Genomic DNA, 55432 nt, shown 5'->3' with positions numbered 1-55432 from the left:
TGACCTTCGAAGAAGACGCGGGCGCCTATGACCAGCAAGACGCCAAGGGCTTCATCCAGCTGAATGCGCTGCGGCTGAAACTGCTTGCGACCCGCAACCGTCGCGTTGCTGGCAAGTGAGCGGCGAAGACGATTTTGACGATGATGACGAACTGGACATGTTCGTCGAGGCGCAGGACACCGTCTGGCCCGATGTCCTGCGCGAACTGACCCAAGGACAGAAGACGAGCCACTGGATGTGGTTCGTCTTTCCGCAACTGGCCGAACTGGGCCAGTCGCATATGGCGCAGCTTTACGGGATCGGGGATCTGGACGAGGCGACCGCCTATCTGGCCCATCCCGCATTGCGCGCCCGCCTGATCGAGGTCAGCCGCCTGATGCTGACCCATGCCGGTAAACGGCCCGAAGATGTCCTGGGCAGCATCGACGCCAAGAAGCTGCGTTCTTCCATGACGCTGTTCGCCGCGGTGCCGGACGCGCCGGGCGAGTTTCGCGCGGTTCTGGAGGCGTTCTATGACGGATCGCCCTGCCCCCTGACCCTGCGCGCGCTGGGTGCCTGACCCTGCCGCTTGGTCAGGCTTGCCAAGCGCGGGCCGGTTTCTTACCGCTTTTCCCAGCAACATGAGGGGCGCAACATGCTTCAGGATATCGCCGACAAGATGCAAACCGAACTGGCGGGAAAAAGCTTTGACGGATCGCTGAAATTCGATTGCGGCGACGATGGTGTGATCGTTCTGGCTGACAACACCGCCAGCACCCAGGACCGCGACACCGACTGCACCATCCGCCTGAGCCAGGACAACCTGATCAAACTGCTGACCGGCAAGCTCAACCCGATGACCGGCGTGATGATGGGCAAGCTCAAGATCAGCGGCAACATGTCCGTGGCGATGAAACTGGGACAATTGCTGGGCTGATCGCGCCTCAGATCTTCTTCGCCCGCATACGTTCATAAAACGGCATCGCGACCTGCAAGACCGGCTGCAACACCTCTGGAACCTCGGGAAGTTCGCCCTCGGGTCCGGCAAAGCCGGTCGAGTTCCAGACCGCCCCGTACCAATGCCGTGCCCAGACGCCATCATCCTTGTGACCACCCCTGGGCCAGCTCAGCATATGCGGCGACCACGGGACGCCAATCCGGTCGCAGAGCCGTTCCAGCATTCGCGCCGGATCTTCGCGGATATCGTGACTGTCTATGACCACCGGGTCGCCTCCCCAGCCAGACACCTCGTCAAACAGTTCTGCCTGCTGACGAAAGCCGATATCCTCCAGCGTCGGGTTCTCGCGCTTTTCGGCATAGCTGGCGATCACCCGTGCCGGATGGCGGATCAGGAACACGTTTCGCACCGCCCGCATCCAGTCACGCGGGATGCCGGGGATCATGTGCTGGGTCATGTGTTTCTGGTACCAGAACGGCCGCGCACCGGGATTGGACCCACTCAGCGTCGCCGCCACTACCTCTGGGTCCTGTGGCTGTGCGGCCAGCACCTCTTCGCGCATCGGGTGGTTCAGCCCCGTCATCGCCAGATAGGCGGCATAGAAGGGCTCGTCGATCACCGCGCAATCGGTCCGGGCGCCAAAGGCGTACATCATCGCCGTCGACAGGTTGCGCGGCCCCGACCACATGGCGATTTTCATCTACTGCCCTCCGTTTACGGGTATTCGCCGCACGCTATCGCCCCGTTCGCCGCGTTCCAAGGGGTAAACACCGCATCAACAGCGCGTGACATTCGATGACGGAACCTTGCCGCAAATCCGGTTGCGGGGCAGCCTGATCAGGACCGGAAATGGAGGATCATCATGTTCCCTATCCAGACGCTCAAACCCGTCGCATTGGTGGTTGCCATGGTGCTGGCAACGATCCTGCAAGGGGGCAAGGCCGAGGCCGCAGAGACCGAAACCCTGACCGTTGCAGGCGGTTGTTTCTGGTGCGTCGAGGCCGATTTCGAGAAAGTACCCGGCGTGCTGGGTGCGGTGTCCGGTTATACAGGCGGAACGCTCGACAATCCAACCTACAAGCAGGTCTCGCGCGGCGGCACCGGGCATTATGAGGCTGTGCAGATTCTGTTTGACCCCGACAAGGTTTCGCGCGAACGCCTGCTGCATCTCTTTTTCCGCTCGGTCGACCCAACCGATGCAGGCGGCCAGTTCTGTGATCGCGGTGACAGCTATCGCACCGCGATATTTGTCTCTAACAAGGCAGAAAATGCGCTTGCAACTCAGGCCAAAGTCACCGCAGAAGCGGAATTGGGGCAAGCAGTCGTGACTCCGATCCTGGAAGAAACCCGTTTCTACCCGGCCGAGGCCTATCATCAGGACTATGCCAAGGGCGAAAAGCTGGTACTGACCCGGTTCGGCCCGAAACGACAGAACGAGGCCTATAAACTCTATCGCAAATCCTGTGGTCGGGATGCGCGGGTGAAACAGCTATGGGGTGATGCGGCGCCCTTTGCGGGCAGTTAGAACCGCGCCTCCAATACCTCTTTCAGATCGGGGATCACATCGGCCGTGCCGTGACGCATCACCATCAGCGCAGCGGCGCGCATCGCCTGAGCAATCGCCTGCGGCATCGGCAGGCCGCGATCCATCCCCGACAGAACATAACCGGTAAAGGTATCACCTGCCCCGGTTGTATCGACCGCCTTGACCTTGTGGGCGGAATATTCCGCCGTTTTCCCCTGATTAGTGTCGAAATAGCGCGCGCCTTTCGATCCCAGGGTCACGATGACATGCTGCACCGGCAATTGATCCGGCGACAGGCCGGTCGCCTGTTGCAGCTGCTCGGCCTCAACCGCGTTCAGGATCAGGAAATCGAGCCACGGCAGGACATCCCGCACCGCCTGAGCATCAAAGGGGGCTGCGGCATAGCACACTGTCAGACCGCGCTCCTTGCCCAGCCGCGCCGCTTCGACCTGGGCGCTGGTTTCGTTCTGCATCACCAACAGGTCGCCCGGCGCGGCATCGGCCAGCACGCTGGCGACCCGCTCGGGCGATATGGCCCGGTTGGCACCGGGCAACAGGACGATCAGGTTCTCGCCCCCCGGCTCCACCGCGATGATGGCATGGCCGGTGGGCGCCTCCAGCGTCGCGATATGGCGGGTATCGACGCCATATTCGGTCAGCCGGTCGATGGCCCAGCGCCCATCCGGCCCCACCGCGCCGATATGGTGCACCTGCGATCCGGCGCGGGCAGCGGCCACCGACATATTGGCGCCCTTGCCGCCCAAAAACCGCTCCATCCCCGAAGCGGCCAGCGTCTCGCCCGGCCCCGGCAGATGCGGCACGGCATAGACCATGTCCGCATTGATCGAACCAAGGTTCCAGATCGCCATGGCCTAACCGATCTCGGCCGAGGCCAGCACCGCCATGTTCAGGATGTCATTGGCGGTGGAGACGGTCGAACAGATCTGGATCGGCTTGTCGACACCGGTCAGGATCGGGCCGATCACCGTGGCGCCCGCCATCTCCTGCATCAGCTTGGTCGAGATCGAGGCCGAGTGCCGCGCAGGCACGATCAAGATGTTCGCGGGGCCGGTCAGACGCGAGAAGGGGTAGGCCTCTTTCGAGCGCGGGTTCAGCGCCACATCGACGGTCATCTCGCCTTCGAACTCGAAATTCACCCCGCGCTCTTCCAACACCTTGGGCGCCTTCGTCAGCTTCTCGGTCCGCTCCGAGATCGGATAGCCGAAGGTCGAGAAACTGACAAAGGCCACGCGCGGCTCCAGCCCCATATGACGCGCCACGTCTGCGGCGCGTTCGGCGATGGTGGCCAGATCGTGCTCGTCGGGCCACTCGTGCACCAGCGTGTCGCCGATCAGCACGATCTTGCCCTTGTGCAGCAGCGCGGTGATCCCTGCCGCCCCATGTGCGGCATCGGCGTCGAACACATGGCTGATCTGGTGCAGCACATGCGCAGATTTCCGGGTCGCGCCGGTCACCAGCCCGTCGCCATGGCCATGCGCCAGCATCAGCGCCGAAAACACGTGCCGGTCGCGCGCGGCCAGTCGGTGTACATCCTTGTGATCAAAGCCCTTGCGTTGCAGGCGCGAGTACAGGAACTCCTTATAGGTCTCCAGATGCGTGGTGTTGGCGGCGTTCACCACCTCAAGCTCACGCACCGCATCGCCCAGGCCTGCGGCTTCAAGCTTGGCCTTCACGTCGTCATGACGGCCCACCACCAGCGCCTTGCCATAGCCCGAGCGCTGATAGGTGACCGCTGCGCGCAGCACGCGGGGATCATCGCCCTCGGCAAAGATCATCCGGCTTTGCGCCTTGCGGGCGCGGGCGTTGATGCCGCGCAGGATGCTGGCGGTCGGGTCCATCCGCGATTTCAGACCCAGCTCATAGGCATCCATGTCGATGATCGGCCGCCGCGCCGCGCCGGTATCCATGCCAGCCCGCGCCACGGCGGGCGGAATGCGGTGGATCAGACGCGGGTCGAACGGGGTCGGGATGATGTAATCGCGGCCAAAGGTCAGGCTTTTGCCATAGGCCATCGCGACCTCATCCGGCACATCCTCGCGCGCCAGCCCCGCCAGCGCATGGGCACAGGCGATCTTCATCTCGTCATTGATGGCGCGGGCATGAATGTCGAGCGCACCGCGGAACAGATAGGGAAAGCCCAACACGTTGTTGACCTGGTTGGGATAGTCGCTGCGCCCGGTGGCAACGATGGCGTCGGGCCGAACCTCGTGCGCCTCTTCCGGCGTGATTTCCGGGTCGGGGTTCGCCATGGCAAAGATGACCGGGTTATCGGCCATGCTCTGCACCATTTCCTGCGTCACCGCGCCCTTGACGCTGACGCCCAGGAACACGTCGGCCCCCTTCATCGCCTCTTCGAGGCTGCGCAACTCGGTCTTGATGGCATGGGCCGATTTCCACTGGTTCATGCCTTCGGTACGACCCTGATAGATCACCCCTTTGGTGTCGCAGACGATGCAGTTTTCATGCCGCGCGCCCATGGTTTTCAGCAGTTCGATACATGCGATGCCTGCCGCCCCTGCCCCGTTCAGCACGATCTTCACATCTTCGATCTTCTTGCCCGAGATATGCAGCGCGTTGATCAAGCCCGCCGCGCAGATCACCGCCGTTCCGTGCTGATCGTCGTGAAAGACGGGGATGTCCATCTCTTCTTTCAGGCGCTGCTCGATGATGAAACACTCGGGCGCCTTGATGTCTTCGAGGTTGATGCCGCCGAATGTCGGCCCCATCAGCTTGACCGCTCGACAGAACTCGTCCGGGTCCTCGGTGTCCAGCTCGATGTCGATCGAGTTCACGTCGGCAAAGCGCTTGAACAGCACCGCCTTGCCCTCCATCACCGGCTTGCCGCCCAGCGCGCCCAGATTGCCCAGGCCCAGAACCGCCGTCCCGTTCGAGATCACCGCAACCAGGTTCCCTTTGTTGGTATAGTCATAGGCCAGCCCTGGATCGGCCGCGATCGCCTCGCACGGAACGGCAACACCCGGGGAATAGGCCAGCGACAGATCGCGCTGCGTGGTCATGGGAACGGTCGCCTGCACCTCCCACTTGCCGGGGGTCGGTTCCAGGTGAAAGGCCAGCGCCTCTTCGTTCGTTATCTTCGCTTTGGGCATGGAATGGGTCGTTTCTCTGCTATCCGGGCTTTCAGCCTCATAGCCCTGAATGCAGCGCATCTCAACCGTCGAGACTGTGTGCTCGGAATCGAAAAATATGGTAACGTGCCAACAGTGCGGCACCCGAACATCCCTACGCCAAATTTATCTCTAGGCAATCCCACATTCGATAGGTCCGCGCCTGAGAGCCGGACGCTACAAGTACTCCAAGCAAGGATATTCAATATCAAACCACAAGGAGAACCAAGATGACCCCAGATGTGTTCATTTTTCACGACAACGACTCTTCGGATGGTGAGAGAGTGCGCGGCATCACAATCTCAACGGCACATGTCGAATATGCACATGCAGCAAATATCGAGATCTCATCTGGTGGAACTTTGTACTACGACAACTCGGGTCAACATGCGCCTAGTTTCGGCGAATTTTATGTCTTGATTGAAATTGAACAAGACAACGCACCGGTGCCGCCCGAAGATTTGATATGGACCATAGATATGCTTCCGGGCTTCTCGAGCCCACCGACGGATACAACACCGACATTTTTGGATTTTCTTTTCTGAAGGATTGTAGTCTTTCGCGTTCTGTCTCGGAACAGTAAGTTCCCCCCAATTTAGTATTGGGGGAAATATGAACGCAATCACGCCCATGATGGCCCAATACCTCGAAATCAAAGAGGGCCATGCCGACGCCCTGCTGTTCTACCGGATGGGCGATTTCTACGAGATGTTCTTTGACGACGCGGTGGCCGCGGCCGAGGCGCTGGATATCGCGCTGACCAAGCGCGGCAAGCACGAGGGCGAGGATATCCCGATGTGCGGCGTCCCGGTCCACGCCGCCGAGGGCTATCTGCTGACCCTGATCCGCAAGGGATTCCGCGTCGCTGTCTGCGAACAGATGGAGAGCCCCGCTGAGGCGAAGAAGCGCGGCTCGAAATCCGTGGTGCGGCGCGATGTAGTGCGACTGGTTACTCCTGGCACCCTGACCGAGGACGCATTGCTGGAGGCGCGCCGCCACAATTTCCTGGTCGCCTATGCCGAGTTACGCAGTGGCGCGGCGCTGGCCTGGGCTGATATCTCGACCGGCGATCTCCACGTGATGCCGATAATCCGCGCCCGACTCGGCCCGGAGCTTGCGCGGCTGGCCCCCTCTGAGCTGCTGGTTGTCGATGAACCGATATTCCAGCAATTGCGCTCACTGGCAGACGATCACCGCATTCCGTTGACCCCGCTGGGCAAGGCCAGTTTCGACAGCATGGCCGCCGAAAAGCGCCTGTGCGAGCTCTACAAGGTCGGCTCACTCGACGGGTTCGGTACATTTGGGCGCGCCGAACTCTCGGCCATGGGTGCGCTGATCGACTATCTGGAGATCACCCAGAAAGGCAAACTGCCACTGCTGCAACCTCCGGTGCAAGAGGCCGAGGACCGGGTGATGCAGATCGACGCCGCCACACGTCGCAATCTCGAACTGACCCGTTCCCTGTCCGGCGAACGCGGCGGATCGCTCTTGTCGGTGATCGACCGCACCGTCACTCCGGGTGGCGCCCGCCTGCTGGAACAGCGCATCGCCAGCCCGTCGCGCAACCTCGATGTGATCCACGCCCGGCTTTCGGCGCTGGACTTCTGCATCGACCAATCAACCCTGGCCGCAGAACTGCGCGCGGCCCTGCGCAAGACGCCTGATCTGGACCGCGCCCTGTCGCGGCTGGCGCTGGACCGGGGCGGGCCGCGCGACCTTGCCGCGATCCGCAACGGGCTGGGCCAGGCCGAGGCGATTGCCGCCCTCTGCGACGGGCTCGATCTGCCAGAACTCATTGCCAATGCCCGCACCGATCTGAACGGGTTCGACGACCTGCTTGGCCTGCTCGACACTGCATTGGTGGCCGAGCCGCCGTTGCTGGCCCGCGATGGCGGCTTCATCGCGCCGGGCTATGACAGCGAATTGGACGACGCGCGCGAGTTGCGTGACAAGGGCCGTGGCGTCATCGCCGGGATGCAGCAGAAATATGCCGAACATACCGGTATCGCCGCGCTGAAGATCAAGCATAACAACGTGCTGGGTTATTTCATCGAAACCACCGCCACCCACGCGGCCAAGATGCTGAACCCACCCCTGAGCGAGACCTATATCCATCGACAGACCACTGCCAACCAGGTGCGCTTCACAACGGTCGAGCTGAGTGAACTGGAAACCCGCATCCTGAACGCGGGGAACCACGCGCTCGAGATCGAAAAGCGGCTCTATTCCAGTCTTTCTGGCGCGATTTTGGATCAGGCGGCCCGCCTCAATGTCGCCGCACGCGGCCTGGCCGAGCTTGATCTGGCCACCGCGTTGGCCGATCTGGCGCGCGCCGAGAACTGGTGCAGACCCAGCGTCGACACCTCACGCGCCTTCGCCATCGAGGGCGGACGGCACACGGTGGTGGAACACGCCTTGCGCCGACAGGGCGGCGAGCCGTTCGTGGCCAACGACTGCGACCTCACCGCCGACAAGGGCGCCGCGATCCGCCTGCTGACCGGCCCCAACATGGCCGGTAAATCGACCTATCTGCGGCAGAATGCGCTGATTGCTCTGCTGGCACAGATGGGCAGCTATGTACCCGCTGACAGAGCCCATATCGGGGTGGTCAGCCAGCTCTTCAGCCGCGTCGGCGCCTCGGACGATCTGGCGCGGGGTCGCTCGACCTTCATGGTCGAGATGGTGGAAACCGCCGCCATCCTGAACCAGGCGGACGACCGAGCGCTGGTGATCCTCGACGAGATCGGCCGTGGCACCGCCACCTATGACGGTCTTTCCATCGCTTGGGCCACGCTGGAACACCTGCATGCGGCCAATCGCTGCCGCGCTCTGTTCGCCACCCATTACCACGAACTCACCGCGCTGGCCGGTACGCTGGATGGTGTCGAGAACCTGACCGTCGCGGTCAAGGAGTGGGAGGGCGAGGTGATTTTCCTGCACGAGGTGCGCAAGGGCGCCGCCGACCGCTCTTATGGTGTGCAAGTTGCCCAGCTGGCGGGCCTGCCGCCGTCGGTGGTCGCGCGCGCGCGCGTGGTTCTTGACCAGTTGGAGAAATCCGAACGCGAAGGCGGCAAGCAAAAGGCGCTGATCGACGATCTACCGTTGTTCTCGGCCGCGCGGCCACCCCCGCCGCCCGCGCCGAAAACCTCGCCCGCCGACGCGATGCTCAAGGACATTCACCCCGACGAGTTGACTCCTCGCCAGGCGTTGGACGTGCTCTACAAACTGAAAGAGGCGGCCCGATCCTGACCGCCCCTTTATTCCGCTGAAAGTACTCCCGCCGGAGGCTTGGCTTCGCCCGGCGAAGCCAAATCAGCTTGCGGGCATCGACGACACACCGACCTGCGCCGGACGCAGCAGACGGTCGTGCAGCATGAAGCCCTCGGCGGAAACCTGAATGATATCACCCGCCTTGGTTCCCGGCACCGGTGCCTCGAACATTGCTTCGTGCATCTGCGGGTCAAACTTGTCGCCCACCTGCGGCGACAGCACCTGAATGCCATGCTTGCCGAACACATCCAGCAGCGCCCGCATCGTCAGTTCGATTCCCTCGATCAGTGCACCCGACACCTGGCGCTGTTCGTCGGTCATGGAGTCCAGCGCGCGCTTCATGTTGTCATAGACCGGCAACATGTCGCGGGCCAGTTTCGACCCGCCATATTGCTCGGCCTCGCGCCGGGCCCGCTCGCCCCGCTTGCGTACGTTCTCGGCGTCTGCCAATGCGCGCATGAACTTGTCCTTGAACGCGTCCCGCTCGGCCCGCAGCGTATCCAGCTCTGCCGCCTCTTCGCTGATCTCGGCCATTTCCTCGGCCAGTTCTTCGGCCTCGGCGGTTGCGATATCGTCCAGAAACTCTTCGTTGTTCGGCTTTGCCATCTTTCTACCTCTAACTCCGATCGGAAATCAGACGTCCGACCAGCTGTGCCGTGTAATCCACGATCGGAACGATGCGACCATAGTTCAGGCGCGTCGGGCCGATCACCCCCACCGCTCCGATTATCTTTCGATCCGCGTTCATATAAGGAGACACCACCAAAGAGGAACCCGAAAGTGAGAAAAGTTTGTTCTCCGAACCAATAAAAATGCGCACACCTTCGCCGTCCTCAGTCAGTTGCAGGAACTCGGCGATATCGCGCTTGCGCTCCAGATCGTCGAACAGCACCCGAATACGCTCCAGCTCCTGTTCCTGGCCAGTACCCTCTAACAGATTCGCGCGCCCGCGCACGATCAGCCGGGCAGCATCCTCGCCCTCGCGGTCCCAAACCGCCAAGCCACTTTCGACCATCTGACGCGCCAGCTGGTCGATTTCCTGCTGGCGAACGCCGATCTCGGTCTGCATCAGGCGGCGCACTTCGCTCAGGGTCTTGCCCTCGATCAACGCGTTCAGGAAATTGGCCGCCTCGCGCATTGAACTGGGGGTCTGCCCCGGCGGCGGTGCAAACAGGCGGTTTTCCACATGGCCATCCGAAAACACCAACACCACCAACGCCCGGTCCTGCGCCAGCGAGACAAACTCGATATGACGGATCTCGGCCTCGTGCTTGGGCGTCAGAACCAGCGAGGCGCCTTGAGTAACCCGGCTGAGCGTGGCGCTGATCCGGTCCAGTGTTCCGCCCACATCGCCCGCATTTGTGCCCAACGTCGCGTCCAGCTTGGCGCGATCATCCAGGCTCAGATCCGCGACCTCGAGCAACCCGTCGACAAACATTCTCAGCCCCATCTGGGTCGGGACCCGCCCCGCACTCACATGGGGACTGTCGAGCAGGCCCAGGTATTCGAGATCCTGCATCACGTTGCGAACGGTTGCGGCGCTGACTTTTTCACTCAGGGTGCGGGTCAGGGTGCGGCTGCCGACCGGCTCGCCACTGTCCAGATAGGACTCGACGATCAGGCGAAACACCTCGCGCGAGCGGTCGTTCAGATCGTCCAGTATTTTGCGCGCATCGCTCATGGCATCTCAAGCCGTGGTTCTGGGGGGAGTACTGATCTTTATCTGGACCCGACCTAGCGGCTGAGCTTGGCGCAAAGATCGTCCAACTGATCCAGATTCTCATAGGTCAGGACCACTTGACCGGTTTCGGTTCCCGCCTTGTGGTTGATCGTCACCTTCATCGCCAGGATCGCCGACAGATCCTTTTCCAGCGCGCGGGTATCGGCGTCCTTGTCGCTTCCGGCCGATTTCGGGCGCGCCGTCGCTGTGGGCTTCTCGCCTTCCGACTGCTTCTTGACCAAGGCTTCGGTCGCGCGCACCGACAGCCCGTCACGCACCACGATCTTGGCCAGTTCCGACGGATTATCGCTGGTAATCAGGGCTCGGGCATGTCCGGCTGACAGCTTTCCTTCGACCACCATCTGCTGAACGTCATCCGGCAAGGACAGCAGGCGTAGAAGGTTCGCGATATGACTGCGGCTTTTGCCCAGGGCTTCGGCCAGCTTTTCCTGCGTATGGCCAAACTTTTCCATCAACTGCCGATAGCCCGCGGCCTCTTCTACCGAGTTCAGGTCGGCGCGCTGGATATTCTCGATGATCGCGATTTCCAGAACTTCGGTATCGTCCAGATCGCGCACCAGCACCGGAACTTGATGCAGTTGCGCCAGTTGCGCGGCCCGCCAGCGCCGTTCGCCCGCAACAATCTCGTACATATCTCCGTCTACCGGCCGCACGATCAGCGGCTGCAAAATACCCTTTTCTTTGACCGAGGCTGCAAGCTCTTGCAGCGCCTCTTCGGCAAAGGTGCGGCGCGGCTGGTTAGGGTTTGCGCGCAACTTTTCGATAGGCACGGTACGATCAGGGCGACGCGCGGACTCACCACTGGTCGCTTCTGGCGCCTGCGTCACATCGGCCATCAAAGCGGACAGTCCGCGTCCCAGTCCCCGAGGCTTGTTCGAAACCATGTGTCGCTCCTCTCTACCGCGTTCAGGCGGCGATCTTTTTATGTTTCTTCATCAATTCGGCAGCCAGGTCACGATAAGCCAACGCGCCCAGAGAGTTCGGATCATAGCTAAGCACGGGCATTGCAAAAGATGGCGCCTCGCTGACTCGCACATTGCGCGGTATCTTGGTCTCGAACACCAGATCACCCAGATTGTCGCGCGCATCCTTTTCGACCTGCTGCGACAGGTTGTTGCGGCGGTCGTACATGGTCAGCACGATACCCTCGATCCGCAGATTGGGGTTCGCCGCCTGACGCACCTCGCGGATGGTCAGCATCAGTTGCGACAACCCCTCCAGCGCAAAGAATTCACTCTGCAACGGTACCAATACGGAATGCGCGGCGACCATTGCATTGACCGTCAACAGGTTCAGCGACGGCGGGCAATCGATCAGGATATAGTCCCACAAGTAGGCATCCATTGCTGTCTGACGCAGTGCATCATGAAGCAGGAAGCTTCGTTTCTCGTTCGAGATCAATTCAATATCCGCCGAGCTGAGATCGACTGTCGCCGGAACGATCGCAAGTCCTTCGATGTTGGTTTCTTGGATAACGGAATTCAGTGGCGCATCATCCACCAGCAACTCATAGGTCGTCAGGTCACGTTCATCCACGCCCAACCCGGTCGATGCATTCCCTTGTGGATCGAGGTCGACCACAAGAACGCGCTGGCCCGCTTCGACCAGCGCTGCAGCAAGGTTGATGGCTGTTGTCGTCTTTCCCACACCGCCTTTCTGGTTGGCGACCGCTATGATCCGGGGTCCGACTGGACGGGAAAGATCAGACACGCGTGACTCCTGTTATCTTCAAAAGAACGGCCTGGGGCTCGGTTAAACTAGTAACCGCGTCATAGGAGAAATTCCATTGCTTCGCGGCCTCTTGCATCTCTTTTTTCCAGTTGGCGCCCTTGGGGAACAGCGCAGTTCCGCCGGATTTCAGGTGCCTCTCGGCAAAACCCAGCAACCCTGTCAGATCGGTCAGAGCACGGGCAGAAAGGATATCTGCGTTAAGGGGATCCAATACTTCGATACGCTGTGAGATTACTTGGCAGTTCACACCGCACTCTCTGGCAGCACTGCGAAGAAACGCGGACTTTCTCTGGTCGCTTTCTACGCAGATAAATCGTGTATCCGGCATCTCCTCGGCCCCGAGAATTGCGCAGATCATGCCGGGAAATCCCCCACCGCTTCCCAGATCAACCCAAAGCCCACCAACTGGTGCATTGCGAAACACCTGGATTGAATCGATGATATGGCGCGTCCAGAGGTCATCCAGGCTGCGTTTGGAAACCAGATTGATGCGCGGATTCCACTTTTTCACCAGCTCGGCAAAGATCGACAGCCGGTCGAATGTTTCACGTGAAACATTCAAGCTTTCCGCGTTGTGGGTTGTCATGCGGTGCGTACCTTGTCGATCTTTCGCAGATGGGCCAGGATCAAAGCAAGCGCCGCTGGCGTCATCCCCTCAACCCGCCCCGCCTGAGCGATATTCTCAGGACGTGCCGAAGTTAGTTTTTGCTTTAACTCATTCGACAGCCCATCAAGTACCAGAAAGTCGAAATCTGCGGGAATCACGAGCGCCTCGTCTCGCTTCATTGCTTGGACATCGCGCTCTTGCCGGGCGATATAGTTCGCGTAGAGCGCGTCGCGCTCAACCTGAGACCGTGTCTCTTCATCAATATCAGCAAGTTCGGGTATCAAAGATGTAAGCTCCGCGAAACCGACATCAGGAAAAGCAAGCACCGCAAGGCCGTTTCGCCGATTCCCATCCTGGCTGATAGTGATGCCAGCCTCAGCGATTTCCTTGGGGGTAAAGCTACTCTCCTGGAGAATTGCAGTGACCTTGGCGAGCTTCTCGGACTTCAGTGCAAAAGCCTTGCGCCGAAGCTCTCCGACACAACCAACGTCAATTCCTATTGGGGTCAGCCGTTGATCGGCGTTATCCGCCCGCAATGACAACCGAAATTCGGCCCGAGAAGTGAACATGCGGTAAGGTTCAGCCACACCGCGAGTTGTAAGGTCGTCAATCATCACGCCGATATAGCTATTCGCTCGGCTGAAAGGGACTGGATCACGGCCGAGAATCATCGTTGCCGCATTCAACCCGGCCACCAAACCCTGAGCGGCAGCCTCTTCGTAACCGGTTGTCCCATTTATTTGACCAGCCAGATACAGGCCAGGCACATCAGGTAGCGAAAGCTGAGAAGTCAAAGCACGAGGATCAACATAGTCGTATTCGATCGCATAGCCTGGTTGAAGAATTTCGACATTCTCCAGACCGCGAATTGAGCGGACGTAACTCTCTTGAACATCCTCCGGCAGAGATGTCGAGATACCGTTCGGATAGACCGTGTGATCCTCCAACCCTTCGGGTTCCAAGAATATCTGATGCGATTCCTTCTCGGAGAAGCGTACAATTTTGTCCTCGATCGATGGGCAGTACCTGGGACCGACCCCCTCAATATGACCCCCGTACATCGCGGAACGGTTCAAGTTATCGCGGATGATGTCGTGGGTTCGGGAATTGGTATGCGTAATTCCGCAAGCGATCTGGCGGGCGAAAACACCTTTGGAGAGAAAGGAGAACAACACAGGCTCCTCGTCTCCATCCTGTCTTTCCAATATCGACCAGTCGATCGAACGACCATCAAGGCGTGGCGGTGTCCCTGTCTTGAGTCGCCCCATTCGCAGATCAAAACCAGCGAGGCGCTCGGCCAAGGGCACCGAAGGTCGATCTCCCATTCGCCCACCGGGTCGTGAGACATCCCCGATGTGAATGATCCCTCGCAAGAATGTTCCCGAGGTCAGAATCACAGCTTTTGACGAAATCTCTGATCCATCTGCCAGGACAACACCAGCGACGCGATTTCCCAGCATCCGAAAGTCGGTTACCTCACCCTCAATAAGGGTCAAACAGGAACGATTGCGTGTCTCCTCTTGCATCGCGAGGCGATAAAGCTTGCGGTCAGCTTGCGCCCGTGGCCCTTGAACTGCGGGTCCCTTGCGACGGTTCAACAGTCGAAACTGGATCCCCGCCTTGTCCGCCACGCGCCCCATAACGCCATCCAACGCATCGATCTCGCGCACGAGATGACCCTTGCCTAGTCCACCAATGGCGGGATTACAGGACATCACGCCGATATCACGTTCGGACAAGGAAACCAGTGCCGTCCGCATTCCCATGCGCGCGGCGGCATGCGCTGCTTCGGCACCGGCATGCCCGGCTCCGATTACCAAGACATCAAAATCCGAATGTTTCACGTGAAACACTCCTTATTTACCAAGGCAGAAGGACGCAAAGATTTCGTCCAACAAGGTTTCCACACCTATGCGTCCGACCAACGACTCCAACGCACGAATAGCTGTTCGCAGCTCTTCTGCGGCAATATCATACAGGTCCGGACCTGATTCCAGAACAGCACCAGTGCGCTCCAAAGCATCCAATGCCGATTTCATCGCAACGCGGTGACGTTCACGGGTGGCTATCCCAGCACTCGCAGAGCGGGTCTTGAGTACTGTCGATATTTGTTGGACCAGTTGATCCACCCCCTGCCCCGTAACACCCGACACCGCGTTTTCCGCGGTCGGCCTCTGATCGGCTTTCGGCAAGACGTGCAAATCGCCGGGCCGCCGCGTCACGCCCATAGCGGCGATATCCTCGGTCAAGAATACGCGCAGGTCGGCCCGATCTGCACGACGGCGAGCCAAGGCGATGCCCATCCCTTCGACCAGATCGCCGGTTTCGCGCAGACCCGCTGTATCGAGCAGAGTGACCGGCAAACCACTCAAGTCCATCCGAACCTCGATCACGTCGCGGGTGGTGCCCGCCACTTCTGACGTGAGCGCCGCCTCTCGACCCGCCAACATGTTCAACAAGGTAGACTTTCCAGCATTCGGCGGACCGATGATCGCAACTTCGAAACCCGTACGAATACGCTCGGCTATGCGAACCCCGGCAATCTCTCGTTCGAGATCCGAACGCACCTTTGTCAACAGTTCCCGCACCTCGGGGCTGACGTCTGTTGGTACCTCTTCATCGGCAAAGTCAATCACCGCTTCCAACAGGGCTGCGGCGCGAATCAGCTTTGCGCGCCAACTCTCTGCCAGCTGACCCAAGGCTCCTGACAAGATCGCCTGTGCCTGTTTGCGCTGCGCCTCGGTTTCAGCATCAATAAGATCGGCAAGCCCTTCGACCTGCGGCAAGGTCATCTTGCCGTTTTCCAGTGCACGCCGGGTGAATTCTCCAGGCTCAGCCAAGCGCAAACCGTCCAGGTCACCAAGGCATCGCAAGACAGCTTCCGTTGTTGCAAGGCTACCGTGGATTTGGAATTCGACAACATCCTCGCCAGTGAAACTGGCAGGCGCCGCAAAGGTCAACACAACACCAGCATCCAAAGGCACGCCACGGGTGTCCCTCAACTGTCGCACAGACAAACCGCGCGCCGGCAGATCAGATCCTGCAAGAAGGTTGGCCGCTTGAAAGGCACGCGGACCGGACAGGCGGATGACTGCAACACCCGCCTTGCCCTGCGCCGTGGCCAAGGCAAAAATCGTGTCCATATCCTTGCCCTCGCGCTGCTGGGATACCGGATCAGGTATTCATCGAATCGAAGAATTCGCCGTTTGTCTTGGTCTGTTTCAGCTTAGACAGCAGGAACTCGATCGCATCGGTTGTGCCCATAGGATTGAGGATCCGTCGCAGGACAAAAGTCTTTTGCAGATCACTCTTGTCAACCAACAGATCCTCTTTCCGGGTGCCGGATTTCAGGATGTCGATAGCCGGGAATACCCGCTTGTCGGCGATTTTCCGATCCAGCACGAGTTCGGAGTTACCGGTACCCTTGAACTCTTCAAAGATTACTTCGTCCATCCGGCTGCCGGTATCGATCAGCGCGGTGGCGATGATGGTCAACGATCCACCCTCTTCGATATTCCTGGCCGCACCAAAGAACCGCTTGGGCCGCTGCAACGCATTAGCATCCACACCACCGGTCAAGACCTTCCCCGAGGACGGCACCACAGTATTGAAGGCCCTACCAAGTCTTGTTATAGAGTCAAGAAGGATAACAACATCTCGTTTATGTTCGACCAGACGCTTGGCCTTTTCGATCACCATTTCCGACACCGCCACGTGACGCGCGGCCGGTTCGTCAAAGGTCGAAGACACCACCTCCCCCTTGACCGAACGCTGCATGTCGGTGACTTCTTCGGGGCGTTCGTCGATCAGCAGAACGATCAGATAGCACTCCGGATGGTTCTTCTCGATCGAGTGGGCGATGTTTTGCAGGATCACGGTCTTACCTGTCCGCGGCGGCGCCACGATCAGCGAACGCTGCCCCTTGCCGATCGGCGCGACCAGGTCGATCACCCGGGCCGAGCGGTCCTTGATGGTCGGATCCTCAATCTCCATCTTCAGCCGCTCATCCGGGTAAAGCGGCGTCAGGTTGTCGAACGCGATCTTGTGCCGCGCCTTTTCGGGATCTTCGAAATTGATCTTGGTGACATTGGTCAGTGCAAAATAGCGCTCGTTGTCGTCAGGCGCCTTGATCTCACCCTCGACCGTGTCACCGGTACGCAAGGAATACTGGCGGATCATGTCGGGCGAGACATAGATGTCATCGGGACCCGGCAGATAGTTCGCCTCGGGAGAGCGCAGGAACCCAAAGCCGTCCTGTAGCACCTCAAGCACGCCATCGCCGCCGATGGTCCATCCCTCATCCGCGCGCTCGCGCAGAATCTGGAACATCATCTCGCCCTTGCGCATGGTCGAGGCGTTTTCGATCTCCAGTTCCTCGGCCATGGACAGCAGGTCCTTGGGGCTCTTTGCCTTGAGATCGGCAAGATTCAGGGATTCGATCGTCATCGTATACGGACCCTCTGCCGCCCTGTGGCGGCGCTAGAACGGAATATGTGAACAGGAGACACGGATGCCCGGACGGGCGCGTTGACCCCTAGATAAGCGCGCTGGCAGGCAGAGTCAAAGGGGGATCAGAATTTCACGATCACCGACAGCACGATCACCACCATCAGCAGTGTCGGCACCTCGTTCATCATCCGGTACTGGCGCCCGGTCAATCGGTTTTGCCCTGACAGGAACGCGCGACGGCGCGCGTTGAGCCATCCGTGGAACCAGGTCATCGCAATGACGGACGCACCCTTGGTCCAGGGCCAGACCTCGCCCCAGTCGACGATTCCGGGCGTCAGAACCATGATCAGACCACAGACCCAGGACACGATCATCGCCGGGCGCATGATCACGCGGATCAGCTTCTCTTCCATCTCGTGGAAGATCGCCGGTGCCTCCTGCACCTTCTCAGCCTTTTCGACGTGATAGACAAAGAGCCGGGGCAGATAGAACAGACCGGCCATCCAGCTGATCACGGCCATGATGTGTAGGGATTTGACCCATGGGTACAAGGTGAACAGCAGGTCGGTCATCATGTCTCTCTTCGGGGTCTTGGCCTCGTATCTAATAATAAAAAAGAAAAGAAGAAAGATTGATGGTTTTGTAGGCTGGCCTGTTTTCGTGGATAAATGTTCTCTCCTAGTGGTTTTCCCCAATGTGAGGAAGTTTTTACCTTGTTCCGCGATCCTGTGGAAAATTTTGCCTATATCCTTTAAAAACAGATACTTAAGAAACTTCTCATAGAGGAACAAATTCGGGTAGATACTGGGGAGCTGCGCGTATAGCCAAGGTTATCCCGCAAGCCAGGGTTATCCTTGTCCATACTGGATGGAGCCCGGGCGACTCGGGTGAGATTTCTGCATTTTCCCCGGGCTTGCACGTCAAGCCGAAAAGCATGAAAAACCGTACCAGAGCGATCACCAGATTTCCCACGGGGTTTTCCACATGACTGTCCCCCTCATCCTGGCATCCGGTTCGACCATCCGGGCCCAGTTGCTGGAAAACGCGGCCGTCCCCTTTACCAAGGATGTACCGCGCGTCGATGAAGAATCGGTAAAGGCAGCCCTGCTGGCCGAGGGTGCACCGCCGCGCGATATCGCCGACGCCCTGGCCGAGATGAAGGCGCGCAAGATCAGCGACAAGCATCCCGGCGCCATGGTGTTGGGATGTGATCAGGTGCTCGATTTCCAGGGCAGGCTGTTGTCGAAACCCGACAGCCCCGAGACCGCTCTGGCCGAGTTGCAACAGATGAGCGGTCAGCGGCACATGCTGCTGTCAGCGGCGGTGATCTACGAAAACGGGCAACCCGTCTGGCGCCATGTGGGGCAGGTCCGGCTGAGGATGCGGGTCCTGTCCGACAACTATCTGACCGGCTATGTGACGCGCAACTGGGACAGCATCCGCCACGCCGTCGGCGGCTACAAGCTTGAGGAAGAGGGCGTACGCCTGTTCTCAGCCATTGACGGGGACCACTTTAACGTTTTGGGTATGCCCCTGTTGGAACTGCTCAATTTTCTGGCGTTGCGCGGAGTGATTGACACATGACCGAGAACCGGATTCCGCTGGCTGGCGTGATCGGCCACCCGATTTCGCATTCGAAATCTCCCCGGTTGCATGGCCACTGGCTCAAGACCTATGGCATCAACGGCCATTACATCCCGATGGATGTAGCGCCGTCGGATCTGGCGCAGGTGCTGCGTACCCTGCCCAAGGCCGGGTTCGTGGGTGTCAACATCACCATTCCGCATAAGGAGGCGGTGATGGCGGTTGCCGATCAGATCACCGACCGCGCCACGCTGATCGGCGCGGTCAATACGCTGATCTTTCGCGAAGACGGGCGGATCCTTGCCGACAACACCGATGGCTATGGGTTTATGGAGAACCTGCGTGCCGGGGCCCCCGACTGGGACCCGAAATCAGGGCCCGCGGTGGTGTTCGGCGCGGGCGGTGCCGCACGGGCCGTGATCTCGGCCCTGGCCGAGGCCGGCGTGCCCGAGGTGATCGTCACCAACCGGACCCGCGTGCGCGCCGACAAGCTCAAGGATGATTTCGGCCAGCGGGTCACAGTGGCGGACTGGGTTCAGGCCGGCAACGTGGTCGAGGACGCACGCCTGGTGGTGAACACAACGTCTCTAGGGATGATCGGAAAGCCTGAGCTGCGGGTGCCACTGGACGGGTTGCGCGCGGATGCTGTGGTGACCGATCTGGTCTATGCGCCGCTCAAGACACGTCTTCTGGCCGAGGCCGAAGAGATGGGATGCACCACGGTCGACGGGTTGGGCATGCTGTTGCATCAGGCGGTGCCGGGATTCGAGCGCTGGTTCGGCGAACGACCGGTTGTCGATGCGGCCACACGGGCGGCCGCGCTCAGATGACATTTCGACTTGGCCTTACCGGCTCCATCGGCATGGGCAAATCCACCACGGCGCAGATGTTCGTGGACGAAGGCTGCGCGCTGTGGGATGCGGATGCGGCGGTGCACAGGCTCTATTCCAGCGGCGGCGCGGCCGTTGCGCCGATGCGCGCGGCCTTTCCCGAGGCGGTGATTGACGATGCGATCTCCCGCTCGGCGCTGAAACAGATCATCGCCCAGGATTCGCGGGCGTTGAAAAGGATTGAGGCCATCGTGCATCCGCTGGTGGCCGAGGATCGCGCCCGGTTTCGTGATAGCACAACGGCGGATATCCTTGTTTTTGACATTCCGCTTCTGTTCGAAACCGGGGGTGAGGCTGCGATGGACGCGGTCGCCTGTGTCTCGATCCCGCCCGAGGAGCAAAAGGCGCGTGTGATGGCGCGCGGCACCATGACCGAGGCGCAGTTCGAACAGATACGGGCAAAACAGATGCCGAACGAAGAAAAATGTGCGCGGTCCGATTTTGTGATCGTGACCGACACGCTGGACCATGCCCGCGCGCAGGTGCAAGATATCGTCAGGCAGATACGGGCGGGGAACAGCCATGCGTGAGATCGTACTCGACACCGAAACCACCGGCTTTGACCCTGAAACCGGCGATCGTATTGTCGAGATTGGCGCGGTCGAACTGTGGAACCACATCGCCACTGGCAACACTTATCACCAGTATATCAATCCCGAACGGATGATGCCCGCCGAGGCATTTGGCGTGCACGGGATCGGACCCGACATCCTGGAGCCGCCGCAACAGCCCGAACCGGGCCAGGTGACCCTGCGGGACAAGCCGGTCTTTGCCAAGGTTGGTCAGGCGTTTCGCGATTTCGTGGCGGATTCCCATTTGGTCATCCACAACGCGTCCTTCGACATGAAGTTCCTGAATGCCGAACTGCGCTGGATGGGCCTGCCCGAGATTCCGTTCGATCGGGCCATCGACACGCTGGGCATGGCGCGGCGCAAATTTCCGGGTTCGCCCGCCACGCTGGACGCTCTGTGCCGCCGGTTCGGTATCGACAACTCGAACCGTGTGTTGCACGGCGCACTGCTGGATGCCGAGATATTGGCCGAGGTCTATCTGGAGCTGATTGGCGGCAAGCAGCCCGATTTCGGACTGTCGACTGTGGCAAGCAGCGGTGGCACCGGTGCAGAGACCGCCTGGCGCCCCTCGCCAAGGCCAACCCCCCTGCCCGCCCGCATCACCGAGGCAGAGCGCGCGGCGCATGCCGAGTTTGTCGAGAAACTGGGGGAAAATGCGGTGTGGAAACGCGCCTGACCCAAGTCAGGCGCGCGTTCCGGATCAGGCGTCGGCCTTTTGTTCGGCCTGCGCGGCTGCTTGCTGGCGGGCCAGCTCCGAGCGGTACAGCGCCATGAAGTCGATATTGTCGAGGTTCAGCGGCGGATAGCCACCGTCGCGAGTGATATCGCTGACGATGCGGCGCAGGAACGGGAACAGCATCCGCGGGCATTCGATCAGCAGGAACGGATGCAGCTGCTCGTTCGCCACGCCCTCGACATGGAAGATACCGCAATAGTCGATCTCGAACACGAACAGGACATCGTCCATGCCTTTGGCCTTGGACGTGATGTTCAGCTTGATCGCAACCTCGTACTGATTGTCGGTGCTGCGCTTCTTGGCATCCAGATTGACCTGGACATTGACGTCGGGTTGCACGTCGCCCGAGGCGCCGCGCTGTGCCATGACGTTTTCAAACGACATGTCACGAATGAACTGACCCAATACACGCATCTGGATCTGGGGCGGCTGCTGGGCAGCGGCGGCGTCGGTCTCGGCCATGAAATCCTCCGGCTTTACAAATTCGCCACTGCTTAACAGCTTGGCGCGACCGGCTCAATGCCGGTCCGGTCCCTCGACCCAGCCGGACGGGCCAGCTCCTTGTTCACGGTGAGGACGCACCTCTTCCCATTCGCCGTCGATCACGTCGCCGGTGTCATGATGTGACTGGCTCATTCCCGGTCCCGGCCCCATCTGAAAGCTGGCGACCTGAACGCGCGCGCGCAGATAGCGATAGACCGCGACCCGCACCGCCGGAACCAGCAGCGCAAATCCCAACGCATCGGTGAAAAACCCCGGCGTCAACAGTAATGCACCGGAAAACAGAATCATCGCCCCATGTGCCAGCGGCTCTGTCGGGTCGTCCAACTGGTTGAAAGCACGGTTCAATTGGCCCAGCGCCATGCGACCCTGGGTCCGGACCAGCCATGTTCCCAGCACCGCAGTCAACACCACGATGGCAAGGGTCGGCAACAGCCCGATCGACCCGCCAACTTGTATGAACAGGGCGATCTCGATGATCGGAACCAGCAGGAAGGCCAGAAACAGATACATGCAGCGCGTCCTTTCGCCTATGGTCAATGGTGGACTTGCCCCCAACCGTTGCCTACATAGTGGTTCTAAGCCCAGGTTACAAAGTTTCTGGCCCGAGACCGAGGACATAATGAACTCTCCCCTGATCCAGCTTCTTGTGCTGGCCGGCATTGCCATTTTCCTGATTCTGCGCCTGAAAAGCGTGCTTGGAACCCGTGAAGGGTTCGAAAAACCGCCGGTGCCGAAGCAACCGGAAAACCGCGCGCGGCGCGATTTTGAGGTGATCGAAGGCGGCCCCGACCGTGACATCACCGACCATGTTCCCGAGGAAAGCCCGCAAGCCCAGGCGTTGGCGGCGATGAAACGGATTGAACCGGCTTTTTCGGTCAGTGAATTCGTGCAGGGTGCGCGCGGCGCCTACGAGATGATCGTAATGGGGTTCGAGCGTGGCAACCTGGATGAGATCGAGCCGTTTCTGGCCGAAGACGTCTTTGAAACCTTTGTCGGCGTCGTTGCAGCGCGCGAGGATCAGGGTCTTACGATCGAGGCGGAATTCGTCGGTGTGCGGGAAACCGCAATTCAGGACGTGCATTTCGATAAGGACGGCAACCGGGCCGAAATCACCATGCGTTTCGTGGGCGAACTGACCTCGGTTGTCCGTGATCGCGGCGGCGATGTGGTCGAAGGTAGCCCCACGACGGTTAAACGGCAAAAGGACGTCTGGACCTTTGCCCGCGTCATGGGCACCGATGATCCGAACTGGCTGCTTGTCGCTACGGACGCATGATTGGCGCGCTCCGGTCGGCTGTTCTGGCAGGTGCCATTATGACCGCCTCGGCCGGAGCGGCAGAGATTACGCATACCGTTCTCTCCTTTGACCAGCTGGACGGCTGGGCAGAAGACGATCACGCTGCCGCGCTCACCACCTTTCTGAACACCTGCGACCAGTTCAATGACCCCGATTGGCGCAGCCTGTGCGCCATGGCGCGCGAGGCAACGCACGAGACCGCGCGTGGTTTTTTTGAACTGCTGTTTCGTCCCGTTCTTATCGAGGATGGCCAGGATGCGTTGTTCACCGGGTATTTCGAACCTGAACTTGAGGGCGCCCGGTTCCCTTCGTCCCGCTATCGGTATCCGGTTTACAAGATGCCGCCCGAGGCGCGCGCCAGCAATCCATGGCTGGATCGGCGCCAGATACTGACCAGCGGAGTAATGGACAATCGCGGACTCGAGATTGCCTGGGTCGATGACCCGGTCGAGCTGTTCTTTCTGCAAATTCAGGGGTCAGGCCGCATTCGCCTGCCGGATGGGCAAACCGTGCGGCTGGGATATGGCGGCGCGAACGGGCATCCCTATCGGTCGATCGGGGTCGAACTGGTACGGCGCGGCATCTATTCCGCCCATCAGGTGAGCGCCCAGGTGATCAAGAACTGGGTCCGGCGAAACCCCGACGCCGGGACCGAGCTGCTCTATCACAACCCGTCTTATGTTTTCTTTCGCGAGTTGAAGCACCTGCCTTCGGATCTGGGGCCAGTGGGGGCGATGAACCGGTCGGTGACGCCGCTGCGCTCGATCGCGGTCGATCCCGCCTATACGCCGCTAGGTGCGCCGGTCTGGGTCGAAAAGAACGGCGCCGGGCTGATGCGGCGACTGATGATCGCGCAGGATACCGGGTCGGCCATCAAGGGGGCGCAGCGGGCCGATATCTTCTTTGGCACTGGCGATGCGGCAGGACAGGCGGCGGGTACGCTGCGCGATCCGGGTCGCATGGTGGTTCTGTTGCCGATACAGCGCGCCTATGCCCTGTTGCCGGATGGGTACTGATGACCCGGAGAAAGCTGACACGGGATGAAATCGACCTTTGGCGCAAGGTCGTCCGGCAGGCCGACCGGCTGCACCCGGAACGTGTCGACGGGGTGCACCCGCAGACGCTGCCCAAACCGAAACCGACCAAACCGCTGCCGATGTCGCTGGAACCTTTCGAGCTAGGTCAAGCGGCGCGCGTCAAATCCGCACGCCATGTGCTGACACCCTCGGTCACAGACCGGTTGTCGCGGACGCCGGTGCAGATGGATCCCAAGGCTTATACCCGGATGCGCCGGGGCAAGCTGAAACCCGAGGGAAAACTCGACCTGCACGGTATGCGCGTCGATACCGCCCACCCTGCCCTGACCCGCTTTATCCTGAGCGCCCAGGCCCAGGGCAAACGGCTGGTACTGGTGGTGACCGGCAAGGGCAAGTTTCGCGACGAGCCGGGACCCATCCCCACCCCGCGTGGGGTGCTGCGCCATCAGGTGCCGCAATGGCTGTCGCTACCTCCATTGGCGCAGGCGGTGCTCCAGGTGACACCCGCCCATATCAGCCACGGCGGCGAAGGTGCCTATTACGTCTATCTCCGGCGCAGCCGAAGTTAGCGGTCGTTGTTTTCCATCACCACGTCAAGGTTGTCACGCGCATAGGTGATGATGCCGGGAAAAGCGCGCTCCAGCGGCACATTTCCTGCCTCGAACAGTTCCGTCATGTTGCGTGCTTCGGCGATCATTGCCAGCAGCGTGGGCGAGGTGGCGGCGACGAAATGGCCCGATTCAGCCTCGTCCGAGAACTGGCTAGTATCGATTACCGCGACCGGCAGATCGGTGATCAGCGCCGCCGAGCCGATCTGACCCAGCCGTTCGCTGCTTTGCTTGCCGCGCAGTTGTCGCGACAAATTCAGCACATTGTCCTTTTCCGAAGCCATCACAACAAAGGGCTGTGGCACGGTTTTGATCCTGCGCATCTGGCTGCGGAACACGTCGAGATCCAAGTCGGGCGAGATCAGTATGACCCCGTCCAGATGACGCGCGGACCAGCCCGGAGTGGCGATCTCGATCTGGCGCAACGCCTCCATCAATAGGAAAGAGCCCATCGAATGGGCGACAACCGAGATCCGGTCTATCCGCTGTTCGCCCAGCTGGCGCAGCACGGTCTCCAGCCCGTCGCGGGCAAACACCGTGCTGTCCGCGTCATAGGCGTAGCCCAGTGCATGCCCCTTGCTGGGCCAGGAATAGACCATCAGTGACCCGGACATGTCGATGTCATGGGCCAGCTGGGCCGCCCGATAAGCGGTTTCGGTCTGGGTCGAGTTGAAACCGTGCACGAACAGCGTCAGCTCGCGCTCTCCTGCCGGTTGCCGCGCAAGTTCTTGCTTTAAGCGGGTGCGAAACACCTCGGGGCCGTCGAACACCGTCTGGCCCGCCAGGATGAACTGTTTTTCCGGGTTGGCCCGGCCATAGCCGAAATCGAGCCGCCCGGGTCGGCGGTCGGGCGGGATCGAGACGGTCAGTTCCAGCAGGCTCAGGTTTTCGGCGCGGTCCGGACCAAAGGAGCCGTCGCCCTTTTGCACCCGGGTGGTCGCGGCAAAGATGGTGGCGGGGCTGCCCACCGCCAGCGCCTCGGGCGTGATCGGCGTATAGCTGCGGTCGGTACAGCCCGACAACAGCGCCACACCCAGAATGATTGCAACCCGAAACCGCATCTCAGATCCTCGTTCCGGCGAAGACCTGTCCGCTACAGAACGTACCGGCTCAGGTCGGTCGAACGTGTCAGCTCTCCAAGATTCGTATCGACAAACCCTGCGTCCACCGTCACCGCCTCGCCCGAACGGTCGGGCGCGGTAAAGGAGAGTTCCTCGAATACGCGTTCCATCACCGTATAAAGGCGCCGCGCGCCAATATTCTCGACGCTCTGGTTCACCTCGGCGGCGATGCGGGCCAGCGCCGCGATACCGTCGGGGGTAAAGGCGACGGTCACCTTTTCGGTACCCATCAGCGCGGTATATTGCCGGGTCAGCGCATTGTCGGTCTCGGTCAGGATGCGTACGAAATCCTCTTCGGTCAGCGCGCGCAGCTCCACCCGGATTGGCAGCCGCCCCTGCAATTCGGGCAGCAGGTCGCTGGGTTTGGCAATGTGAAAGGCGCCGCTGGCGATGAACAGGATATGGTCGGTCTTGATCGGCCCGTATTTGGTGCTGACAGTTGTGCCCTCGATCAGCGGCAGCAGGTCACGCTGCACCCCCTCGCGGCTGACATCCGCGCCGCGCGCGTCCGAGCGGGCGCAGACCTTGTCGATTTCGTCCAGGAACACGATGCCGCTCTGCTCGACCGCTTCCAGCGCGGTCTTGTTGACCAACTCGTCATCCAGTAGCTTGTCGGCCTCTTCCCCGATCAGAATTTCATAGCTGTCGGCGACGCGCAGTTTCTTGCGAGTGGTGCGTCCGGCAAAGGCCTTGCCGAACAGGTCGCCCAGATTCATCATCCCCATATTGCCGCCGGGCTGGCCCGGGATTTCGAACATCGACATCGGGTTCGAACCGTCGGCGACCTCAAGCTCGATCACGGTGTCGTCCAGCTCGCCTGACTTTAGCTTCTTGCGGAACATCTCGCGCGTACCCTCGCGGGCGTCCTCACCGGCGATGGCGGTGATCACCCGATCCTCGGCCGCCTTGTGAGCGCGGGCGCGCACCTCGTCCCGCATATATTCGCGGGTTTGCACGATGGCCGCATCGGCCAGGTCACGGATGATCTGTTCCACATCGCGCCCGACATAGCCGACCTCGGTGAACTTGGTTGCCTCGACCTTGATGAAAGGTGCGCGCGCGAGTTTCGCCAGGCGGCGGCTGATCTCGGTCTTGCCCACGCCAGTGGGGCCGATCATCAGGATGTTCTTCGGGTACACCTCGTCGCGCAGGTCGTCAGCCAGCTGCTTGCGCCGCCAGCGGTTGCGCAGCGCCACGGCAACAGCGCGCTTGGCGTCCTTCTGTCCGATGATGAAACGGTCAAGCTCCGAGACGATCTCGCGCGGGGTCAGGTCGGTCATGTGCTCTCAATCTCGTTGTGTCGCCTCGGAACCTAAGCATGGGGGCCGAAAACACAAGCCGGTCACGCGACGTTCACCGCAGGACACGTGCTTTCAGCTATGCGTGAGGGTACCTTTCCGCCTACCGGGCGCCGGTTTATTTCTCGTCTTGCGCATCAGACGCTAAGTCCAATCAAGGGAATTCACCACTCATGATCACCCGTCGTTCTTTGTTTCTCACCGCCGCGGGAACTGCCGTAGCGCTCGCATCCGGCGCCGCCGCCTTTGCGGGCGGGGCCAAGGGTCAGTTCGAAGGCCGTTCCAACCATGTCACCTCCGGCTCGGTGAAGCTGGTGAAAGACGGCGAACGCTATGTGGTCGAACTGGGTGACGATTTCTCTCTCGATGGCGGACCGGATCCGCGCGTCGCATTTGGCAAGGACGGCCACTACGATCCGGACACCAAGCTGGGTGCGCTGCTGTCGCTGACCGGAAAGCAGCGTTATGCGGTGCCGCCGACTTGGGATGTTTCCGCCTATAACGAGGTCTACATCTGGTGCGACGTCGCCGGTGTGCCGCTGGGCGTTGCCAAGATTCACTAACGGGCGCCACCACTCACTCTCTCCGCCCGCGAGGCCGCGTCTTTGACGCGGCCTCACTTATTTAGAGATTGTCTCAACCGTCAGGTTGCCATTGGTATAAACGCAGATATCAGCGGCAATCGCCATGGCGGCGCGGGCCACCTGTTCGGCGTTCTTGTCGCTGTCCATCATCGCCCGCGCGGCGGCCAGCGCGAAATTCCCGCCCGACCCGATGGCGGCCACGTCATGCTCAGGCTCCAGCACGTCACCTGCGCCGGTGATCACGAACATGTCCTGCCCGTCGCTGACGATCAGCATCGCCTCGAGCTTTTGCAGGTACTTGTCGGTGCGCCAATCCTTGGCCAGCTCGACCGAGGCACGGGCCAGTTGCCCGGGGGTCGCCTCCAGCTTGGCCTCTAGCCGTTCGAGCAGGGTAAAGGCATCCGCCGTCGATCCGGCAAACCCCGCGACCACGTGATAGCCACCCGGCGACAGGCGCCGCACCTTGCGAGCGGTACCCTTGATCACGGTCTGGCCCAGACTGACCTGACCATCGCCCGCGATCACCACTTCGCCGCCTTTCTTGACGCCGATGATCGTGGTGCCGTGCCAGCCCGGGAATTGATCGTCTGCCATGATTGCCTCCATCCTGTGTTGAGCCCGTATATGGGCCGTGGCGGGCGCAAGGGCAAGCTATGCATACTGCCTAGAAGTTATGCACGGATTGCATTTCGGGGCTGTCGAGCGGGCATTTGTAAGACTCGGACCCATCCCCTAGATGAGCCTCACAACCGACGCAGGGTCGGCTGTTTCATTCAAAGGAACGCGCAAATGGCATATACCACCAGCACCACAGCGCCGCTCGGAGCAGTCACCGTTCTCCGCGTGGTGGATTTCTTCTACTCGGCGAAAGAGGCCGTGGCATCCTGGAACGACTCGCGCCGCACCCGCAAGGCGCTGTCGGTTCTGACCGACGCCCAGCTGGACGATATCGGCCTGACCCGTGCCGACATCGCCAAGATCTGATCCAATCCCCACGGATCGACGTTAGAATGGCCGCTCGTGTTTCGGGCGGCTTTTTCTATTCCGGGCTATCGTTCATGTACTGCTATGGGCCGGTGCAGTGTGCAACCGGCCGGCGGCCAGCGCGCTGAGCGCCACCATCACCGCTGCGGTTCCCAGACAGGCGGGTACCCCGCCCAGCTGATAGGTCAGCCCGGACAGCAGTGTACCCAACAGCCGCCCCGCCGCATTTGCCATGTAGTAGAATCCCACATCCATGGTGACCCGCTCGTCCTTGGAAAAGGCGAGGATCAGGTAGGAATGCAGCGAGGAATTGACGGCGAAAAGCGCACCAAACACCAGCAGGCCCGATACCAGAACCACCGTCAGCCAGGGCTGTGGCCCGCCGGCCATCAAGGTCGCGCCCGTCAGAAGTGCCGGAACGAGGGCCAGCCACGCGGCCCAGTTGCGGGCTGCAGCGATCAGATCACCCTCGCCCCGCGATGCGGCGCGCAGCAGGCGCGGGGCCGAGGCCTGAATCGCGCCGTAGAACACGATCCATCCTGCCATGAACCCGCCGATGATGAAAAACGCGGCGCGGTTGCCCGCCTCGCTGCCATCGGACAGGACGGCATAGAAATAGACCGGGATGCCGACCACGAACCACACGTCGCGGGCGCCGAACAGAAACACCCGCGCCGCCGAGAGCCAGTTGATATTGGCGGATTTGGAGAAGACCTCGGAAAACTTGGCGCCCTTGCGGCCCTTGGGCAGGCCGGGGGGCATAGCGATCAGCACCGCCAGCAGGATCACCGCCAGAATGGCCGCCATGCCCAGTGTTGCAGCAGTGAATCCGGCGAACCCAAGCAGCACGGCGCCCAGAAGGAACCCCACTCCTTTGACCGCGTTCTTTGAGCCTGTCAGCACTGCGACCCAGCGAAACAGCCCGTCACCCTCTTTCGGGGCCAGCAGCTTGACCGCCGATTTCGAGGACATCTTGGCCAGGTCCTTTGCCACGCCTGACAGGCCCTGCACGACCATGACAAAGGCAACCGAGGTGGTGATCTGCCAGCCCGGATCCAGTTGCGACAAGGCCACCAGCGCGCCCACCTGAAGCGCCAGCCCGGCATAGAGCGTGGCCGCCAGTCCGAACCGCGCCGCGATCCAGCCCGCCGACAGGTTGGTGACCATGCCCGCGACCTCGTAGAGCACAAATAGATAGGCCAGTTGCACCGGGCTGAAGCCCATCATGTGGAAATGCAGCAGCACCAGCATGCGCAGGGCGCCATCGGTCAGCATAAAGGTCCAATAGGCGGCGGTGACAGCGACATAGGCCGACAACCCGCCGCGCTCGGACGGGGCCCGGGTCACAGGCTGTCACCCACCATGATGGCCACATCCACCAGCCGGTGAGCATAGCCCATCTCATTGTCATACCAGGCATAGATTTTGACCTGGGTGCCATTGATCACCATGGTCGAAGGCGCATCCACGATCGAGGATCGCGGATCATTGGTATAATCGGCCGAGACTAGCGGCCGCTCTTCATATCCCAGGATGCCGTTCAGCGGCCCTTCGGCGGCGACCTTGAACAGCGCGTTGACCTCTTCGGCGCTGGTGTCGCGGGCGACTTCGAACACGCAATCGGTGATCGAGGCATTCAGCAACGGCACGCGCACCGCATGGCCGTTCAGCTTGCCCTTGAGTTCGGGATAGATCAGCGTGATCGCGGTGGCGCTGCCGGTGGTGGTGGGGATCAGCGAATTCAGTGCCGAGCGTGCCCGGCGCAGGTCCTTGGCGGGGCGGTCGACGATGGTCTGGGTATTGGTGACATCATGGATCGTGGTGATCGAGCCATGCCTGATCCCGATCCCCTCGTGCAGGACCTTGACCACCGGCGCCAGGCAATTGGTGGTACAGCTGGCGGCGGTGACGATCCGGTGGCGCGCGGGCTCATAGATATCGTGGTTCACGCCATAGACGATGTTTGCCGCATCGCCGTCCTTGACCGGGGCCGAGACCACCGCCTTTTTGACGCCCGCATCGAAATAGGGGGCCAGTTTCGCTTCGGTCTTGAAGACGCCCGTACAGTCGATCACCACATCCACCCCATTCAGCGGCAGGTCCTCGATCCGGCGGCTGGTGTGGACCGGAATGCGGGTGCCGTCGATGGTGATCGACTGGTCATCCCAGCCGAATTCGGCCTGCCAGCGCCCATGTACCGTGTCGAATTCCAGCAGATGCGCGAACATTTCGGGGCTGCCCACCGCATCGTTGATCCAGGCGATTTCTGCGCCGCGCTCCAGCAGCGGTTTCAGGGCCAGCTTGCCCATACGGCCAAGTCCATTCAGTGCGTAAACGGTCATGATAATTCCTTTGTGAAAACAGGTCGGATCGGGTCAGGCCTCTCGGCCCAGATCATCGACAGCGCGTTGCAGGGAAATCCGGTCAAGCTGCTCGAAAGGCAGGTTGGCAAAGGCCTGAATGCGGTTCTTCAGCGTGCCATAGACCTGCTGAAAGGCGAGGCTTTTCTGCGCGTCATTACCCTCGGCCTTGACCGGGTCAGGCATGCCCCAATGGGCCGAGATCGGTTGTCCCTGCCAGGCCGGGCATTCCTCGTTTGCGGCGCGGTCGCAGACGGTAAAGACGAAATCGAACTTTGGCGCCTCGGGGGTGGTGAACTCGGCAATGTTCTTGGCGCGCAATCCGGTCACGTCATGACCCTTGGCGCGCAGCACCTCGACCGCGTGAGGGTTCAGCTCGGAATAGGGCCTGGTCCCGGCGGAAAAGACGTTGAACCGGTCACCGCCTTCGTCCCGCAGCAGGGTCTCGGCAAAGATCGAGCGGGCGGAGTTGCCGGTGCAGATGAACAGGACATTGTATGTCGGGTGGGTCATGAGTGGGCTCGTCGCAAGAGGAGAGAGATCGGTTGGCGTGCACAATTCAGGGCGACCCCGGCAGCAATCCAGGAACAGCGCGTTCATCGTCTCACGCATCCCGTCCATATCCACCTGGTAAAGCAGCGAAGTGCCCTCGCGGGTCTGGGTCACCAGCCCCACCTGCACCAAAGCAGAAAGATATGACGATAATGTGCTGGGCTTCACATCCAGTGCGGCGCCGATTTCACCAGCGGCGACGCGTCCCGGATAGCGGCGCATCAGCAGGCGGAATACGGCCAGCCGTTGCGGATGCCCAAGGGTGGACAGGCGGAGGGGAATCGTTATTTCCATATTTCGCGTTTTATCGAAATAAAGGATTCGCGCAAGCCCCTTTGCGCTGTCCCTCCTGTTCACGCCCGGTTGAGGGTCGCTCAGGCCGGATCGTGCCGCATCAGCTGATATTTGCCCGCAAGGGAGGGCAGGAACGCCTCGATCGCGGCAGTTGCCACGACATGGTGGGTTCCGGTATCCGGGTCCGCCACGTCCAGCCCGCCCAGCACCGCGCGCACAGTGGCAGCTCCGCGCGGCAGTTCGGCGGCGACGGCCTCGCAATCGACCTGATCAGGTCTCTGCACACCGATGGTCACCTGCACCCGCATCTGTCCGTGATCGATCCCCAGTTTCGAAATCAGCGTGATCGAGGAATGGTGCAGAGCGTCCTGAACCGCCCGCCGCGCCGCCTTGGTATAGTCCTGGCCATAGAGATCATTGCCGGTGCCCATCTCAAGGATCATCCGATGATCGCTCATCCCGCCGCCTCCATGTCAAAGGAAACGACCACCGCCGCATTGGCGATGACCGTGCGTCCGCCGCCCTGCGGCTTGTCGATGTCCAGCCCGCCTTGCCGGACCGTGATATTGGGCTGGCCATAGGGAAAGATGGCGGCAAGCGCGGCCGTATCCACGGCCTCAGGTCGCTGTACGCCGATTTCTGCATCGACGATCATCGCCTCTTTCGGAAAGCCGAACAACTCGGCCATGTTGACCGAGTTGTGCCACAGCGCGTCCTTGAGAGCGCGCAGCGCCGCCTCCGTATAATCCTCGCGCCTGAGCGACGTGCCCATGCCGAATTCCACCAATACGCGCGTCTTAGCCATTCTGCCTCTCCTGCCATCGCCCGGAATTGGAACGAAAAAGAGGCGCCCGATACGGGGCGCCTCTTGGTTCATACCGTGAAACCGGCCTCAGATCGAGCTGTCGATCCAGTTCTGCAGTGCCGCCTTGGGCGCCGCACCAGCGCGGTTCGACACAACCTGACCGTCCTTGAAGATGAACAGGGCCGGAATACCCCGAACGCCCATCGCGGCGGCGGCATTGGGATTGCTGTCCACATCGACTTTGGCGATCTTCACCTTGCCGGCATATTCGGTTGCCAACTCTTCCAGGGCGGGGCCGATCTGTTTGCAGGGGCCGCACCATTCGGCCCAGAAATCCACCACTACGGGGATGTCCGAATTCTTGACTTCGGCGTCGAAGGTTGCGTCGGTGACGGCTACGGTGGACATGGTCTGTCTCCAAAAAGGGATGCGCTTGGGCCGGAAAGGTAGGTTCCCGATGGGGGGAGGTCAAGATATCTGGATGCGACCCAGGGCAGCGGCCACAAGATCGTGAGGCAGCCACATGATCTGTGCGGTGCGAGTCCAAAGGATGCCGGTGCGGATGGTGCGGCCGGGATAGACCTGTTCCAGCGCATGCGCATAGGCGCCCATCTGCCGCAACAGCCCTTCGGGGCAGGCTTCGGGCCCGTCTGGCACCACCGCGTTGCTTTTGAAGTCGACGACGCCGATTTCACTATCACCGATCAGCAACCGGTCGATCACTCCGTGCAAGCGCCTTGCCCCCAGCGGCGCCGTAATCGGCACCTCGGCCAGGGTACCGGGGGCAAAGATCTCGGCCAGCGCCGGGGCGCTGAGAACGCCGCGTGCCTCGTTCAGCAAATCTTCGCGCAAGGGGGCATCAAGGCCTGGCAACAGGCGCAAGGCGTGATCGGTCCAAGTCGCCGGTTCGGTTCCGGGCAGATGTTCCAGCAACAGGTGCAGCCCGCTGCCGCGCGCTTTGGCGGCTTCTTCGTCCAGACCGGCTTCTCCCGGCAGGGCCTTGGCGCCGCCCAGTTCCGAGGGCGCAATGGTTTTGGATGCGGATACGGGATCGGGCGCAGGGCGGGCCACCCAATCGGGCACTGTGACCGTCATGTCGGGCGCAGAGCTCTCCTCGACCAATGGTGGCCCGGTCCAGTCGCCATGCTCCAGCCTCAGGATATCGCCCGCGACCCCGGTCGCCCCGGCCTCGACCATAGCGTCCGAAACCGCCTGGTACCAGCTGTTGCCATCGCTGCCCAGATCACCCGCCGCCGCCACGATCAACCACTTTTCCGCCCGAGTCAGGGCCACATACAACAGCCGCAACCGCTCGTTCATCTCGCGCGTCTGCGCCGCCTCCCGCGCGGTCGAGAGCAGCGCCGGAGAGCTGTCGCGCGAGACCCGCCACAGTGGTGTACCCTCGGCCAACATGATCTCGGCATCGCGTGGCGCGCGGCGCTGGGCAGTGTCGGGCAGGATCACGATGGGCGCCTCCAGCCCCTTGGAGCCATGTACCGTCATCACCCGGATCATGTCGCCCACCCCGGTCATCTGGCGCTTGATCTCCAGATCGTCAGTCTGCATCCAGACCAGGAACCCGGTCAGGCTGGGAATGTCCGAGCGTTCATAGGCCAGCGCCTGGCTGAGCAGGGCGTTGATCCCGTCCTCGGCCTCGGCGCCCAATCGGCCCAGCAGCTTGCGGCGCCCGTCATGCCGGGTCAGGATCCGCTCGATCAGGTCATAGGGGCGCAGAAAGTCGGTCTGCCCGCGCAGGTCGTCGAGCATCTCGAGCGTCTCGGGAAACTCGGCCCGGCGCGCCCTGAGCGCCGCCCACAGGTAGCGGTCCGTCCGGCGATGTGCCAGATCGAAGAGTTGCTGTTCGCTCCACCCGAACAGCGGCGATTTCAGCACCGTGGCCAGCGACAGATCATCCTCGGGCGTGGCCAGAAAGTTGAGCAGGGCGGCAAGATCCTTGACCGCCAGTTCGGCCCCGACCTTGAGCCGGTCGGCCCCCGCGATGGGAAGGCCCGCCGCCTTGCAGGCGCGGATCATCTCGGCAAACAGATCGGATCGGCGCTGAACCAGGATCAGGAAATCCCCGGGCCGCACCCGTCGCCGCGCGAACATACCGGGTGTTGCGCCATCAATCGGGATGGTTTCGCCCCGGTCGATCATCTCGCGGATCTGCCCGGCGACCCGTTCGGCCAGGATCACTGTGTGATGGCGCGCGCCGGGCCGGTCCACCGGGTCGGTCCAGTCGCCGTCTTCCTCTTCCTCGACCTTGTCGATCAGCGGCCAAAGATCGACCCGCCCGGGCAGGTCGGACTTGAAGGCGCGGTGCAATGCCTCTTTGCGGAACCCGGCCTGTGCCCGGTCCCGGAACACCAGATCGACCAGTCCAAGGATCGCGCTGGACGAGCGGAACGAGAATTCAAGCGTCAAATCTTCCAGGTTAGAGCCTGAATCGCGCAGCTTACGCCCGAATTCGGCCTGCATGCGGTCAAACGCGTCCGGGTCGGCGCCCTGGAAGGAATAGATCGACTGTTTCTTGTCACCGACAACAAAAATGGTGCGCTCGACACCCGAGCGCGCGCCTTCGCCGCTGGTGAATTCCTGCGCCAGCTTTTCGATCACGTCCCATTGTTCGGGGCTGGTATCCTGCGCCTCGTCCACCAGGATATGATCGATGCCGCCGTCGAGCCGGTAAAGCACCCAGGCCGCGACGCTCAGATCGGTCAGCAATTGCCGCGCCTTCAGGATCAGGTCGTCAAAGTCGAGCCAGCCGCGCAGCTGCTTGCGCCGGGCATATTCCGGCAGGAACACGGCTGCGAACCGGTGCAACGCCAGCGATTTCTCAGCGGCAGCCAGCGCAAGGCGCTGGTCGCGCGCTGCCTCGACCCGCAACATCAGTGCTTCGAGTTGCGGCATCTGTCCGGCCAGCGCGCCTTGGCGCAGACCCTTGGTGGGAAAGCCGTCGATCTTGGCCGAGAACGGCGATTTCGCGCTGGCACCGGTCAGCAGCACCTGTTCCAACACGATCAGACCGTCAAGTGTCGGCCGGGTAAAGGCAGCAAGCCGCGCGGCGGCCTTTTGGTCATTGGAACCGCTTCCCATCAGTGTGGGCAGGAGGGAGCGGATCAGCTCGACCTCGCCCCCCAGAAAAACCGAGGCCAGCAGCCCTTGGGTATCGAACCCCTCGGGCAGATCGAACAGGGTCAGCAGCCCGGCCCAGTCCAGCGGGTGGGCAAAGGCCGCGCGTTGCTGGCAGATGGCGGCGGTCAGGCTGGCGAAATCGGTATCGGTGATATGGCGGGCCAGATCCGAAATCAGCGCAGCCTGCGGACCGGCGGCCAGATCCTCGACGATCTCTTCGCGCAGCAGGGCGGCGGCGCGGTCCTCCATTTCCGAGAATTGCGGGCTGACCCCCGCTTCAAGCGGGAACCGGCGCAAGAGCGTGGCACAGAACGAGTGGATGGTCTGGATCTTGAGCCCACCAGGCGTTTCGATGGCGCGGGCGAACAGGGTGCGGGCATGGGCCAGTCGCGCATTGTCGATCGCCCCCGGCACCCCAAGATCGGACAGTTGCGCCCTGAGCGGCGCATCCGCCAGCATCGCCCATTCGCCCAAACGTTTGAACAGGCGGTTCTGCATCTCGCTGGCCGCTGCCTTGGTATAGGTCAGGCACAGTATGTGCTGAGGCTGCACATCGCTGAGCAACAGCCGCGCCACCCGGTCGGTCAGCACCTTGGTCTTGCCCGACCCGGCATTTGCCGCCAGCCAGGTCGAGGCGTCGGGCCGCGCGGCCTGTACCTGTCGTTCTGTTGCTGCGTTGCGGGCGCTCATGTCAGATCCTCGGCTTCGGGTGTGGCGCTGCGGTCCCATTCGCCGAACCGGGCCAGATGATCGTAATCGCCTGCATCGCTGTCCTTGTGCAGCATCCGGCGCGCGGTAAAACCTTGATCTGGCTCGAAATAGGCGCCAATCAGCTGGTGCAGCTCAGCCCAAACCTTGGCCGGGGGCTCGGCGTCGAGCGGGGCTGGCACCTCTTTGTAACTGCCGCCCATGCCGATAAAGACCGCGCGCGCCACCGGGGCCGGGTCGATCCCTTCGAACCCGCCCTCTTCGGCCAGTGCGGCCTCGATCAACAGCTGCCGGTCGAATTTCGCCTGCTGCTTTTCGCTGGGTGGTGCTCCTGTCTTGTAGTCGTAAAGGCACAGAGAGCCGCGTTCGGTGCGGTCGATCCGGTCGGCCCGCCCGGTCAGGGTGAAATCCAGCCCGTCGAGCTGTTTGCGCATCCGCGCCTCGAAGGCGATCGGGCCTGCATCGGTGCGTCGGGCCTCTTCGGACAACAGGAAGGCATCGGCCACCCGGTCGAGCCGCGCCAACCACAGCGCCCGCGCCGTGGGCCAGGCAACCAGCTCCTCCAGCATCGTGGCCGCGCGTTTCAGGAAGGTGTCGCGGTTGAGCAGTGCCATGTCCAGCACGCTGTCGCGCACGAAACTCTCCAGGATCTCGTGGATCACGATCCCCCTCAACAGCGCGTCGGGCGCCTGCACCAGCGGGTCCAGCGGTTTCAGCCGCAGCACATGCCGGGCATAGATCGCGTAAGGATCGCGGATCAGTTTCTTGATCTCGGTCACCGACAATTGCCGGGGCCGCGCGGCCAACGGGGGCCGGGGCGAAGGGCGCGGGGCCGGGGCGCTGCGCGGGGCCTCCTCCAGCGCCTCGGCCATGGATAGCCAGCGGCGGCCACGCGCCCGCATCTCGGACAGCGCCGCGGCGCCGCCCTGATCGGGCAGGCCCTGCAACAGGTTGGTCAGCCGGTTCAGCCAGCGCGAGGGTACGGTTTCGGCATCATCCGAGCGTTTGGCGCGAGTCAGCCAGACCTCGGGCGCGCCGATGGCCTGCTGGAAATCATGCGCCGACAGTCCGATGCGACGTTCCGGCGGCAACAGGCCCGCATCGTGGCGCATGCGACGGTTCAGCCAGGGGTCGGGGGCAGGGGACTCGGGCCAGCTGCCTTCGTTCAGCCCGCCCAGGATCAGCAGCTCGGCCCCCATCACCCGCGCCTCGAGCGTGCCCCAGATCATGATGCCGGGATAGGGCGCATCGCGGTCGCGCACCTCGCCCGTGGACAACAGCCCCCCCAGCAGATCGGCGAAATCGCGGGCATCCAACTCGCCGCCATGCGGGGCCTCGTCGGCCAGAGCGGTGACGATGGCCAGCGCCTCTTGCCCGGCCTTCTGTTCCCAGAGGCTGCCGGTGCCGCCCTCGGCGCCTGCCGACAGCGCCTCGGCCAGTTGGCGCAGGCGGTCGACCCATTCGGACAGCGGCAGGGCGCGGGTGACATGCTGGTCGCAGAAACAGCGGGCGACCCAGTGGGTCCAGCCTTCGGGCACCTCGCGGCGCGTGGTGAAAGCGGCGAGGTCTTCGGCACCGGGAAAGGGCGGTCCGTTGCGGCGCAGATCCAGCTCCAGATCGCGGGTGTGGAGCAGGTGTTCGTTGCGGCCCCCTCCGGTATGACACAGCGGGTGTTTCAGCAGGGTCAGCAGTGCCTCGCCATCCAGCCGGGATGAGAACAGCGCCGCCACATGACGCAGGAACCGGCCCGGAGGTGACAGGTGCAGCGGCAGGCCGGCGCTGTCATCGGGCAGGATGTTCCAGCGGTCAAGCGCGGCGCTGACCTGCCGCGTCAGCATCCGGTCAGGGGTGATCAGCGCCGCGCTTTGCCCATCCTCGGCCGCTTGGCGCAGGCGTAGGGCGATGGCCTGCGCCTCGTCCCGCGGGCTCGCCGCCTCGATCAGGGTGATCTCGCGGGTGGCGGTGTCGATGCCCTCCAGCTGCGGCCCCTCGCTCATCCAGGCGTCGGTCACCGGTGCGGGGCGAAGCGCCAGCGAGATCAGCCTGTTGCGGGCGGGGCAGGGGGCGATGTCATCCGACCAGGGTGCGATCTGATCCGGCGTCAGGTTCAGCCGCGCCATCAGCCGGGCAAAGCGAAACTGGGGATGATCCTCGGTGGTCAGCGCGTCCTCGAGCCCGTCCCAGACCCGCTCCGGCTGATCAAAGTCATAACCCGGCAGCACCACGGCGCCCTGCGGCAGGCGGGCCACCGCCTCCATCAGCAGCATGGTTGTGCCGCGCGATCCGGTCGAGCCCGCCAGGATCACCGGATGCGCGGGTGGGCGCTGCGCCCATTCAGAGACCAACGCCTCGACCACGCGCCTTTGCCGGGCCTGCACATCCAGTTCGTCGTCACCGCTGCGCAAATAGCGCTCGGCTATGGCGATGAATTGCTGCGCGCGTGCCCAGTGGCCAGACTGGTCGCTGACATCCAGCGCCCGAATGGCAGCGGGTGTGACGTCTTCGCCCTGCATCTCGTCGATCAGAGAGGCCAGGCTGTCGGAAAGGTCGAAAATCGAGGCCCGCGCTGCCAGATCGGGCTGCTGGTCCAAAAGGCGCGTGATCAGCTGCACCAGTTCCAGCCGCCGCCGAAGCGGCGGTATGGCGGGCGGCAGATGGGTGACCGCGCCCAGCGCCGTCAGCTCGGTGACCAGCGACACCCCGGGCAACAGCGCCGCCGGCCCGGCATCGAACAGCGCACGGATGCGCCGCTCCATCCGGTGGGTGTTGACCACCACCTGCGCCCGCGCCAGAACATGCGGCGCCTGCCCGGCAGCGCGCTGGCGCAGCCCCTGCACCAGCGCCCGCGGGAAATCGACGCCGGGTGGCAGGGCAAAGACACGGGGGTGCGGGCTGGGGTCAAACATCGCGCAGCATCTCCTCGGCCAGGGTGATCCCGCCGGGATGGCCCACATCGCACCAGCGCCCTGGGTATTCCAGCGCAAAGAGCCGCTCCGACGCCCCGATCCTGTTCCACAGAAGGTTCAGCGAAAAGGCAGGCAAGTCAAAGCTGTCCAACCCGCCGGTCTTGACGATCTGCACCCCGCCATAGACCAGCCCCGGCCCGCGTTCGATCCGTCCCTGTGCGTCACGGCTGAAATCGCCAGTCCCGGAATGACCGATGGCCTTGTCAACCGCTACGCACATCAACAGCGCGTCCATACGCGCTGGATCCCATGCTTCGGCCAGCAGGGCAAACGGATTCGGCCCCGACCAAATCGCATCGGTATTGCTTGTAAACACCGTTTCGGCCCCAAGCATCGGCAAGGCTTGCCGCAACCCGCCGCCGGTATCGAGGATATCGGGCTGCTCCTCGGACATCAGCACACCCAGTGGGGCCAGGTGCGCCGCCAGCATCGGGGCCAGGTAGTGCAGGTTCGCCACGATCCGGGGCGGGGAAACTGCGCGGGCCAGATCCAGTGTGTGATCTATCAGAGGGCGACCCGCCACCTCGATCAGGGGTTTCGGGCGGGCACGGGTCAGGTCGCCCATACGGGTGCCGAACCCGGCGGCAAACAGCATTACGGGCAGGTCGGATGGTGTCATCTCGGGTGCAGTCGGGCCAGATTTTCAGGAGAGGGTGGTGGTAGCGTTTGGCGCAGCATGTCCGCGATACCCGCCATGGCCGGATGCTCCAGATCGCGCATCACGTGACGCCAGACTGCCGCCATCAGCGCCAGGTACCGGGTCTTGCCCATCTCGCGCGACAGCCGGGCAAAGACGCCCAGAATGCGCAGGTTCCGCTGCACGCCCAGCACCGCATAGGCAGTGCGGAATTCGTGGTCGTCCGCACCGGTCTCGGCTATGAACCGGTCGATCATGCGCATTTCGATCCGGGCCGGCACATCTCGGCGGATGTCCTGCAAGAGGCTGACCAGATCATAGGCCGGGTGGCCCACGACCGCGTCTTGGAAATCGAGCAGCCCGACCCGGGCCATCCCGGCGCGATCCGGCAGCCAGAGCAGATTCTCGGCGTGATAGTCCCGCAGGATCAGCACTTTGGGTCCCTGGATCGTCCGGTGCAGGACGCCACCGAACCGGTCGATGAACCGATCCCGCATCTCGGTGGTGTCAGTGCCTGTGATCCCGCTCACATAGTGATCAAATGCGATATCGGTCTTTTCGGCCAGCGGTGCCGGGCCATAGCTGTCCAGTCCGGCCATGAGCGGCATGTCACGCAGCGCCACCAGCAGATCGGTCGCTGCCTCGTAAAGCGGCACTTCTTGCGACGGGTCGCGGGCGATGACACGGGTAAAGAGGTCGTCGCCCAGATCCTCGATCAGTAAAAACCCCTGCGCTGGATCCTCAGCCAGGATCTCCGGCGCGCTGAGGCCCTGGGCGCGCAGGTGCCGCGCCACCTCCACAAAGCGATGCACCGTTTCGCCCTGCGCGGGCGGTGCATCCATCAGAACGGCGGTCTGGCCGGTTTCCGGGTTGGTCAACCGCTCATAGCTGCGAGCCGAGGCATCGCCGGCCAGAGGTGCGCGCGAGGCGCCGGCCCAGTCGGTTTCGGCCAGGAAAGCGGTGGCAAGCGCGCTTCGGTCACTCATTTCAACGCCTCGATGCGCGTGGTCCATTTTGGATCGGTCCAAGACAGGGTCAGGCGGCGTTTCAACTCGACCTGAGGGTCGGTTTCGAAATGCAGATGCAGGGCATGATCCGGTGTCAGAGGGCCCAGCCGGTCTGGCCATTCAACCAGCGTGATCGCTTCCGAGAAGGCCTCTGACAGGCCCAGTTCCTCGATCTCTTCCAGTCCGGTCAGGCGGTAGAGATCGCTGTGCCAGATCTCGCCCCGGGTGCTGTCATAGACCTGTACCAACGTGAAGGTGGGCGAGGGGATATCTTCGGCAAAAGGCAGCAGGGACTGGATCAGGTGACGGGCGAAATGGGTCTTGCCGCTGCCGATCTCGCCCGACAGCAGAAGGCAATCGCCTGGCGCCAAAGCGGCACCGAGAACCACCGCCAGACGGGCGGTTTCATCGGGGCTGTCAGGGTGCAGGATCAGGGGCGAAGCGGTCATGGCGCCACAATGACTGCGGTGCATTCCGGCTGCAAGGCGGTATCACCCCCCGGCGTGGGCGGGGCCGCGCGCGGCTGTCTCTGCGGGCGACGAAAAGGATACCAGGGTAGAGCCGTTCTGGATCGGACTGACGGTGCAGATCAGATGCGCGCCGCTGCGCAATTGCACGCGCCCCCCCCATTCGGCCCGGTTTTCGCGGCTTTCGACAAAGTCTCGGATATCACCCCAAAGCGGCGTCGCGGCGCAAAGGTCCTGCCAGGTTCGGGTCGCATCCACGATCGTCACCTGTGCAAAGCTGAGATCGGGATCGGATTTCCACAACCGGTGATAGGCGGCGTTGGAAAAGGCCAGCGACCCGTCGGCGGCGAACACCGCAATCGCCGCATCCAGATGGTCCAGCACTGCCTGCCCCAATTCCAGCTCTGATCGAAACCGGCGAGTCAGGGTGATCTCTGCGGTAATATCCTCGAACAGGAAGGCCACCGCGCCGTCGGGATGGGGCCGCCCGCTGACCGAATAGACCGAGCCGGAGGGCAGCGACCAGGTTTCCTGATAATTGCCGCTCGATGCCGCGTGCAGCAGGTCGTTCATCTGCTGGCGCCAGCCGCCGTAATTCTTGGGCTCGGGCATCATATTGAGGTTGCGCAGCCGGTCAAAGAAGCTCGAGACCTCCGGCCGGCTGCTGAGGAAATCGGCAGGCAAACAGGTCAGGTCGATCAGGGCGGGATTGAACAGTGCCAGTTGCCGGTTGCGGTCAAATATCGCCAGCCCGATGGACAGTTGGGCAAAGGTCTTGGCAAGGGTCTGCACGAAATTGCGCTGGGCGACTTCGGCATCGACGACCGCGTTGATGTCCATCGCGTAGCAGAGACAGCCTTCGTCCTGCGGGACGATCACGACGTCGAACCATAGTTTGGTGCCGGTATCGCCGGTCGCGATGGAAATCCGGGTTTTCTTGCCCGGCGCGCCTATGTCCGAGACGTCGGGAAACAGCGGGTCGAACAGTTCTGGCGAGCGCCCTCGCACCTTTCGGGCGAGAACCACATAGGCGGCGTTACACCATCGGATGCCGCCATCCCCGCCCAGATACCAGACCGGATAGGGCGCCTGATCCATAGCAAGTCGCAGCGGATCGGTATCGGGGTTCTGCCGTTTACCGTCTTGTGTGTGGCAATGCCTGCGCAGTTCGACCCGAACGATGCCGTCGATCCATTCGCAATAGACATCGCGGTCAGCCCGTCCATCGATCGCGGTGACGACCAATTCTCCTTGCTGTTCCACATGCTCGGGATCCGATGGGAATCCGGGGAATTCGTCAGCAAGCCTGTCGCGCAGGACGTGCCAGTCATGAATACCTCTGTCGGTGCCCTGATGTGAGGCACCGATCAGGTCGGTGCCTTCAAATAGAAACACATGCCCTTGCCCGCCGCCCGGTTCGAAAACCCGTCCTACTGGTTTGCCCTCGCGCATCGAGGCAATCAGGAACCGTCCTGTCAGGCCCGCAGACAACAGGGTAATTGCCGCCAGAGCCAGCCAATCCGCCATATTCGCAACCCGCCTTGTCTCGTCCGAATGGATCGATCCTGAGGGTCAGAGGTTAACACAAGTTTAACTAAACTTGAAACTGCTCATTCAACCCTAGCGGGACAGGATTCTCGCCGGTCTGAGCGTCGATCTGCGACCGGGGCCACACGACCAGAACGATTGCACCACGGCGTTCGGACTGATCGGTAAGCGTCTGGTAGGGATCCGAACCGTTGGCAAAGCTCAACTCGGCTCCGCTACGTTCCAGCAGCGTCTTGGCAATGAACAGACCCAGGCCCATGCCTTCGTATTCCGGCCGGGTGCGGCGGTCGATCTCGGCACGGCGACGGCGCACGAAAGGATCGCCGATCCGCCCGATCATGTGGCCGGGATAGCCGCGACCGTCGTCCATGATTGAAACCGTGATCGTCTCGGCTGTCCATTCCGCCTCGACCCAGACATTGGCGCGCGCGAAATCGACCGCGTTCTGGATCAGGTTGCGCAGCCCGTGGATGACCTCGGGCTTACGCAGGATCGACGGCTGTTGCAGGTCGCCGCCCTCACCCGGACCTTCGTCGAAATGCACGGTTTTGCCGCGGTGCACATGCGGTTCGGCGGCCTCGTGGATCACGGTAGACAGCGGAGCCTGGCGCAGATGCAGATCGTCCTTTCCCGCCCGGCCCATGTCACGCAGGATATCGCGGCAGCGATCCGCCTGCTCGCGGATGAGCGCCGCATCCTCGCGCAGGTCGGGGCGGTCATCCAGCTCTTCGACCAGCTCGGAACTGGCCAGTTTGATCGTCGCCAGCGGCGTGCCCAGCTCATGTGCGGCGGCGGCCACCACGCCACCCAGATCGGTCAGCTTCTGTTCTCGCGACAGCGCCATCTGAGTCGCGGCCAACGCCTCGGACATCGATTGCACCTCGGAGCTGATCCGGTAGGAATAGGCTCCGAGAAAGATGATCGCGATTATGATCGCTGTCCAATGGCCAAAGACGAACACATCCGGAATGCGCAGGACAAAGCCCATCTCGGTTCTCAACGGAACGTGATAGAGGCCCAGCAGCGTGACCAGAACGATGGCGGTGGTGCCGATGAACAGGGTCGAGCGCAGGCCCATGACATTGGCCGAGATGATCACCGGCCCGACCAGAAGCAGCGCGAACGGATTGTGCAACCCGCCGGTCAAATACAGCAGGAACCCCAGCTGCAACAGGTCGAACAGCACCATCAGAAAGTTCTCGAACTCTCCCAAGCGCTTGTTTTCAGGGAAAAGAAAGATCGCCAGCAGATTGCCGACGGCTGAAATACCGATGGCCAGATAGCACAGGCCCAGGTTCAGTTGCAGGTGATAGCTGTGCTGTGCGACCAGAATCGCGGCGACCTGCCCGGCAATGGCCACCCACCGGAGCAGGATCATCGTGCGCAGACGGATCCAGCTGCTGCGCTCTTGTCCGAGCACGAGGTTGATATTGGAGTCCGGCATCGCGCGCCTATGTCCAGTTGCAACGGCTGGCTATCTTGATAGGTGTCCGGGCCGAGACGATCAACATCTCTGACCTTGAGGCCGAAAATGACCCGACTCTATGCCTTTCTCTCCGCGGTGCTCGCTGCCACTGCACTGGGCGCCACCTGGATCGCAACCCGAGGCGGCGATGGGGACGACCGGTTCGCCCAATGTCGCGCGGGGCAGATCGCGGGTGGGGCCGAGACCATCGGTGGCCCGTTTGAACTGGTCAATGCCAAGGGCGAGACCGTCACAGACAAAGATGTGATCACAGAGCCTTCGTTGCTCTATTTCGGCTATACGTTCTGCCCCGATGTCTGCCCCCTGGATACCTCGCGCAATGCCGATGCCGTGGACCTTCTGGAAGGCCGGGGCCAGATGGTGACCCCGATCTTTATCTCGATCGACCCCGACCGGGACACCCCCGAGGTGGTTGGCGATTTCGCAGCCAACCTGCACGAGCGCATGATCGGCCTGACCGGATCGCCCGAACAGGTCAAGGCCGCAAGTCAGGCGTACAAGACCTATTACCGGGCACAGGACAAGAGCGACGAGTACTACCTGGTCGATCATTCGACCTTCTCTTACCTCGTGCTGCCCGAGCATGGCTTTGTCGAGTTTTTCCGCCGCGACGAGACGGCAGAACAGATGGCCGACCGGATCGGATGTTTTCTGGATGCCATGTGATCACGACAGAGGCGTTTGACCTTGCCGCAGTCGCTGTTAATACTCGCCCTTAGGCAAAAACACGAAAAACAGCGGAAAGAATGAGCATGGTCGACGCCCCCCAGCCCGATATCGGACCCGACAAGTCGCTGTTGCTGGTCGATGACGACGAGCCGTTTCTGCGCCGGTTGGCCAAGGCGATGGAAAAACGCGGCTTCGAGATCGAGACCGCCGGTTCGGTTGCCGCCGGGCGCGCCATTGCCACCGCCCGGCCACCAGCCTATGCGGTGGTCGATCTGCGGCTCGAGGATGGTAACGGTCTGGATGTGGTCGAAGTGTTGCGCGAAAAGCGGCCCGACTGCCGGGTCGTGGTCCTGACCGGTTACGGTGCCATCGCCACTGCGGTCGCGGCGGTCAAGATCGGGGCCACCGACTATCTGTCGAAACCTGCCGATGCCACCGACATCACCAACGCTTTGCTGGCCACCGGCGACGAATTACCTCCGCCGCCCGAAAACCCGATGAGCGCGGACCGGGTGCGGTGGGAACATATTCAGCGCGTCTATGAGCTCTGTGATCGTAACGTTAGCGAAACCGCGCGCCGGCTAAATATGCACCGTCGGACCCTGCAAAGGATTCTGGCCAAGAGAAGCCCGCGCTGAGAGGTTCGTTATGGCGCACGCGCCTGAACTCGACCCCAATGATCCGGCGACGCAGCCACAGCCCGATGGCGGCTGGTCCGAGGGGCTGACCACACTGAACGACGCCATTGTCGTCCCTCCAACGGTCAGCGATTTCACCCAAGAGGCAGGCGTGCTTTACAGCGATGGCCGTTACTGTCCGCAAGGTGCCTTGTGGCGCCGCTATCGCCCGCTGACAACCGAGCCGCCGTTGCCGGACGATGTGCCGGAAACCCTGTCCGGCCGCTGGCTTTGGGGCGGAGTGCTATGGGCGCATTTCGGCCACTTCCTGGTGGAAAGCACCGCGCGGCTCTGGGCGTTGAATCATGTCGAAGGGCCAATCGACGGGGTGTTGTTCATTCCGAAACGCCCGCGCGTCGGCGACCAGATCCGTGGATATCAGCGCGATTTCATCGACCTGATGCGCCCCGGCCTGCCGATTCATGTAGCCACTGCGCCAACCCGTGTCGAGGAACTGATCGTGCCCGGGCAGGGCTTTGGCCTGGGTCCGATCACGCAGGGCACGCAGAAATTCCGCGACGCGATCCATGCCGGGTTCGGCAAATCGGTAGACCCGGACGGACCCAGCAAGTTATATATCTCACGCTCTGCATTGGGCCTCGGCAAGGGTGGCATGCTGGGAGAAGAGCGGTTGGAGGATCTGCTTCGGGCCGAAGGTTACGACGTCTTTCACCCCGAGAAATACAACCTCGAAACCCAGTTGGCCCGTTACAAGGCCGCAACCCATGTGATCGCCGCCGACGGTTCGGCGCTGCATCTCTATGCCATGGTCGGACGACCCGATCAGAAAGTGGCGATGATCCTGCGTCGCAAGGCCGGGGCCGCCAACCTGTTGGCCAAGAACGTCGCCCATTTCTGTGAATGCGACCCGCTGGTGATTGATGCGCTCTATACCGAATGGGTGCGGGGGGAGGGCGGCAGATCGAACCGGCTTTCCTTTGGCGAGCTGGATCACGCGGTGATCGGGCGCGGTCTGGCAATGGGCGGGTTTGTGCGCCCGGACATGGACTGGCCGCGCGCAACCGATGAAGAGCGCGCCCAGATGTTCCGAGACAAGGGTCTGGATCAGGCCGGTGATTTTGTCGAGAGCGAAGAATACCGGAAACGCCGTCGCCGTATCATGCGGCAGGAGCGGCGTGCGCGGCGCGCCGCGCACGAGGATGGGGCGGATCAGACTGCGGAAATCAAGGCCTCGTAGCGGGCGGTAAAGGCGGTGCGTGTTTCCAGCGGTGGCCGCAGACGGATATCCAGCCCCTGCATGAGTTCTGGCCGCTGTCGGCCAAAGAACTTGTTCGCCTCGGCCTCGGTAAACCCGGCGATCCGTGTGGCCTCCAACCAGGCGCTGACCCGGTCGGCGCGCTTGATCTGTTTCTTGATCTGCACCGGCAGCACGGCAGGCAGGCCGAACCGGATATGGATTGCCGCTGTCAGCCGTGCGTCAAGCAGCCCGTAATCGGCCCCGACCGCCGCCTTGACCGGAGAGATCATGTCGCCGATCACATATTCAGGCGCGTCGTGCAGCAGCGCTGCCAGTCGCCACTTCGCACCTGCACCGGGCACGATGCGGGCAAAGATATCCTCGACCAGCAGCGAGTGTTCAGCCACGGAGTAGGCAAATTCCCCTCGTGTTTGCCCGTTCCAGCGTGCGACAAAGGCTAGCCCATGGGCGATATCCTCGATCTCGATATCGACCGGAGTCGGGTCCAGCAGATCCAGCCGCCGCCCCGACAGCATCCTTTGCCAGGCTCTGGGTTGTGTTGCCATTGTGCCACGTCCCCTTTGCGTGCCATGTTTTTGCCACATTCCGGGCGCAGCCTGATCCCTGTTCCGATCACATGCTGCCAGCCCAATGATCAGGTGTCGCGTTCGCGGCCCGGCGGCTTGATCGGTCTATCGAAGAGCGGGGGGCGTGTTATCTCCTCCCGGCACGTCCCCCAACAGATCCGTTCCTCTATGCGAAAGGAGCTTGCGATGATCAAGCCTCTGTTGGGAGCATTGGCCGGCTTTGGCCTGATCCTGTCCGCCGGGACGGCCACCGCGCAATCCTGTGCTGCGCGCGCGGCGATCGTCGACCGGTTGCAGCAGAAATACTCTGAACGTCTTGCTGCCGGTGGCTTGCAGCCCCTGTCTGATGGCGCTTCGGTGATCGAGCTTTGGGCTTCGGCCGAGACCGGCACCTTTACCGTGCTGCTGACCCGGGCCACTGGCATCAGTTGCATCGTCGCTGCGGGCACCGACTATTTCCAGACCCCGGACACCCCGCCGGTGCCCGATATCCCCAGCTGAGCCACAGCCGCTATCATTCCCCCTGATCCTCGTTGCCAGCCGAAGGCAGGGGTGATAGGGCCTCTGGCGACCGAATTTGCCGGAATGGAGTGACAGATGGCCGGGGATTATATCGTCAAGGACATTTCGCTGGCCGGGTTTGGCCGCAAGGAACTGGATATTGCCGAAACCGAGATGCCGGGCCTGATGGCCCTGCGCGAGGAATATGGCGAGGCGCAGCCGCTCAAGGGCGCGCGGATCGTCGGTTCGCTGCATATGACCATCCAGACCGCTGTTCTGATCGAGACGCTGGTGGCGCTGGGCGCCGATGTGCGCTGGGCTTCGTGCAACATCTTCTCGACCCAGGACCACGCGGCGGCAGCGATTGCGGCGGCAGGCATCCCCGTCTTTGCGATCAAGGGCCAGACGCTGGAAGAGCATTGGGACTACCTCGACAAATCCTTCCTGTTCGAGGACGGCCCCAACATGATCCTGGATGATGGCGGCGACGCGACGCTTTACATCCTGCTCGGCGCTCGCGCCGAGGCGGGTGAGGACATCATCCCGGTTCCGTCCTCGGAAGAGGAAATCGTGATCAAGGCCCAGATCAAGAAGCGCATGGCCGCCTCGCCGGGCTGGTTCACCAAGATGCGTGATCAGATTCAGGGCGTGTCCGAGGAAACCACCACCGGCGTCAACCGTCTGTACCAGCTGGTCAAGGACGGCCACCTACCGTTCCCGGCGATCAACGTGAACGACAGCGTGACCAAGTCGAAATTCGACAACAAATATGGCTGCAAGGAATCGCTGGTCGACGGTATCCGCCGCGCCACCGACACCATGATGGCCGGCAAGGTCGCCGTGGTTTGCGGGTACGGCGATGTGGGCAAGGGCTCGGCCGCGTCTCTGCGCGGCGCCGGTGCGCGCGTGAAGGTGACCGAGGTCGACCCGATCTGCGCCCTTCAAGCCGCCATGGACGGGTTCGAGGTGACCACGCTGGAAGACGAAGTCGCCAGCGCCGACATCTTCATCACCACCACCGGCAACAAGGACGTGATCCGCATCGAGCATATGCGCGAGATGAAGAACATGGCCATTGTCGGCAACATCGGCCATTTCGACAACGAGATTCAGGTCGCCGCGCTGAAGAACCACAAATGGACCAACATCAAGGAGCAGGTGGACATGATCGAAATGCCCTCGGGCAACAAGATCATCCTGCTTTCCGAGGGTCGTCTGCTGAACCTGGGCAACGCCACCGGCCACCCTTCGTTCGTGATGTCGGCCTCGTTCACCAACCAGGTTCTTGCGCAGATCGAACTGTTCACCAAGGGCGATCAGTACGAGAACAAGGTCTATATCCTGCCCAAGCACCTGGACGAGAAAGTGGCCCGCCTGCACCTGGCCCGGATCGGTGTCAAGCTGACCCAGCTGAGCCCCGATCAGGCCAGCTATATCGGGGTCAAGCCCGAAGGCCCGTTCAAGCCGGAACACTACCGCTATTGAGTGTCGGCGCCAGCCGATGCCCAACCGTTCTGACTGGCCGCCCTGACATGATCGGGGCGGCCTTTTCATACCGATCGTTTGATCCGACAAAGCTTGACGCGTTAATCCCCAGTCCGCTTATCTCATGCAACTGTGCCGAGCCCTCAGGCGGCATGCACCTCTAGGAATGTGATATGCGTATGAAGTTTCTTTCGATCCGCGTCTTGGTCAAATCGCTGTGTGTGGCGGTGTTGGGGCTCTCATTCGGTGCGGTGATGGCCGAGGCGAAACCCAAGGTAACCGTTGTGAACAAGACCTATACGGTGAATGCCACCACAGCGCAGGACCTGATCCCGGAGATGGATGCGCGGGGACCCAACGGGTTCTGGGCCTATACGGACTGGTATGTGAAATGGTCCGGCAGTTGCGACCTGTCAGTCAGTATCACCTATACGATGCCCAAGCATAAGAACGAGGCCAAGCTGGATCCGGAGCTGCGCAAAAGCTGGATATCCTTTGTCGCGGCTCTGAAGAAACACGAGGAGTTGCACGGCGCGCATGGTGTTCAGGCAGCGCAGGAAATTGAACAGACCAAATGCGCTGACGGTGACGCCGTCATCAGAAAATGGTCCAATCAGGACAAGGTTCTCGACAAGCGCACCGACCACGGCAAGAAGGATGGCGTGGTCTTGAAGTGAGGCGGCCCGTCGCGTTGTCTCTCGCCTCGGGGCTGACTTGACGCGATGACAAGGCCGATCACGGCGACTTACAGGGAAAACTGGCCAAGTTTTCCCTTTGTGCACGACCCGGCTGCCGCTACGCTCTCGCCAGTGCCGGATAGACTGGCCGAAAACAGAAAAACTCGGGAGAGTGAAGAGATGGGAAAACGCGACGACCTGATCGCCCAATATGCAGACGATCTGAAGAACAAGTGCGGGATGGAACCCGACATGGACCTGCTGACCAAGGTTACCATTGGCTGCGGTCCGGCGATTTATGATGCCGATGCCTCTACCGTCGCGTCGAGCCAGCCGGGTGAGCTGGAAACCGTCAAGAACAATTTCCTGATCAAGAAGCTGGGTCTGGCCGACGGGCCCGAGCTGGATGCCGCCATTGCCAAGGTGGTGGACACCTATGGCAAGTCCGAGCGCAACAAGTATCGCGCCGTCGTCTATTACATGCTGACCAAGCATTTCGGCAAGGAATCCGTCTACGGCTGAGCCAACGGCATGCTGTACACGCAAGCGCCCGCATTGGCGGGCGTTTCGCATTTAATGAATATTGTCAAAGCTTTGCCTTTGCGCCGGAAGGGGTATCGGGCGTATAAGTATTGTATGACCAGAACGGTCAGAACCTCGGTACAGAATTCGCGTGTGGTGTGTTGGGAGCACGCGGGGGTAGGGGAGGGTTCTGAACCGTCGGAACCTTCCCCTTTTTTGTTGTGCCGCAGCCCGGGATCCGGGTTCTAGAACAGCGTCAGGATCAGGCCCATCACCGCACAGGCCAGTGTTGCATAACCCCCGTCGATCAGACTCAGCCGCAGCGGGCGCATACCATAGAGATTGTTGAGCGCGATCCAGGGTGCGATGAAGAATAGCCCGATGCCGATCCCGGCCACGATCCCCGCCCCAGCGCTGTCGATCCCCGAGAGGGCAAAGACATGGCGCATCATTCCCGCTACGATCAGTTGCAGCAGAAAACTGGCGGCAAAGATGCCCGGCGTCATGCCGCCTTCGGGCTTGCCGTCGGGGTCGCGCGGCACCTTGGCATCCTGCATCCAGGGTTCCGCCAGAACCATGTACCAGACCGATCCCAGCGCAAAGGCGCCAAACGCGGCCGCCAGAACATTCAACAGTTCCATCCTTGCCTCATCGAGTATCCGCGATGCGGCCAGATTGCATGATCAGTCGGGATCTGTCTGCCCCATCGCGCAGATTGCGCGCCATTCCGCCTCGGTCACCGGCTGCACAGACAGGCGCGAGTTGCGCACCAGAACCATCTCGGACAGGCGCGTGTCGGCCTTGATCTGCTCCAGCGTCACGGGTTGCTGAAAGGGGCGCACCGCCTTGATGTCCACGCATTCCCAGCGCGGGTCATCCGCCTTGCTGTCGGGGTGCACCTCGGCGCAGACCTCGACGATGCCCACCACCGCCTTGTCGCTTTGCGAGTGGTAGAAAAAGCCCCGGTCACCCAGCGCCATTTCCCGCATGAAATTGCGCGCCTGATAGTTGCGCACGCCATCCCATTCCTCGCCCGCGTCACCCTTGGCGACCTGATCGTCCCAACCCCAGGTTTCGGGTTCCGATTTGAACAGCCAATAGGCCATCAGCCGATTACCTTTTTCCACGGGATCAGTTGCACCGATTGGAACAGGCCCGCCTTGGCATAGGGGTCATTGGCGGCCCAGTTCTCGGCCGCGGCCAGATCGGCCACATCAAGAATGACCAGCGAGCCGATCATCGCGTCACCGTCCAGCAAGGGGCCCGCCTGCGCGACAACGCCGGTTTCCTCGATATAGGCAAGATGGGCTGCGCGATTGTCGAGCCGGGTTTGCAGGGCGCCGTCCTTGTCCCGTGCGATCAGGGCAACCAGCATGTCATTCCTCCTTGAGCGGTCGGTTGAGCAGCGAACGCATCGCTTCGGCGACACTGTAATCACCGTTTGACAGCTGCGCCACCGTTGTGCTGATCGGCATCTCGATCCTGTTATCGCGGGCCAGTTGTGCCACCGCATGGGCGGTGGCGACACCTTCGACCGTGGTGGAGCGGTCGAACGGTTCCTGTCGGCCCAATGCCAGACCGAACCGATAGTTGCGCGACAGGTCGGATGAGCAGGTGAGCATCAGATCGCCAAGGCCAGACAGGCCCATCAGGGTCTCGGGGCGGGCGCCTTTCAGCGCCGCCAGCCTCTGCATCTCGGCAAAGCCACGGGTCAACAGCGCGGCGCGGGCGCTGTCGCCCATCCCGGCACCGATGCAGGCGCCGCAGCCGATCGCGATCACGTTCTTAAGCGCGCCACCAAGTTCGGCCCCGATCGTGTCGGTGGTGCGATAGAGCCGCAGGTTGGCGGTGGTCAGCTGCGTCTGCAAATCACGGCCAAGATCGGCTTCGGCACAGGCCAGCGTCAGTGCCGTCGGCAGGCCGCGCGCGATATCTTGGGCAAAGCTGGGTCCGGTCAGCAACGCGGTGCGGGTGTCTGGCAGGATTTGCGCCATCACCGCCAATGGGCCGAGCCCGGTATTCAGTTCGATCCCCTTGCAGCAGGCAACCAGAACACGCCCGCGCAGTGCGGTGGCGTTCTCGGATAGCATGCCGCGCAACTTCTGCATCGGTACCGCCAAAAGCAGCGTGTCGCATCGCGTGGCCTGATTCAGATCGGCGGTAACGCTCAGCGCTTCGGGTAGCGGCAGGCCGGGCAGGCGCTGGTGGTTCTCGCGGGTCTGCTGCATCTGTCGCGCCTGTTCTGGGGATCGTGACCACAGCGTGACCGGACCCTTGCCCGCCAGCGATATTGCCAGAGCGGTGCCGAATGCACCTGATCCCAGAACCGCGATACTCATGCCTTGGCGCCCTTCTTGCCGCTGCCCAGCATCGCCGGGCTGCTTTGATCAAGTGGCCAGCGCGGCCGCGCGGTCAGGTCCAGCCCGTCGCGGGCGCCTCCGAGGAACCGCTCCAGCCCGGCATAGGCGATCATCGCCGCATTGTCGGTGCACAGATGCAGCGGCGGCGCGGTGAACCGGGCACCCGCCTCGGCGCAGACCGTTTCCAGCGCCGCGCGGATGGCGGCGTTTGCCGCCACCCCGCCGGCAACCGCGACAACCGGCTCCGTCGGCGCCGCGTCCAGATAAAGCGCCAGCGCGCGTCGGGTCTTTTCCGCCAGGGTATCCACCACGGCGGCCTGAAACCCGGCGCACAGATCGGCGCGATCCTGCCGGGTCAACCCGCCCTGTTCGCCGACCAGCTGGTCGCGCATCCGCATCAGCGCCGTCTTCAACCCCGAAAAGGACAGGTCGCAATCGGGCCGGTCCAGCAAGGGCCGGGGAAAGCGGAACCGCTTGGGATCACCCTGCCGCGCCTCGCTCTCGACCGACGGACCGCCCGGCTGGGGCAGGCCCAACAGGCGCGCGGTCTTGTCAAAGGCCTCGCCCGGGGCGTCGTCGATGGTCCCGCCAAGCCGTGAGAACTGTTCGGGCCCGTGGGCGATCAGGTATTGGCAATGCCCGCCAGACACCAGCAGCATCAGATAGGGATAGGCGATCTGGTCGGTCAGGCGCGGGGTCAGCGCGTGGCCCGCCAGATGGTTCACCCCGATCAGCGGCAGGCCGGTGGCGGCGGCGATCCCCTTGGCGCACATCACCCCGGACATCACCCCGCCGATCAGGCCCGGCCCGGCGGTTACCGCCACCGCATCCAGATCGGCCAGGGTAACGCCAGCCTCGGCCAGCGCCTGGCGCACGCAGATATCAAGCTTTTCGGCATGCGCGCGGGCGGCGATCTCGGGCACCACGCCACCATAGGCGCTGTGCAGGTCGGTCTGGCCATGCACGACCGAAGACAGGATCTCGGCCGGTTGCCCCTCGGTCTGGCGCACCACCGCGGCGGCGGTATCGTCGCAACTGCTTTCCAGCCCGAGTATCGTCAGGGTTTGCGCCATCGGCCCCACCGTTGCATGATGTTCGGCGAGCGGGGTATCACCCCCGCGACCCGCAAACAATCCCGCCACGCAGGAGCGCGCCGCTGATCTATCTGCTGATGACCCGCCCGCGTGGCGCCTCGGAACGGTTTGTCGCCGGGTTGCGCCCCGAGATCCGGGAGACGCTGAGCGTGGTCTATGCCCCTCTGCTGCGGATCGAACCAACTGTCGAGACGCTGGATTTCGGACCGGCGGCAGGGCTGATCTTTACCTCGTCCAATGGGGTCGGCATCGCCGCGCGGCTGAGTGCCGACCGGTCGCTGCCCTGTTTCTGCGTCGGGCGCGCAACCACCCGGATGGCGGCGCAGGCAGGCTGGTCCGCCACCATGGTGGGCGAGAGCGCCGAGGCGCTGATCGCGGGGATACTGGCACGGCGCCCGGATACGCCGCTTTTGCATCTGCGGGGCGAACATGGGCGCGGTGAGGTGGCGGCAAACCTGACCCGGATGGGGATCAGAACCGAGGAACAGGTGATCTATGCCCAGCGTTTGCTGCCCTTTTCCGACGAGGCACAACGGGTTCTGACGGGTGACAAACCCGTTATTGCACCGGTTTTCTCACCCCGGACCGCGCGACAATTTGCCGGGCTGTTGAACGGCACGCCGTCGCTCAGCGTCGTCGCGATGAGCAAAGCAGTGAAAAAACCTTTTGAAAACATGAAGCTTTCCGATTTGATCGTTGCCAAGACTCCGGATGCCGACGCCATGCGGGACGCGATTGAAATTGCCGTGACCCGTGCCATTCGGGTTGAGGGGCGTCCGGGCGCGCATTAGTGTCGAACGGCATCCGGTATTTGAAGATTTTCAGATTCGAAAGGGACAGCGCGGTGGCCGAGAAGAAAGACCCAGAGCTGGAAACCGTCACCGACCCTATGTCCGAGACCAAACAGGAGTTGCCTGAACCAACGGTTGACGAGGCGAAGGCGGCGACAGAGGCGCCTTCCGAAGCCGAAGCCGAAGCCGAAGCCGAAGCCGAAGCCGAAGCCGAAGCCGAAGCCGAAGCCGAAGCCGAAGCCGAAGCCGAAGCCGAAGCCGAAGCCGAAGCCGAAGCCGAAGCCG

The 55432-nt window shown here is 62.1% G+C and carries 59 protein-coding genes and 1 pseudogene (1 of these 60 cut by a window edge); 24 read left to right on the top strand and 36 right to left on the bottom strand.

Annotation, left to right across the window (positions count from 1 at the left end; all coding sequences use genetic code 11):
• The 3 genes from AC2FNA_RS13240 to AC2FNA_RS13230 form a co-directional block, all read left to right on the top strand.
• A protein-coding gene (locus AC2FNA_RS13240; protein ID WP_496827232.1) for an argininosuccinate synthase crosses the window boundary here: on the top strand, positions 1–119 show its final stretch. It extends 1111 nt beyond the left edge of the window; 119 of the gene's 1230 nt are visible here — the last part of the coding sequence; the start codon falls outside the window, past its left edge; it ends in the stop codon at positions 117–119.
• The gene (locus AC2FNA_RS13235; RefSeq protein WP_496827230.1) at positions 116–559 is read left to right on the top strand and encodes a DUF1810 domain-containing protein; all 444 of its coding nucleotides are present in this window, start codon (positions 116–118) and stop codon (positions 557–559) included. Before AC2FNA_RS13240 ends, AC2FNA_RS13235 begins: the two co-directional genes overlap by 4 nt.
• A gap of 75 nt (positions 560–634) precedes the next feature.
• Complete coding sequence (locus AC2FNA_RS13230; protein ID WP_496827228.1) at positions 635–916, top strand: SCP2 sterol-binding domain-containing protein; 282 nt, start codon at positions 635–637, stop codon at positions 914–916.
• A 7-nt stretch (positions 917–923) separates the two neighbouring features.
• Here the strand turns inward: AC2FNA_RS13230 and AC2FNA_RS13225 are convergent, their stop codons facing one another.
• On the bottom strand, positions 924–1637 hold the full coding sequence (locus AC2FNA_RS13225; protein ID WP_496827227.1) for a sulfotransferase-like domain-containing protein: 714 nt from the start codon (positions 1635–1637) through the stop codon (positions 924–926).
• Between the two features lie 162 nt (positions 1638–1799).
• Between AC2FNA_RS13225 and msrA the strand changes: the two genes are divergently transcribed.
• Complete coding sequence (msrA, locus tag AC2FNA_RS13220) at positions 1800–2462, top strand: peptide-methionine (S)-S-oxide reductase MsrA (RefSeq protein WP_496827225.1); 663 nt, start codon at positions 1800–1802, stop codon at positions 2460–2462.
• On the opposite strand, the gene AC2FNA_RS13215 is transcribed toward msrA, so the two are convergent.
• Together AC2FNA_RS13215 and AC2FNA_RS13210 are read right to left on the bottom strand one after the other, a co-directional pair.
• Positions 2459–3331 carry a ribokinase gene (locus AC2FNA_RS13215; RefSeq protein WP_496827223.1) on the bottom strand — a complete coding sequence of 291 codons (873 nt, stop codon included), beginning with the start codon at positions 3329–3331 and terminating at the stop codon, positions 2459–2461. The two genes, msrA and AC2FNA_RS13215, sit on opposite strands and share 4 nt — an antisense overlap.
• Positions 3332–3334: 3 nt before the next feature.
• On the bottom strand, positions 3335–5590 hold the full coding sequence (locus AC2FNA_RS13210; protein ID WP_496827221.1) for an NADP-dependent malic enzyme: 2256 nt from the start codon (positions 5588–5590) through the stop codon (positions 3335–3337).
• 248 nt (positions 5591–5838) lie between these two features.
• Here AC2FNA_RS13210 and AC2FNA_RS13205 point away from each other — a divergent pair, with 248 nt between their 5' ends.
• Both AC2FNA_RS13205 and mutS read left to right on the top strand, forming a co-directional pair.
• Positions 5839–6153, top strand: coding sequence for a hypothetical protein (locus AC2FNA_RS13205; RefSeq protein ID WP_496827219.1), 315 nt, complete (start codon positions 5839–5841; stop codon positions 6151–6153).
• A 67-nt stretch (positions 6154–6220) separates the two neighbouring features.
• Positions 6221–8857: a DNA mismatch repair protein MutS gene (mutS, locus tag AC2FNA_RS13200; RefSeq protein WP_496827217.1), complete on the top strand. Its 2637-nt coding sequence runs from the start codon at positions 6221–6223 to the stop codon at positions 8855–8857.
• A gap of 63 nt (positions 8858–8920) precedes the next feature.
• On the opposite strand, the gene AC2FNA_RS13195 is transcribed toward mutS, so the two are convergent.
• From AC2FNA_RS13195 to AC2FNA_RS13155, 9 genes are all read right to left on the bottom strand, one after another.
• Positions 8921–9484, bottom strand: a complete 564-nt coding sequence (locus tag AC2FNA_RS13195) for a nucleotide exchange factor GrpE (protein WP_496827215.1) — start codon at positions 9482–9484, stop codon at positions 8921–8923.
• 10 nt (positions 9485–9494) lie between these two features.
• The gene (gene hrcA, locus AC2FNA_RS13190) at positions 9495–10559 is read right to left on the bottom strand and encodes a heat-inducible transcriptional repressor HrcA (RefSeq protein ID WP_496827213.1); all 1065 of its coding nucleotides are present in this window, start codon (positions 10557–10559) and stop codon (positions 9495–9497) included.
• Between the two features lie 53 nt (positions 10560–10612).
• On the bottom strand, positions 10613–11503 hold the full coding sequence (locus AC2FNA_RS13185; protein ID WP_496827211.1) for a ParB/RepB/Spo0J family partition protein: 891 nt from the start codon (positions 11501–11503) through the stop codon (positions 10613–10615).
• Positions 11504–11525: 22 nt separating this feature from the next.
• A complete protein-coding gene (locus AC2FNA_RS13180) occupies positions 11526–12329 on the bottom strand; it encodes a ParA family protein (RefSeq protein WP_496827209.1) in 804 nt (267 codons plus the stop codon).
• Positions 12322–12936, bottom strand: coding sequence for a 16S rRNA (guanine(527)-N(7))-methyltransferase RsmG (gene rsmG, locus AC2FNA_RS13175; protein ID WP_234145349.1), 615 nt, complete (start codon positions 12934–12936; stop codon positions 12322–12324). Before rsmG ends, AC2FNA_RS13180 begins: the two co-directional genes overlap by 8 nt.
• Positions 12933–14801 carry a tRNA uridine-5-carboxymethylaminomethyl(34) synthesis enzyme MnmG gene (gene mnmG / locus AC2FNA_RS13170; RefSeq protein ID WP_496827207.1) on the bottom strand — a complete coding sequence of 623 codons (1869 nt, stop codon included), beginning with the start codon at positions 14799–14801 and terminating at the stop codon, positions 12933–12935. Before mnmG ends, rsmG begins: the two co-directional genes overlap by 4 nt.
• Before the next feature lie 12 nt (positions 14802–14813).
• On the bottom strand, positions 14814–16100 hold the full coding sequence (gene mnmE / locus AC2FNA_RS13165) for a tRNA uridine-5-carboxymethylaminomethyl(34) synthesis GTPase MnmE (RefSeq protein ID WP_496827205.1): 1287 nt from the start codon (positions 16098–16100) through the stop codon (positions 14814–14816).
• Between the two features lie 31 nt (positions 16101–16131).
• Positions 16132–17403, bottom strand: coding sequence for a transcription termination factor Rho (rho, locus tag AC2FNA_RS13160; RefSeq protein WP_496827203.1), 1272 nt, complete (start codon positions 17401–17403; stop codon positions 16132–16134).
• A gap of 125 nt (positions 17404–17528) precedes the next feature.
• Positions 17529–17978 (bottom strand): CopD family protein, encoded by a 450-nt coding sequence (locus AC2FNA_RS13155; RefSeq protein ID WP_496827201.1) that lies wholly within the window; start codon positions 17976–17978, stop codon positions 17529–17531.
• Between the two features lie 412 nt (positions 17979–18390).
• On the opposite strand from AC2FNA_RS13155, the gene AC2FNA_RS13150 reads away from it, so the two are divergent.
• The 4 genes from AC2FNA_RS13150 to dnaQ are packed head-to-tail and all read left to right on the top strand — an operon-like array spanning position 18391 to position 21128.
• Complete coding sequence (locus AC2FNA_RS13150) at positions 18391–18990, top strand: Maf family protein (protein WP_496827199.1); 600 nt, start codon at positions 18391–18393, stop codon at positions 18988–18990.
• Entirely contained in the window at positions 18987–19820 is an 834-nt protein-coding gene (locus tag AC2FNA_RS13145) for a shikimate dehydrogenase (protein WP_496827197.1), read from the top strand. Before AC2FNA_RS13150 ends, AC2FNA_RS13145 begins: the two co-directional genes overlap by 4 nt.
• The gene (coaE, locus tag AC2FNA_RS13140) at positions 19817–20410 is read left to right on the top strand and encodes a dephospho-CoA kinase (protein WP_496827195.1); all 594 of its coding nucleotides are present in this window, start codon (positions 19817–19819) and stop codon (positions 20408–20410) included. Before AC2FNA_RS13145 ends, coaE begins: the two co-directional genes overlap by 4 nt.
• Positions 20403–21128 (top strand): DNA polymerase III subunit epsilon, encoded by a 726-nt coding sequence (gene dnaQ / locus AC2FNA_RS13135; RefSeq protein WP_496827193.1) that lies wholly within the window; start codon positions 20403–20405, stop codon positions 21126–21128. The genes coaE and dnaQ overlap by 8 nt, the downstream gene beginning before the upstream one ends.
• A 24-nt stretch (positions 21129–21152) precedes the next feature.
• Here the strand turns inward: dnaQ and secB are convergent, their stop codons facing one another.
• Entirely contained in the window at positions 21153–21650 is a 498-nt protein-coding gene (gene secB, locus AC2FNA_RS13130; RefSeq protein WP_496827191.1) for a protein-export chaperone SecB, read from the bottom strand.
• Between the two features lie 54 nt (positions 21651–21704).
• A complete protein-coding gene (locus tag AC2FNA_RS13125; RefSeq protein WP_496827189.1) occupies positions 21705–22202 on the bottom strand; it encodes an FxsA family protein in 498 nt (165 codons plus the stop codon).
• Between the two features lie 109 nt (positions 22203–22311).
• Between AC2FNA_RS13125 and AC2FNA_RS13120 the strand changes: the two genes are divergently transcribed.
• Genes AC2FNA_RS13120 through AC2FNA_RS13110 form a run of 3 tightly spaced genes read left to right on the top strand, consistent with a single transcriptional unit; the run spans position 22312 to position 24595 of the window.
• Entirely contained in the window at positions 22312–22968 is a 657-nt protein-coding gene (locus AC2FNA_RS13120) for a Tim44/TimA family putative adaptor protein (RefSeq protein ID WP_496827187.1), read from the top strand.
• Positions 22965–24005, top strand: a complete 1041-nt coding sequence (mltA, locus tag AC2FNA_RS13115; protein WP_496827185.1) for a murein transglycosylase A — start codon at positions 22965–22967, stop codon at positions 24003–24005. The genes AC2FNA_RS13120 and mltA overlap by 4 nt, the downstream gene beginning before the upstream one ends.
• Positions 24005–24595, top strand: coding sequence for a Smr/MutS family protein (locus AC2FNA_RS13110; protein ID WP_496827183.1), 591 nt, complete (start codon positions 24005–24007; stop codon positions 24593–24595). The genes mltA and AC2FNA_RS13110 overlap by 1 nt, the downstream gene beginning before the upstream one ends.
• Here the strand turns inward: AC2FNA_RS13110 and AC2FNA_RS13105 are convergent.
• Positions 24592–25695 carry an alpha/beta hydrolase gene (locus AC2FNA_RS13105; protein WP_496827181.1) on the bottom strand — a complete coding sequence of 368 codons (1104 nt, stop codon included), beginning with the start codon at positions 25693–25695 and terminating at the stop codon, positions 24592–24594. The two genes, AC2FNA_RS13110 and AC2FNA_RS13105, sit on opposite strands and share 4 nt — an antisense overlap.
• Before the next feature lie 32 nt (positions 25696–25727).
• A complete protein-coding gene (hslU, locus tag AC2FNA_RS13100) occupies positions 25728–27035 on the bottom strand; it encodes an ATP-dependent protease ATPase subunit HslU (RefSeq protein WP_496827179.1) in 1308 nt (435 codons plus the stop codon).
• Between the two features lie 191 nt (positions 27036–27226).
• Between hslU and AC2FNA_RS13095 the strand changes: the two genes are divergently transcribed.
• Entirely contained in the window at positions 27227–27616 is a 390-nt protein-coding gene (locus AC2FNA_RS13095; protein ID WP_496827177.1) for a DM13 domain-containing protein, read from the top strand.
• Between the two features lie 57 nt (positions 27617–27673).
• Here the strand turns inward: AC2FNA_RS13095 and hslV are convergent, their stop codons facing one another.
• Positions 27674–28231 (bottom strand): ATP-dependent protease subunit HslV, encoded by a 558-nt coding sequence (hslV, locus tag AC2FNA_RS13090; RefSeq protein WP_496827176.1) that lies wholly within the window; start codon positions 28229–28231, stop codon positions 27674–27676.
• Positions 28232–28426: 195 nt separating this feature from the next.
• On the opposite strand from hslV, the gene AC2FNA_RS13085 reads away from it, so the two are divergent.
• Entirely contained in the window at positions 28427–28621 is a 195-nt protein-coding gene (locus tag AC2FNA_RS13085) for a DUF1127 domain-containing protein (RefSeq protein ID WP_234139135.1), read from the top strand.
• A gap of 72 nt (positions 28622–28693) precedes the next feature.
• Here AC2FNA_RS13085 and arsJ read toward each other — a convergent pair whose 3' ends face one another.
• From arsJ to regB, 13 genes are all read right to left on the bottom strand, one after another.
• Positions 28694–29968, bottom strand: coding sequence for an organoarsenical effux MFS transporter ArsJ (gene arsJ / locus AC2FNA_RS13080; protein WP_496827175.1), 1275 nt, complete (start codon positions 29966–29968; stop codon positions 28694–28696).
• Positions 29965–30963, bottom strand: coding sequence for an ArsJ-associated glyceraldehyde-3-phosphate dehydrogenase (locus AC2FNA_RS13075; protein WP_496827174.1), 999 nt, complete (start codon positions 30961–30963; stop codon positions 29965–29967). The genes arsJ and AC2FNA_RS13075 overlap by 4 nt, the downstream gene beginning before the upstream one ends.
• A 33-nt stretch (positions 30964–30996) precedes the next feature.
• Positions 30997–31827, bottom strand: a complete 831-nt coding sequence (locus tag AC2FNA_RS13070; RefSeq protein WP_496827173.1) for an arsenate reductase/protein-tyrosine-phosphatase family protein — start codon at positions 31825–31827, stop codon at positions 30997–30999.
• Between the two features lie 80 nt (positions 31828–31907).
• The gene (locus AC2FNA_RS13065) at positions 31908–32285 is read right to left on the bottom strand and encodes a Lin0512 family protein (protein WP_496827172.1); all 378 of its coding nucleotides are present in this window, start codon (positions 32283–32285) and stop codon (positions 31908–31910) included.
• Complete coding sequence (locus AC2FNA_RS13060; protein WP_496827170.1) at positions 32282–32632, bottom strand: Lin0512 family protein; 351 nt, start codon at positions 32630–32632, stop codon at positions 32282–32284. The genes AC2FNA_RS13065 and AC2FNA_RS13060 overlap by 4 nt, the downstream gene beginning before the upstream one ends.
• Positions 32633–32719: 87 nt before the next feature.
• Positions 32720–33040 (bottom strand): thioredoxin, encoded by a 321-nt coding sequence (trxA, locus tag AC2FNA_RS13055; protein WP_011049545.1) that lies wholly within the window; start codon positions 33038–33040, stop codon positions 32720–32722.
• Positions 33041–33100: 60 nt separating this feature from the next.
• Positions 33101–36457, bottom strand: coding sequence for a double-strand break repair helicase AddA (gene addA, locus AC2FNA_RS13050; RefSeq protein WP_496827168.1), 3357 nt, complete (start codon positions 36455–36457; stop codon positions 33101–33103).
• Positions 36454–39381, bottom strand: a complete 2928-nt coding sequence (gene addB / locus AC2FNA_RS13045; protein WP_496827166.1) for a double-strand break repair protein AddB — start codon at positions 39379–39381, stop codon at positions 36454–36456. The genes addA and addB overlap by 4 nt, the downstream gene beginning before the upstream one ends.
• Positions 39374–40060, bottom strand: a complete 687-nt coding sequence (locus AC2FNA_RS13040; protein WP_496827164.1) for a nucleotidyltransferase family protein — start codon at positions 40058–40060, stop codon at positions 39374–39376. The genes addB and AC2FNA_RS13040 overlap by 8 nt, the downstream gene beginning before the upstream one ends.
• Positions 40057–41064: an aminoglycoside phosphotransferase family protein gene (locus AC2FNA_RS13035; protein WP_496827162.1), complete on the bottom strand. Its 1008-nt coding sequence runs from the start codon at positions 41062–41064 to the stop codon at positions 40057–40059. The genes AC2FNA_RS13040 and AC2FNA_RS13035 overlap by 4 nt, the downstream gene beginning before the upstream one ends.
• Positions 41061–41534, bottom strand: coding sequence for a tRNA (adenosine(37)-N6)-threonylcarbamoyltransferase complex ATPase subunit type 1 TsaE (gene tsaE, locus AC2FNA_RS13030; RefSeq protein ID WP_496827161.1), 474 nt, complete (start codon positions 41532–41534; stop codon positions 41061–41063). Before tsaE ends, AC2FNA_RS13035 begins: the two co-directional genes overlap by 4 nt.
• A 42-nt stretch (positions 41535–41576) precedes the next feature.
• A complete protein-coding gene (locus tag AC2FNA_RS13025) occupies positions 41577–43079 on the bottom strand; it encodes a PAS-domain containing protein (protein WP_496827158.1) in 1503 nt (500 codons plus the stop codon).
• 67 nt (positions 43080–43146) lie between these two features.
• Complete coding sequence (gene regB / locus AC2FNA_RS13020; protein ID WP_496827156.1) at positions 43147–44544, bottom strand: sensor histidine kinase RegB; 1398 nt, start codon at positions 44542–44544, stop codon at positions 43147–43149.
• An 87-nt stretch (positions 44545–44631) separates the two neighbouring features.
• Here regB and AC2FNA_RS13015 point away from each other — a divergent pair, with 87 nt between their 5' ends.
• The 3 genes from AC2FNA_RS13015 (at position 44632) to AC2FNA_RS13005 (ending at position 47130) form a co-directional block, all read left to right on the top strand.
• Complete coding sequence (locus AC2FNA_RS13015) at positions 44632–45252, top strand: SCO family protein (RefSeq protein WP_496827154.1); 621 nt, start codon at positions 44632–44634, stop codon at positions 45250–45252.
• A gap of 86 nt (positions 45253–45338) precedes the next feature.
• Entirely contained in the window at positions 45339–45893 is a 555-nt protein-coding gene (locus tag AC2FNA_RS13010; RefSeq protein WP_234139263.1) for an ActR/PrrA/RegA family redox response regulator transcription factor, read from the top strand.
• Between the two features lie 10 nt (positions 45894–45903).
• On the top strand, positions 45904–47130 hold the full coding sequence (locus tag AC2FNA_RS13005) for a glycosyltransferase family 61 protein (RefSeq protein ID WP_496827152.1): 1227 nt from the start codon (positions 45904–45906) through the stop codon (positions 47128–47130).
• Here AC2FNA_RS13005 and AC2FNA_RS13000 read toward each other — a convergent pair.
• Entirely contained in the window at positions 47103–47696 is a 594-nt protein-coding gene (locus AC2FNA_RS13000) for an HD domain-containing protein (protein WP_496827150.1), read from the bottom strand. The two genes, AC2FNA_RS13005 and AC2FNA_RS13000, sit on opposite strands and share 28 nt — an antisense overlap.
• 207 nt (positions 47697–47903) lie before the next feature.
• Between AC2FNA_RS13000 and AC2FNA_RS12995 the strand changes: the two genes are divergently transcribed.
• From AC2FNA_RS12995 to AC2FNA_RS12980, 4 genes are all read left to right on the top strand, one after another.
• A complete protein-coding gene (locus AC2FNA_RS12995; protein WP_496827149.1) occupies positions 47904–48218 on the top strand; it encodes a hypothetical protein in 315 nt (104 codons plus the stop codon).
• A 96-nt stretch (positions 48219–48314) separates the two neighbouring features.
• A complete protein-coding gene (ahcY, locus tag AC2FNA_RS12990; RefSeq protein WP_496827147.1) occupies positions 48315–49703 on the top strand; it encodes an adenosylhomocysteinase in 1389 nt (462 codons plus the stop codon).
• 173 nt (positions 49704–49876) lie between these two features.
• Positions 49877–50380, top strand: a complete 504-nt coding sequence (locus tag AC2FNA_RS12985; RefSeq protein WP_496827145.1) for a DUF922 domain-containing protein — start codon at positions 49877–49879, stop codon at positions 50378–50380.
• A gap of 180 nt (positions 50381–50560) precedes the next feature.
• A complete protein-coding gene (locus AC2FNA_RS12980) occupies positions 50561–50902 on the top strand; it encodes a DUF2853 family protein (RefSeq protein WP_234145376.1) in 342 nt (113 codons plus the stop codon).
• Between the two features lie 245 nt (positions 50903–51147).
• Here AC2FNA_RS12980 and AC2FNA_RS12975 read toward each other — a convergent pair whose 3' ends face one another.
• The 5 genes from AC2FNA_RS12975 to tsaD are packed head-to-tail and all read right to left on the bottom strand — an operon-like array spanning position 51148 to position 54335.
• Positions 51148–51543 carry a DUF1761 domain-containing protein gene (locus tag AC2FNA_RS12975; RefSeq protein ID WP_496827143.1) on the bottom strand — a complete coding sequence of 132 codons (396 nt, stop codon included), beginning with the start codon at positions 51541–51543 and terminating at the stop codon, positions 51148–51150.
• Positions 51544–51585: 42 nt separating this feature from the next.
• Positions 51586–52008: an EVE domain-containing protein gene (locus AC2FNA_RS12970; protein WP_496827141.1), complete on the bottom strand. Its 423-nt coding sequence runs from the start codon at positions 52006–52008 to the stop codon at positions 51586–51588.
• Positions 52008–52277, bottom strand: a complete 270-nt coding sequence (locus tag AC2FNA_RS12965; protein WP_234145378.1) for a YciI family protein — start codon at positions 52275–52277, stop codon at positions 52008–52010. The genes AC2FNA_RS12970 and AC2FNA_RS12965 overlap by 1 nt, the downstream gene beginning before the upstream one ends.
• A gap of 1 nt (position 52278) precedes the next feature.
• On the bottom strand, positions 52279–53241 hold the full coding sequence (locus AC2FNA_RS12960; protein WP_496827139.1) for an NAD(P)H-dependent glycerol-3-phosphate dehydrogenase: 963 nt from the start codon (positions 53239–53241) through the stop codon (positions 52279–52281).
• Positions 53238–54335 (bottom strand): tRNA (adenosine(37)-N6)-threonylcarbamoyltransferase complex transferase subunit TsaD, encoded by a 1098-nt coding sequence (tsaD, locus tag AC2FNA_RS12955; RefSeq protein WP_496827137.1) that lies wholly within the window; start codon positions 54333–54335, stop codon positions 53238–53240. Before tsaD ends, AC2FNA_RS12960 begins: the two co-directional genes overlap by 4 nt.
• Positions 54336–54433: 98 nt before the next feature.
• On the opposite strand from tsaD, the gene AC2FNA_RS12950 reads away from it, so the two are divergent.
• Both AC2FNA_RS12950 and AC2FNA_RS12945 read left to right on the top strand, forming a co-directional pair.
• Entirely contained in the window at positions 54434–55147 is a 714-nt protein-coding gene (locus AC2FNA_RS12950) for a uroporphyrinogen-III synthase (RefSeq protein WP_496827135.1), read from the top strand.
• Positions 55147–55432: pseudogene (locus AC2FNA_RS12945) on the top strand (hypothetical protein); the annotation flags it as partial. The gene AC2FNA_RS12950 and the pseudogene AC2FNA_RS12945, both read left to right, overlap by 1 nt.

The sequence above is a fragment of the Ruegeria sp. YKSD163 genome (assembly GCF_059612905.1).
The sequence above is the reverse complement of the archived record's forward strand: the minus strand, read 5'-3'. Positions and strand labels throughout refer to the sequence as shown.

Bases quoted from the DNA above. Each gene is read 5' to 3' on its own strand.
- AC2FNA_RS12950 (WP_496827135.1), top strand. From the start codon at position 54,434: ATGACCCGCCCGCGTGGCGCCTCGGAACGGTTTGTCGCCGGGTTGCGC.
- rho (WP_496827203.1), bottom strand. From the start codon at position 17,403: ATGACGATCGAATCCCTGAATCTTGCCGATCTCAAGGCAAAGAGCCCC.
- AC2FNA_RS13095 (WP_496827177.1), top strand. From the start codon at position 27,227: ATGATCACCCGTCGTTCTTTGTTTCTCACCGCCGCGGGAACTGCCGTA.
- AC2FNA_RS12975 (WP_496827143.1), bottom strand. From the start codon at position 51,543: ATGGAACTGTTGAATGTTCTGGCGGCCGCGTTTGGCGCCTTTGCGCTG.
- AC2FNA_RS13000 (WP_496827150.1), bottom strand. From the start codon at position 47,696: ATGGCAACACAACCCAGAGCCTGGCAAAGGATGCTGTCGGGGCGGCGG.
- regB (WP_496827156.1), bottom strand. From the start codon at position 44,544: ATGCCGGACTCCAATATCAACCTCGTGCTCGGACAAGAGCGCAGCAGC.
- coaE (WP_496827195.1), top strand. From the start codon at position 19,817: ATGACATTTCGACTTGGCCTTACCGGCTCCATCGGCATGGGCAAATCC.
- AC2FNA_RS12960 (WP_496827139.1), bottom strand. From the start codon at position 53,241: ATGAGTATCGCGGTTCTGGGATCAGGTGCATTCGGCACCGCTCTGGCA.
- AC2FNA_RS13205 (WP_496827219.1), top strand. From the start codon at position 5,839: ATGACCCCAGATGTGTTCATTTTTCACGACAACGACTCTTCGGATGGT.
- AC2FNA_RS13070 (WP_496827173.1), bottom strand. From the start codon at position 31,827: ATGGAAATAACGATTCCCCTCCGCCTGTCCACCCTTGGGCATCCGCAA.
- AC2FNA_RS12970 (WP_496827141.1), bottom strand. From the start codon at position 52,008: ATGGCCTATTGGCTGTTCAAATCGGAACCCGAAACCTGGGGTTGGGAC.
- rsmG (WP_234145349.1), bottom strand. From the start codon at position 12,936: ATGACAACCCACAACGCGGAAAGCTTGAATGTTTCACGTGAAACATTC.
- AC2FNA_RS13005 (WP_496827152.1), top strand. From the start codon at position 45,904: ATGGCGCACGCGCCTGAACTCGACCCCAATGATCCGGCGACGCAGCCA.
- addB (WP_496827166.1), bottom strand. From the start codon at position 39,381: ATGTTTGACCCCAGCCCGCACCCCCGTGTCTTTGCCCTGCCACCCGGC.
- AC2FNA_RS12995 (WP_496827149.1), top strand. From the start codon at position 47,904: ATGATCAAGCCTCTGTTGGGAGCATTGGCCGGCTTTGGCCTGATCCTG.
- dnaQ (WP_496827193.1), top strand. From the start codon at position 20,403: ATGCGTGAGATCGTACTCGACACCGAAACCACCGGCTTTGACCCTGAA.
- AC2FNA_RS13110 (WP_496827183.1), top strand. From the start codon at position 24,005: ATGACCCGGAGAAAGCTGACACGGGATGAAATCGACCTTTGGCGCAAG.
- AC2FNA_RS13125 (WP_496827189.1), bottom strand. From the start codon at position 22,202: ATGTATCTGTTTCTGGCCTTCCTGCTGGTTCCGATCATCGAGATCGCC.
- hslV (WP_496827176.1), bottom strand. From the start codon at position 28,231: ATGGCAGACGATCAATTCCCGGGCTGGCACGGCACCACGATCATCGGC.
- AC2FNA_RS13225 (WP_496827227.1), bottom strand. From the start codon at position 1,637: ATGAAAATCGCCATGTGGTCGGGGCCGCGCAACCTGTCGACGGCGATG.
- tsaD (WP_496827137.1), bottom strand. From the start codon at position 54,335: ATGGCGCAAACCCTGACGATACTCGGGCTGGAAAGCAGTTGCGACGAT.
- AC2FNA_RS12980 (WP_234145376.1), top strand. From the start codon at position 50,561: ATGGGAAAACGCGACGACCTGATCGCCCAATATGCAGACGATCTGAAG.
- ahcY (WP_496827147.1), top strand. From the start codon at position 48,315: ATGGCCGGGGATTATATCGTCAAGGACATTTCGCTGGCCGGGTTTGGC.
- msrA (WP_496827225.1), top strand. From the start codon at position 1,800: ATGTTCCCTATCCAGACGCTCAAACCCGTCGCATTGGTGGTTGCCATG.
- AC2FNA_RS13185 (WP_496827211.1), bottom strand. From the start codon at position 11,503: ATGGTTTCGAACAAGCCTCGGGGACTGGGACGCGGACTGTCCGCTTTG.
- AC2FNA_RS13210 (WP_496827221.1), bottom strand. From the start codon at position 5,590: ATGCCCAAAGCGAAGATAACGAACGAAGAGGCGCTGGCCTTTCACCTG.
- AC2FNA_RS13035 (WP_496827162.1), bottom strand. From the start codon at position 41,064: ATGAGTGACCGAAGCGCGCTTGCCACCGCTTTCCTGGCCGAAACCGAC.
- AC2FNA_RS13195 (WP_496827215.1), bottom strand. From the start codon at position 9,484: ATGGCAAAGCCGAACAACGAAGAGTTTCTGGACGATATCGCAACCGCC.
- AC2FNA_RS13230 (WP_496827228.1), top strand. From the start codon at position 635: ATGCTTCAGGATATCGCCGACAAGATGCAAACCGAACTGGCGGGAAAA.
- AC2FNA_RS13085 (WP_234139135.1), top strand. From the start codon at position 28,427: ATGGCATATACCACCAGCACCACAGCGCCGCTCGGAGCAGTCACCGTT.
- trxA (WP_011049545.1), bottom strand. From the start codon at position 33,040: ATGTCCACCGTAGCCGTCACCGACGCAACCTTCGACGCCGAAGTCAAG.
- AC2FNA_RS13150 (WP_496827199.1), top strand. From the start codon at position 18,391: ATGACTGTCCCCCTCATCCTGGCATCCGGTTCGACCATCCGGGCCCAG.
- hrcA (WP_496827213.1), bottom strand. From the start codon at position 10,559: ATGAGCGATGCGCGCAAAATACTGGACGATCTGAACGACCGCTCGCGC.
- AC2FNA_RS13120 (WP_496827187.1), top strand. From the start codon at position 22,312: ATGAACTCTCCCCTGATCCAGCTTCTTGTGCTGGCCGGCATTGCCATT.
- AC2FNA_RS13060 (WP_496827170.1), bottom strand. From the start codon at position 32,632: ATGGCTAAGACGCGCGTATTGGTGGAATTCGGCATGGGCACGTCGCTC.
- AC2FNA_RS12965 (WP_234145378.1), bottom strand. From the start codon at position 52,277: ATGCTGGTTGCCCTGATCGCACGGGACAAGGACGGCGCCCTGCAAACC.
- hslU (WP_496827179.1), bottom strand. From the start codon at position 27,035: ATGACCGACCTGACCCCGCGCGAGATCGTCTCGGAGCTTGACCGTTTC.
- mutS (WP_496827217.1), top strand. From the start codon at position 6,221: ATGAACGCAATCACGCCCATGATGGCCCAATACCTCGAAATCAAAGAG.
- AC2FNA_RS13025 (WP_496827158.1), bottom strand. From the start codon at position 43,079: ATGGCGGATTGGCTGGCTCTGGCGGCAATTACCCTGTTGTCTGCGGGC.
- mnmE (WP_496827205.1), bottom strand. From the start codon at position 16,100: ATGGACACGATTTTTGCCTTGGCCACGGCGCAGGGCAAGGCGGGTGTT.
- AC2FNA_RS13065 (WP_496827172.1), bottom strand. From the start codon at position 32,285: ATGAGCGATCATCGGATGATCCTTGAGATGGGCACCGGCAATGATCTC.
- AC2FNA_RS13015 (WP_496827154.1), top strand. From the start codon at position 44,632: ATGACCCGACTCTATGCCTTTCTCTCCGCGGTGCTCGCTGCCACTGCA.
- AC2FNA_RS13215 (WP_496827223.1), bottom strand. From the start codon at position 3,331: ATGGCGATCTGGAACCTTGGTTCGATCAATGCGGACATGGTCTATGCC.
- AC2FNA_RS13040 (WP_496827164.1), bottom strand. From the start codon at position 40,060: ATGACACCATCCGACCTGCCCGTAATGCTGTTTGCCGCCGGGTTCGGC.
- secB (WP_496827191.1), bottom strand. From the start codon at position 21,650: ATGGCCGAGACCGACGCCGCCGCTGCCCAGCAGCCGCCCCAGATCCAG.
- mltA (WP_496827185.1), top strand. From the start codon at position 22,965: ATGATTGGCGCGCTCCGGTCGGCTGTTCTGGCAGGTGCCATTATGACC.
- AC2FNA_RS13155 (WP_496827201.1), bottom strand. From the start codon at position 17,978: ATGACCGACCTGCTGTTCACCTTGTACCCATGGGTCAAATCCCTACAC.
- tsaE (WP_496827161.1), bottom strand. From the start codon at position 41,534: ATGACCGCTTCGCCCCTGATCCTGCACCCTGACAGCCCCGATGAAACC.
- AC2FNA_RS13145 (WP_496827197.1), top strand. From the start codon at position 18,987: ATGACCGAGAACCGGATTCCGCTGGCTGGCGTGATCGGCCACCCGATT.
- AC2FNA_RS12985 (WP_496827145.1), top strand. From the start codon at position 49,877: ATGCGTATGAAGTTTCTTTCGATCCGCGTCTTGGTCAAATCGCTGTGT.
- addA (WP_496827168.1), bottom strand. From the start codon at position 36,457: ATGAGCGCCCGCAACGCAGCAACAGAACGACAGGTACAGGCCGCGCGG.
- AC2FNA_RS13010 (WP_234139263.1), top strand. From the start codon at position 45,339: ATGGTCGACGCCCCCCAGCCCGATATCGGACCCGACAAGTCGCTGTTG.
- AC2FNA_RS13075 (WP_496827174.1), bottom strand. From the start codon at position 30,963: ATGACCGTTTACGCACTGAATGGACTTGGCCGTATGGGCAAGCTGGCC.
- AC2FNA_RS13105 (WP_496827181.1), bottom strand. From the start codon at position 25,695: ATGCGGTTTCGGGTTGCAATCATTCTGGGTGTGGCGCTGTTGTCGGGC.